The organism is Bacillus sp. ABR (genome assembly GCF_056172715.1).
In genome coordinates this window covers 172,170-229,840 of the sequence record NZ_JAOYSL010000003.1, presented here as the reverse complement: position 1 = coordinate 229,840, position 57,671 = coordinate 172,170, and the positions used below count along the sequence as shown (strand labels likewise).

Sequence of the window (57,671 nt, the reverse complement as noted above, 5' to 3'; positions counted from 1 at the left end):
TAAGTTGCTTGATATATATGGCATGTTTATGAAAGAAGACCTATTGGATGTGGAGTTGTTTGTCCGTCGAACGAAAGCGTATGGCTTTGAAAAGATGGTCTATTTTGCTTTGCATTATGTGAATGAAGTCTTTCCTCATACGATTTCTGATCTTGTCATGGATGCACTTCAGCCTGAATCACTTGCTTATTTATCTGAAGTGCTGGATGCAAATGATGTCGTTCATACCTGGAATCAGCCTATTCGCAAACGATTTTTTCACATTAACCGGTCTTTAGAAATACAAAAGCATTCTGTTCATAAGGAGTAGTGTGATGAAAGATCCGGCAGCGCTATTTGATTTTAAGGGAAGAAACGACGTCATATGGTTTGGGAATATGAATCAAGAACAAAGCTGGGATCAAACAAAGGCTTTACCTGTTATGACAGACCATGTTCAAAATGAACTAGTTCTCCAACAAGAACAACAACTGCTTTTGATTGCTTCTAAGGATCATCATGTCATTATGCATCACCAGCCAGAACCTGCTTTTTTAGCCTATTTGGAAAAGCAAGGTGTCAAGCTTCCGCATATGGTTCAAAAAGAAGATGCCTTGAAATTAAAGGGACTCATTGTACCCTATCTTTTAGATGAATCGGTTGAACAAGCATCATCGCTTGAAAAAAGAAAGATTTATGGTTCAAATCCAACACTTGTAAAACGATTCAATCATAAGGTTTCGACTAGAAAATGGGCAGAAAAACATCAGTTTACTGTCACGTGTGGTGCTGTTTGTCAAAATGCTGACGAGTTAAAACAGACGTATGAAGAATTAAGAGCGAATCATTTCTCAAAAACGGTTCTGAAAATACCTTATGGATCATCTGGTAAGGGACTTCGTATTTTAAAAAACGAGAGAGAATTTAAGCAGCTAGTGACCTTTATTGAAAGAAGAAAAATCCAAACAGACCTTCTCTTAGAGGGGTGGCATCCGATTAAGCGATCTTTAAATGCCCAATTGCTCATTCAAGAGGAAGGATCACACTTACTTTCAATTACAGAACAGAAAATCAATGAGGACGGCATCTACTTAGGGACCGATTTTGCGCCTATTTATGAACAGGACAAAAAACGTGAATATGAAGTAAGCATGCATCGAATCATAGATCTACTATATGAAGAAGGGTATCGAGGTGTGGTTGGCGTTGATTCGATCATTGATATAAATGAACAGCTTATACCGATCATTGAAATAAATGCCCGGTTCACGCAAGTTACTTATTTACTCCCAATCATTTGTCGTTTTTTTTCAACCTACGAATATATTGAAAGCCGCTTTAAAAGATTCTCATGCAGTGCCGACCTGCCGTTTGAAGATGTGTTAACGGAGGTGACCGAAGCACTCGATCCGGGAGAAGATGGTGGGTTTTTTATTTATACTTTCGGTAAAACGAGAGCGGATGATATGTGGCATTATCGCCTGTTTATATTGTTTTACCATATGAAGAAGGATAAGCAGATTCATATGCTGACAAAGTTTGATGATATGGAATTTTCAGCAGAAAGGGGGAGAGAATTTGCCGAAAAATGACTCTACGCTCTTAGAGAAAGCGAATGGTTATGGGACGCCGATGTATGTATACGATGGAGATGCGTTGAAAGATCACTATGATCACATTACAGGATGGCTCCATCAATCAGCAGAGGTGTTCTTTTCATTTAAGTCCAATGGAAATGTCTCGATTGCGTCATTGTTACGGTCTTTTGGAGCTGGTATAGAAGTGGCTTCTGCAGGAGAGCTCCTTATGGCTGTAAATGCAGGTTATTCGCCGGAGCATATCATTTTTTCTGGTCCTGGTAAACAGAAGCAAGAGATCGATATTGCGATTCAGCACGAGATCTATTGTATTATTGCCGAATCGAAAGAAGAGCTCATCTATATCGCTGAGTCTGCAAAGCATCAAAACAAACGAGCATCCGTCGGCATTCGGATTAATCCTGAATCCATTGAGTCACGAGCAAAAATCAAAATGGGCGGAGTTCCAAGTCCATTTGGGATAGATGAATCCAAACTGAAAGACGTATTTGACCTATTTCAGAAGTATGATCATTCGCTTGTTTTTAAAGGGATTCATATGTATTTGGGAACCCAAGTTCTTGATGAAACATCGCTTTTATCATCGTTTGAATACACGCTTAATACAGCTGTTCGAATCAAGAAAGAATATGGACTAACATGCCAGATGGTTGATTTAGGCGGCGGGTTTGGAATTCCGTATTTTCAGCATGAGACACCTCTTCATGCTGAACGGTTATTTCAAAACGTAGCGGAATTGATTCGAGCGTACGAAGCTGAGCTGGAATTTCCGAGGTTTATTATTGAGATGGGGAGATTTCTTTTAGCGGAATGTGGTGTTTATTTAACCACTATACAATATGTAAAAGAATCAAAAGAGCAGACGTTTTTAGTTGCAGATGGAGGAATGCATCATCATCAAGCGATGACGTTTAGAGGCAGGCTGCTCCGCAATAATTATCCGATGCGGCTCATTAAACATTCCAGTAAACCTTCGGCTGTAGTGAAACAATCGATTGTGGGTCCACTTTGTACTCCGGAAGACTTAATTGGTCGGCAGGTGGAGCTTCCGCAAGGCGATGTAGGTGATCTTCTTTGTATTGAGAAATCTGGGGCATATGGACTTTGCTACAGCCCTACCTTATTTTTAGGTCATTCTTCTCCGCTAGAGCTGCTTTTGTTTGAAGGAAACGATTATGTCATTCGAGAGAGAGGGACTCCGGATGACCTTTTATTGAAACAAAATAGATTATTCTTTAGACAAAGGAGGGATGAATATGACACTGACGGAGCTTCGTCAAGAAACGATTGATCGTCTTGTTTTGCAATTTTCGGAAAGGGCGGGTCAGCTTGATGACGAATTTCAGTTCCCGCATCAGAATCTAGACGAGCTGATTGATTGTGGATTACATGTCGCCAATATGCCGAAACAAGACGGGGGTCTTGGGTATGGATTTGAAGAAACGGTGACTCTTTTGTCACACATATCTAAAGGGTGCGCGTCGACAGGACTCATTATGGCGATGCATTACTATTCGCTCGGCGCATTTTCTGAAGTGCTTACAAGTGAGCAGCAGGCGGTAGTTTTTGACGATATTCTGCATTCAGGAGAACTAATCGCTTCTGTTAGCGATCCGAATGTGATTTTTATTTATCAGCGTAAGCAAATGGACGGAATTCCGACCATTACTGCAGAAAAAACAGATGGCGGGTATCTTGTGAGTGGAACTAAATTTACAGTGACTGGTGCACCGCGCATTAAATATTTACCGATTTATTGTCAGTATGCGCCGTCGTCATGCACATCTCAATATGGAATGACGGCGCTCTTAATGACATTACCGAGTGAAGGTGCTGCGATTGAGGAATCGTGGAATTATTCGGGCATGAGGGCATCGATGAGTCATCACATTCATTTTGACCAAGTATTTATACCCGATCATCAGCTCATCGGGAGAGAAGGCTACGCAATAGAAGATACTGAAAATTTAATCTACTGGTTTCGTCTAGCTGTTACAGCTGTTTATTATGGCATTGCAAAAGCAGCATATGAACATGCCCTCGGTGTGATATATAAAAGAAATGATCGAATTTCCAAGAAAAAATCAGCCTTTTTACCAGGACAGCAATTTCGTATTGCAGATATGAAAATGAAGTTAGATGTTGCACATTCTCAGCTTATGGCTTGCGCTCAGCAGGCAGATCAAGAAAAGAAACAAAATCATTACTCGAGTGATTTGTATACGAAGACGCTGATTACAAAACATTTTGTGACGCAAGCAGCAGAAGAAATCGTACAGCTAGCTTCTCAGGTCGAGGGTTTTTCTTCGTTACAGCAAGGCTCTTTGCTCGAGCGTTTAAGCCGAGATGTGAAAGCGGCAAAATTTCATCCGCCTTCTGAAGATTTATTAAAAGAAGTGATTGCGAAAAAAGAGCTGGGCATTATCCCGTTAAAAAATCGCTGGATATGATGGCAAGAAAAAGGAGGAGACATATGTGGCTACTGCAGCACCTATTTACCGGAACAATTATTTAAACTGTTCTCAATTAACGATTGCAGCCATGCTTCTTAGAAAAGGGATTGAAATTGATAGGGTTTGGAGGCAGGCAGGCCTTGTTTATAGACCTCAAGATCAAGGGTTTGTTTTGATCGGTTCCTTTAAACATTTTCGCGAGGATATTCTCCATCATAATGGCATTCATTTAGAAGAAATTTTTTACACGGAAGAGGAATTAGACCTCTATATCAACCGTGTGTTTAAACAGCATCCAAGCGGAGGGACTGTTTCTGTTTCCTTAGATATATTTGAATTACCGTACTGTCCATTTTACGAAAGAGAGCATGGGTATCACACATTGGAAGTACTTGAGGTGAATGATGATCATGCAGTGGTCAGTGACCATGCTTACTCCTATCACGGCACTTTGAGTAAAGACCACTTGCTGAAAGCTGCCCGCTCTGTATATGAACATACACCTCGAACTGAAAATCGTTATAAGTGGATCAAACATGTGGAACTTCAGAAAGAACCAGATGTGCTGGTGATATTAAAGGAGCATGCTGCCATCTTAGAAGGAGCACCGCCGCATTTTGATTTGCCTGGAGCTGTCACAGGGCTAGGCGCTATTTCAGTCATTCAAAGGGATTATATTGATAGTATCAAAGACAATGAAAATGGAAATTTATTAGACAATGTTTACTTTGAAGGATTAAAGGATGTGGCTAACTCCAGAAAACATATGGTGACATTCTTATCTTCGTATGAAAATGAGTTTTTACATCCCCTTATTCAAGCTTTTGAAGATGCTTATCAAAGCTGGACAGTGCTCGCCAATTTTACGGCTAGAGTAGGCCTCAGTAAAAATCCTCGCAGTATGATAGAAAGGACGGCAAATCGGTTTCAAAAAACATTAGAAGTGGAGACCAGCCTGCTCACAGAACTAAAAGAGGTGATTCAAAATGAAGACCTATCAAACTCTCTCTCTTCATGATTATGTCAATAACAGAGGCATCACATATCAAAATGAATATGAAAAAGGCCAATTAACAATTGGCGGAGCTTCTTTGCCGGCTGAGTTAATCATGAACGTGCAAGAACCTTTTGTCGAAGGAATTCCTTTTCGGTTCATATATCAAGATCAAGGAGACAATATTGAATTAGAGGGACAGTCTCTTCATTTTCCGCCACTTGAAGCAGAAGCGCTTCACGTCATTGGCTGTTCTTCAAATGGCAATCTTTACGAAGAGATTTCATTATTAAGAGAGGGGAACGTTGTCTGTGAGTCTCGGCTTTCATTAACGGATGTGATTGAACGTGAACCTGCCTTTCATGATCGAGCGGCATATGCATTTGATTATATTCATACGGTATCCGGCATTAATCATCATATGACATCAAACCTATGGCTTGATTCGCTCACCTTTTCGCAAAAAGTCGTTTTTGATGAAATTCGCTTTCAAGATAATCCATTTATGCATATTTTCGCAATGACGATTCAGCAGTCAGATCATTAATGGAAGGGAGCCATGTCTATGTGCGGCATTGCAGGCTATTGTCATTTTAACCAAGCACCACTTGATCCTCACATCTTACTGGAGATGAAAAACGCACTTGCTGTGCGTGGACCTGATGATAGTGGTATATATCAAGATGACTCAGTTGGTTTGGTTCATACACGGCTTTCCATTATCGATATTCAATCTGGGCCTCAGCCAATAACAAATGAAGATGATTCTATCTGTGTGATTCTAAATGGAGAGATTTATAATTTCAAAGAATTAAGAGAAGACTTATGGAATAAAGGCCACTTGTTTCGTACAGAGACAGATACAGAAGTACTGGTTCATGGCTATGAAGAATACGGAATTTCCTTTGTTGAGCAATTAAACGGAATGTTTGCAGCTGCGATATGGGATAAAAAGAAGAAAGCACTTTATTTGTTTAGAGACCGGTCTGGGATTAAACCGCTGTATGTTTCAGAATGCCGGGGAGGGCTTATTTTCGGGTCGGAAATGAAGGCTCTTTTTCAGCATCCAGACATACAAACTGCGATTGAGCCGGAGGCTGTTATTAGTTATTTATCCTTCCGTTATGCGATCGGCGAGCAAACTTTTTTTAAAGGAATTCAAAAATTACCACCAGGTGTCATCTTGAAAATAGATCAAACAGGCATAACAAAAGAGACCTACTGGCAATATCCGCTCCCAGCTGATGGGATCGATCGGGGAGAACGTTATTATCAAAAGGAATTGTTTGAATTAATTCAAGATAGTGTGCAAAAACAGATGATGTCTGATGTGCCTGTGGGAGCTTTTTTGAGCGGTGGAGTGGATTCGACTTCGATTGTCGCTTTCATGTCCAAATACAAAAACGAGAATATTCATTGTTTTTCGACCAGCTTTGAAGAGGAAGGCTTTTCTGAAGAGAGCTATGCCAAGCTGGCGGCAGATCAATACAATGTCAAGCTTCACTCACATCGAATGAGTGAAGAAGAGTACTTTCAATTACTGCCTGAAGTTGTGAAGCGAAGGGATCATCCTCTTTCTATTCCTCATGAAGTCGCTTTTTACCATATGTCACGGGAAGCAAAAAAGCATGTGACGGTGGTTTTATGTGGTGAAGGAGCGGATGAATTGTTTGCAGGTTATGGACGTGTCTTTAGGAGTCCAGCAGATTGGCGGAAAATTTTATGGCTTCAAAAAAACCGAAAACTGTCTCCCATCCTTTCAAAGGTATTATTTGAACCATCTTTTCAGCACGAGGTACATCAAATGATCCATCTTGATGGTGAGATGGATCATTACAAAAGAAGGTATGCGTGGTTTACTGCTGGCGAAAAAGAGCAGCTTTTAAGTCGTCACGCTGATTCAATTGATCCCCCTGACTCACACATGAACCAGTTTATCGCTCATTGTTTTCAAAAGATGGAGGGAGCGTCGTATGAAAATAAACTGCTTTATTTATTTCAGCAGATTCATTTACCCAATCTGTTAGACCGGCTGGATATGATGACGATGTCACATGGACTAGAAGCACGTGTTCCATTTCTTGATCATCGCATCATCCAATTTGTCAATGACATGCCCTTCAAGTATAAGCTTCCTTATAAGGGACTGCCTAGCAGGCTGCAAGCATTTTTTCAGTCGAGTCTCAAAACAAGTGAAGTACAAGACATTCCGAAATATATGTTAAAAAAGACAATGGAGCAAACAGTGGATAAGCGTATATTATATAGAAGAAAAATGGGTTTTCCGGTTCCAGTGTATCATTGGATGAGCAAACGAATGAAAGAAATCGAAGAGAAGCTTCTTGATCAGCAAAGCTTTGCAACAGAACTGTTTCAAAGAAAACCACTAGAGCAATTTTTACGAAATGATCCGAATCAGAAAAACAAAAATGGCGCGGATCAAAAAGTTTGGATGCTTTACAACTTGGAATTGTGGCATGATCACTATATGAAAGGGACGCAGCTTTCTCTCCAAACGAGTCATTAAAGAGATCCGGTCTATTCCTCTTGCCTGCTGCATATATGATACGGAAGGGAAGTGATGCGATTTTGAGGCTGAGTGAACTGTCAGGAAAAGAGATCGTCGATATTAAAAGAGCGGAGCGGCTTGGCGTGCTTGGACAAACTGATCTTGAAATCAATGAACAGGACGGTCAAATTACAGCACTCATTATACCTTCCGTGAAGTGGTTTGGCTTTCGAAAACAAGGAAATGACATCCGCGTCCCGTGGAATCACATTCAAAAAATAGGATCAGATATGATCATTCTCGATGTGCCTGAAGAACTTCAGCCGCACGGAGAAAAAGAGCACCCACAATAACGGGTGCTCTCAGCGTGTAGACAAACCCTCGCATTCTTTGTCAGGTCTGCGCTCCGGTGCTCACGAATGCTAAATTCGCTCCGCTCCGGTGCTCGTCCTTCCTAGACTTCAAAGGTTTTCTATCACGCTGAATAGAAGACAAAGGGCCAAAAGAAAACCCTTTTAGCCCTTTGTCAACAATCTAAGAGCACCCACATGGGTGCTCTTTTTCTTTTCTCTCTCTGATTCGTTCACAGGCTGAATCCTCTCCTCATATGCTGAAAGGGAGATTCAGAAAATATTACAGACTTTTTTAAATAAAGAAGGTGAACGGTCAGTATGTTGAGCGGTTTAACGGTTGCGGTGATCGGGGGAGATGCAAGGCAGCTTGAAATTATTCGCAAGTTGTCACAGCAGCATGCCAAAGTGTTTTTGGTCGGATTTGATCAGCTGGATCATGGATTTATCGGTGCTGAAAAGCTGAAAATGTCTGAACTTCCATTCGAACAAGTAGACAGTATGATCCTGCCAGTATCAGGAGCAACGGATGAAGGCGCTGTTGCTACAGTTTTTTCAAACGAGCAGGTCTTGCTGGAAGCCAAATATTTAGAAAGAACCCCTGCCCATTGTACCTTGTACTCAGGTATTTCAAATACGTACTTAGACAATCTGGCAAAGCAGGTGAACCGGAAGCTTGTGAAGCTGTTTGAGCGAGATGATATTGCCATATATAACTCTATTCCAACAGTTGAAGGGATTATCATGATGGCCATTCAGCAAACGGACTATACGATTCACGGGTCACATGTCGCTGTTCTCGGACTTGGAAGAACAGGACTCACGATTGCCCGCACATTTCGGGCACTAGGGGCAGACGTAAAAGTAGGGGCGGCAGACACGGCACATTTAGCGAGGGCCTTTGAGATGGGGCTTGATCCATTTTCAATGGACCGGTTAAAAGAAGAAGTAACGGACGTTGATATTATCATCAATACCATTCCAAGTCTTGTATTAGATTCATCTGTCATCGTCAGTATGACACCAAAGACACTCATTTTGGATATCGCCTCCCGCCCGGGCGGAACAGACTTTGACTTTGCACAAAAGCACGGAGTAAAGGCACTTCTTGCACCAGGACTCCCGGGGATTGTTGCACCTAAGACAGCAGGACAAATCATTGCAAAAGTGCTTTCCGGGCTTTTATGTGAACTTGCGGAGGAAAAAAGGGGGATGGAATCATGACAACATTAAAAGGGAAAAGAATCGGCTTTGGTTTAACAGGTTCCCACTGTACGTATGAAGCCGTTTTTCCGCAAATCGAAGCGCTTGTAAAAGAAGGGGCAGAGGTGCGTCCAGTAGTGTCGTACACGGTGCAGAGCACGAATACGAGATTTGGAGAGGGAGCCGAGTGGATCGAGCGGATTGAGAAGCTGACTGGATTTCAAGCGATTGACTCAATCGTGAAAGCAGAGCCGCTTGGACCTAAGCTGCCGCTTGATTGTATGGTCATTGCGCCTTTAACTGGAAACTCGATGGCGAAATTTGCAAATGCTATGACAGACAGTCCTGTTTTAATGGCTGCTAAAGCGACCATTCGAAATCATCGACCTGTCGTTTTAGGTATCTCAACAAATGATGCGTTAGGCTTAAATGGTACAAATCTGATGAGGCTGATGTCGACAAAGAATATTTTCTTTATTCCGTTTGGCCAGGATGATCCATTCAAAAAACCGACCTCTATGGTCGCAAACATGGATCTGCTATCTCAAACAGTAGAAGAGGCACTCCAGCATAGACAAATTCAGCCGATTTTAATTGGATCAAACGAATAATAGATTCACTAGAAAATCATGAAAGATTCAAAAAAGATGCTTCAAGCCTTGCTTTTCTATGGTAAAATAAAATGTAAAAAGTCATAGGATGGCCATCCGAAAGAAAAGAATCATGGATGGGTCGGAAGGAGTTTTACTGATGGGAAGAGGATTGCATGTAGCTGTAGTTGGAGCGACTGGAGCTGTCGGTCAACAAATGTTAAAAACACTAGCTGACAGAGATTTTGAAATGGATACACTTACTCTACTATCCTCAAAACGTTCTGCTGGAACAAAAGTGACATTCAGAGGTCAAGAGTACACTGTTCAGGAAGCAACACCTGAAAGCTTTGAAGGAGTAAACATTGCATTATTCAGTGCTGGAGGAAATGTTTCTAAAGCGCTGGCTCCTGAAGCAGTCAAACGAGGTGCGATTGTTGTTGACAACACTAGTGCTTTTCGTATGGACGAAAACATCCCTCTTGTCGTACCAGAGGTAAACGAAAAAGATTTGCATGATCATCAAGGGATCATTGCGAACCCTAACTGTTCAACGATTCAAATGGTAGCGGCATTAGAACCGCTTCGTCAGGCGTATGGAATGAAAAAAGTCATTGTCTCTACGTATCAAGCAGTATCAGGTGCGGGACATGAGGCCATTGACGAACTATACAGCCAATCACAAGCCATTTTAAATAAAGAAGATGTAACACCTGAAGTTATGCCTTATCAAATTGCATTTAATGCGATTCCGCAAATTGATAAATTCCAAGACAATGGCTATACATTCGAAGAAATGAAAATGATTAACGAAACGAAAAAAATCATGCATATGCCAGAGCTGGAAGTAGCGGCAACATGCGTGAGACTTCCAATTGAAACGGGACATTCAGAATCTGTCTACGTCGAACTAGAATCAAATGATGCAACAGTGGAAGACCTCAAATCAATTCTAAAAGATGCACCAGGAATTACGCTGCAAGATGATCCGTCTCAGCAAATTTATCCAATGCCTGCAGATGCTGTTGGGAAAAACGACGTATTTGTCGGCCGCATTCGGAAAGATTTGGACCGTCCAAACGGGTTCCATATGTGGATTGTATCTGATAACCTGCTTAAAGGTGCTGCATGGAACTCAGTTCAAATTGCAGAAAGCTTAAAAGCATTAAAATTAGTTTAACATTTAATGGATGTTGAGGACGAACAGAAGAGAGTTAGGCATCTTTCGCCTGCTCTCTTCTGTTACGTCAGAATGAACTTGGAGTGAAAACAGTGAAAATAATTGTCCAAAAATTTGGCGGTACATCTGTCAAAGATGATCAAGGTAGAAAAAGGGCACTTGCACATATCTTATCTGCAAAAGAGAAAGGCTATAAGTCGGTTGTCGTCGTTTCTGCAATGGGACGAAAAGGCGATCCCTATGCGACAGATACGCTGCTTGGTCTGCTTTACGGCAGCGCGCAGCATATGACAAATCGAGAAAAGGATTTGCTTGTTTCCTGCGGAGAGAATATCTCAGCTGTTGTGTTTTCAAGTATGCTGAATGAAAACGGTCTAAAGGCTGTAGCGATGACTGGAGCTCAGGCGGGCTTTGTAACAGATAAGGAGCATACAAGTGCGAAAATTATTGACATGAAGTGCGAACGTCTGGAGGCAGCACTTTCTGAACATGATGTTGTTGTTGTTGCTGGATTCCAGGGAGCCGCGAAAAATGGAGACGTGACAACAATCGGACGAGGTGGCAGTGATACGTCCGCCGCTGCTTTAGGCGCTGCATTGCAGGCAGACTTTATTGATATTTTTACAGATGTAGAAGGCGTTATGACAGCAGATCCCCGTATTGTTGAAAATGCAAAACCGCTGAGAGTCGTGACATATACGGAAATTTGCAACCTCGCATATCAAGGGGCAAAAGTCATTCACCCGAGAGCTGTCGAAATTGCGATGCAAGCAAAAGTACCAATGAGGGTCCGTTCAACATACTCTGATGATGAGGGCACACTCGTTACATCACACTACTCAGATAAAATGAGCCATGATGTGTACGACCGCCTCATTACGGGTATTGCACATGTCAATGATGTGACGCAAATCAAAGTTCCAGCAAAAGAAGGTCAGTACAGCGTACAAACAGAGGTCTTCAAAGCAATGGCAAACGCACAAATCAGTGTCGACTTCTTCAACATCACACCGAGTGAAATTGTGTATACAGTAACAGGTGCAATGACTGAAAAGGCAACGTCGATCCTAAAAGATCTTGGCTATACGCCAATTGTGACAACAAATTGTGCGAAAGTATCAGCTGTTGGCGCAGGTATTATGGGTGTACCAGGTGTCACATCTAAAATTGTATCGGCTCTATCCGAGCAAAACATTCCGATTTTACAATCAGCTGACAGTCATACGACCATTTGGGTGTTAGTGAACGAAGAAAACATGAGAGCGGCCGTCAATGCCCTGCATGAAGTGTTTGAACTTTCAAGATAAATGTGATTGAATCATGATGAGGTGAAAAAAATGAATTTCGGAAATATCGCAACAGCTATGATTACACCTTTTGATAAAAAGGGCAACATTGATTTCCAAAAGCTATCAATTCTCATTGATTATTTATTAAAAAACGGCAGTGACTCCTTAGTCGTTGCAGGGACAACAGGCGAATCGCCAACTTTATCGAATGAAGAAAAAGTCGCTCTTTTTCAGCAATCGGTCAAATTAGCAAATGGTCGTTGTAAAATCATTGCAGGAACAGGCAGTAATAATACAAATGCGTCTATCAAACTAACGAAAAAAGCAGAAGAAGCGGGCGTTGATGCAGTGATGCTTGTCGTACCTTATTACAACAAGCCATCACAGGAAGGCATGTATGCACACTTTAAAGCCATTGCCGAGTCTACATCTCTTCCTGTCATGCTTTACAATGTACCAGGAAGAACGGTCGCTTCATTAGCACCAGAAACAACGATTAAGCTTGCGCAAATACCTAACATTGTTGCCATCAAAGAAGCAAGCGGCGATCTTGATGCCATGACAAAAATCATTGCTGAGACGCCAGAAGATTTCGATGTATATTCAGGGGACGACAGCTTAACACTTCCGGCTGTATCTGTTGGTGCAAAAGGAGTTGTCTCTGTTGCGTCTCATATCGTAGGGCTTGATATGCAGCAAATGCTGAAAAGCTATGCTTCAGGCCAAACAGCGAATGCAGCATTGATCCATCAAAAGCTGCTTCCAATCATGAAACAGCTTTTCTCAGCGCCAAATCCAACGCCTGTCAAAACAGCTCTTCAGCTGAAAGGACTAGACGTCGGATCTGTTCGTCTTCCGCTTTTGCCTTTGTCAGAAGAAGAGAGACTGGATTTAAGCAGCGTTTTAAACAGCTGATCAAAACAAAAGATTTCGTAAGCGGTCATTCTCAGATGTCCCTGAGTATGACCGTTTTTTATACATAAACACTTTCTTAAAATGTGACTTCATCTTGTTTTCTAAAATTAGATTCAGTTATAATAGCATTAAGCGATGATGGACGGGCTTGAGACTAGGAGGATAAGAATTTTGAAAAAGAAAAATACAGAGAACGTAAGAATTATTGCACTCGGAGGCGTTGGAGAAATCGGAAAAAACCTATATGTCATTGAGATTGACTCTGACATATATGTAGTAGATGCAGGTTTAATGCATCCAGAAAATGAAATGCTGGGCATTGACGTTGTCATTCCTGATATCTCTTACTTAACAGAACGTGCTGATCGGGTGAAAGCAATTTTTCTTACCCACGGACATGATGAAGCAATCGGAGGCGTATTCCATTGCTTGAGCAAATTGTCTGTACCAGTCTACGGAACGAAGCTGACCCTTGCGTTACTTCGAGAAAAATTAAAGCAGTATGGCTTCAATCAAAAAGCTGATTTGCGTGAGGTACATGCAAAATCAGTCATTACTTTTGAAACAACAAAAGTATCATTCTTTAGAACGAATCACAGCATCCCTGATTCAGTTGGGATCAGCTTCAAAACCTCTCTTGGTTCAATCGTATGCACAGGTGATTTTAAATTTGATCAAACCCCAGCGCTTAACCAAGCCTGTGACATCGGAGAGATTGCGAAAATTGGAAACAATGGCGTTTTAGCACTACTTTCAGACAGTGCAAATGCTGAAAAACCAGGTTATACACCTTCTGAGGCGCTCGTCCAAGACGAAATCTCAAATGCGATGTACAATGCTGAAAATCGTGTGATTGTTGCTGTGTCTTCATCTAATATTAACCGCGTGCAGCAGATCATTAATGCAACCAATCAAAATGGCCGTAAGCTTGCCGTTGCAGGGAAGAATATGATGACAACCCTTCAGCTGGCGATCAAGCTTGGTTATGTGACAGCAGATGAAGAATTATTTGTACCCGTTCAAGAAGTGAAGAAAATGGCGAAAAACGATGTGGTCATCCTGACTGCTGGAAGCCACGGAGAGCCGCTTGCTGCTTTAACAAAAATGGCAAAGCAAAATCACAAACAGCTTCATATTGAAAAAGATGACACTGTTGTGATTGCATCTACACCACTTCCTGGACAAGAACTCACATACTCTAAAACAGTGGATTTCCTCACAAGAAGCGGAGCACAAGTCATTTTTGCGCAAAAACGTGTGCATGTATCTGGACATGGCTGCCAAGAAGAGTTAAAGCTGATGTTGAACTTACTAAAACCGAAGTATTTAATTCCGGTGAATGGCGAATATCGTATGCAAAAAGCACATTCTCGTATTGCCGAAGAAGTAGGTATGAAACGCAGCGACATTTTCTTGATTGATAAAGGAGATGTGGTTGAGTTTAGAGGACAGAACGTCAAAATCGGTGAAAAAGTTCACCAAGGGAACATTTTAATCGATGGTCTTGGCGTTGGTGATATCGGAAACATCGTGCTACGCGATAGACGCCTGTTGTCTCAAGACGGCATCTTGATCGTTGTCATTACGCTAGATAAACAAAAGAAACAATTAATTTCTGGACCTGAAATCATCACAAGAGGATTTGTCTATGTAAGAGAATCCGAAGAGCTGATTGTGAAAGCAACAGAAATGGTCAAAGGGATTGTCAAAGAGCAAACGGAAAACTCAATTGTTGAATGGTCCACATTGAAACAATCCATGCGCGATGTACTCAATCAATTCCTATATGAAAAAACAAAACGTAAGCCGATGATCATTCCAATTATTATGGAAGTGTGATGAGAAAAGCCCAAAGAGTATAAGCTCTTTGGGCTTTAGATTATTGACAAAGTGCTAAAATGAACTTTATTTTAGCACTTTGTCTTCTTTTTAGCGTGATAGAAAACCTTTGCAGTCTAGAAAGGACGAGCACCGGAGCGGAGCGAATTTGACATTCGTGAGCACCGAAGCGCAGGACTGCGGGCGAATGCGAGGGTTTGTCTACACGCTAAGCCCAAGGAGCATAAGCTCTTTGGGCTTTTTTGATGTAGCGTGAGGAATGCGGATGGAATATGGGCTATTTGTTCATAATAGGAGAAGAGTTTGAGGAAAGGATGGAGACAAATGGACGAAAAGAATGAACAGCAGCCTGAGCGAAAGCCAGAAGAAAAAGACAGCATTATGAGCAAAATACAGCAGCTTGGTGAAACAGCCGTTCCGCAGCTGCCGCAAGATACAAATATCCATTGCCTCACCATTATTGGACAAATTGAAGGCCATATGCAGCTTCCACCGCAAAATAAAACAACCAAATACGAACATGTCATTCCACAAATCGTAGCCGTTGAACAAAACCCGAAAATAGAGGGCCTTTTGATCATTTTAAATACAGTAGGGGGAGATGTTGAAGCGGGACTCGCAATTGCAGAAATGCTTGCTTCTTTATCAAAACCAACTGTCTCGATTGTGCTTGGCGGCGGCCACTCTATAGGTGTCCCGATCGCTGTATCGTGTGACTATTCGTATATTGCCGAAACAGCTACGATGACCATTCATCCTGTGCGTTTAACAGGTCTTGTCATTGGTGTTCCGCAAACCTTTGAATACTTAGATAAAATGCAGGAAAGAGTTATTAACTTTGTCACAAGCCACTCCAACATTACAGAAGAGAAGTTTAAAGAGCTCATGTTCTCCAAAGGCAATTTGACAAGAGACATCGGAACAAATGTCGTTGGTCATGAGGCAGCGGAATACGGACTCATGAATGAAGTCGGCGGTGTAGGACAAGCGATTAAAAAGTTGAATGAACTTATCGGAGACAGGGCATCTCAAAACGAGGGGCTGATCCAATGATTTTATATACGCCTATGCCATATGAAGCCATTTACGCTGAGGAACAGGGAGAACGTAAACTCCAGCAGGTAAACATTCAAGGTGTGCCAGTGATGGTTGAAATGAAAGAAGATGAAGCAGAAATCGTTCAAGTCATGAGCACCAATCCTATGGATTTTCTCAATCAAGAGCTTGCACCAGGCAAGCGATTGAAGTTACATTTAGGCACCAATCAAACCGACTCATATGAATGATTCTATGCTATAATAAAGGGAAAACTTACAACAAGATGCAGCCAAAACCAGGCTGCTTTCTTTCTGATCTTTCGGTAGGTTATATTTTCTTTCGTAGTAAGGTGATGAGTATGGCTAAAAAGAGAAAACGGAAAACGAGAAAAAAACAAAATAAACAGCTAAAACTGAAATATGAATTAAATGGGTTAGTCTGTATTGCCATAGCGATCATTGCCATTTTACAGCTGGGCGTTGTTGGACAAACCTTTGTACATCTATTCCGATTCTTTGCAGGTGAATGGTTTATTCTCTGCCTTATCGGATTATTTCTTTTTGGTGTGACGATTTTCTGGAAAAAACAAATCCCAGATATTTTGACAAGAAGAAAAGCAGGTCTCTACTGCATCATTGCGAGTATCTTGCTTTTGTCACATGTGAAGCTTTTCCAGCATCTTTCATCTGCTGGCGTCATTGGCTCTCAAAGTGTAATTAGAAATACATTTGAGCTTTTCTTGATGGATATGAAAGGTGAAACAGGGTCACCTGATTTAGGGGGCGGCATGATCGGAGCTGTATTGTTTGCTGCTTCTTATTTCTTATTTGCGCAAGCAGGCTCGCAAATCATGGCGATTGTTCTAATGCTGATTGGAATTGTTCTGATTACAAACCGATCCCTGCAGGAAATGGTGAAAAAAGTGACGATTCCTGTATCACAATTTATGGTGAAGCAGTGGAAGGCGTTTGTTGAAGATATGAAAGGAATCAGGCAGGCGAAAAAGAGCGCGTCCTCTCAGAAAACAGGTGAAAAGAAAAAACGTTCACGCATTCAAGAACAGGACGAGGATGATCTGATCTTGATCGAAGAGGAAACGCCGTCTTCTGAGAATAGCCAGCCGATTATTTCAAGCTTTGCAGACAGGGATGACATTCTCACCCCGCCCGTTCAAAAGAAGCAGGCGGCAAAAGAGACAGAGCCTCTTCAAGAGTCTGTGCAAAGTGCACCAGTTCAATCAGATACAGCTGATGAACCTAAAGAGGCGCCGCCGATGACATTTACAGAACTTGAAAACAAAGATTACGAATTGCCGTCACTTGATATTTTGGCAGAGCCGCAGCATTCAGGTCAGCAAACAGATAAAAAAAATATATATGAAAATGCAAGAAAGCTTGAAAAAACATTTCAAAGCTTTGGTGTGAAAGCAAAAGTCACACAGGTTCATTTAGGTCCAGCTGTGACCAAATATGAAGTATATCCAGATGTCGGCGTGAAGGTCAGCAAAATCGTCAATCTAAGTGATGATTTAGCCCTCGCCCTTGCAGCAAAGGACATTCGAATTGAGGCGCCGATTCCTGGTAAATCAGCCATCGGGATTGAAGTTCCGAATGCAGAAATCGCTATGGTTTCATTAAAAGAGGTATTAGAATCGAAGCAAAATGACCGTCCAAATGCAAAGCTCCTTATTGGACTAGGACGCAATATCTCGGGTGAAGCCGTGCTTGCTGAAATGAACAAAATGCCGCATTTACTTGTAGCAGGTTCGACTGGAAGCGGAAAAAGTGTGTGTATCAATGGCATTATCACAAGCATTCTCATGAGAGCAAAGCCTCATGAAGTGAAAATGATGATGATTGATCCGAAAATGGTTGAATTAAATGTGTATAACGGCATTCCGCACCTTTTGGCACCTGTCGTAACAGACCCTAAGAAAGCTTCTCAAGCACTTAAAAAAGTAGTCAGCGAAATGGAACGCCGCTATGAATTGTTTTCTCATACGGGGACAAGAAATATTGAAGGATACAATGATTACATTAAACGAATGAATCAAACAGAAGATGCCAAACAGCCAGAGCTTCCTTATATTGTTGTCATTGTAGACGAGCTTGCTGATTTAATGATGGTGGCTTCCTCTGATGTGGAAGACTCCATTACAAGACTTTCTCAAATGGCTCGTGCTGCGGGAATTCATTTGATTATCGCTACACAAAGACCTTCTGTTGATGTCATTACTGGTGTCATTAAAGCCAACATCCCGTCCCGCATTGCCTTTAGCGTATCCTCCCAAACAGATTCGCGGACGATCCTTGATATGGGGGGCGCAGAAAAGCTGCTGGGCAGAGGGGACATGCTGTTTTTACCTGTTGGTGCAAACAAGCCGGTTCGTGTGCAAGGCGCCTTTTTATCAGATGAAGAAGTGGAACATGTTGTTGATCATGTGATCACACAGCAAAAAGCACAATACCAAGAGGAAATGATTCCAAGCGAAGAAACGCAGGATCAGCTTGCAGCTGTGGAAGATGATCTATATGATGAAGCAGTTGAACTGATTATCGGCATGCAGACGGCTTCTGTCTCTATGCTGCAAAGAAGGTTCCGCATCGGTTATACCCGGGCAGCACGTCTCATTGACGCAATGGAAGAGCGAGGCGTTGTAGGCCCATATGAAGGAAGTAAACCAAGAGAGGTTCTTCTCTCAAAAGAACAATATGACGAGCTCTCTTCATAAGTTGAAGAGAGCTTTCCTGAAAATTAGTAAACGATAGTATGATTATGTTAACTGGATGTCAGACTATTTATTTATTTGCAAAAACATGATATAGTTATGTTCAACTTATCTCGGAATAGAGATTTCTCATCTTATCATTTGCATTGATTAGACGGAGGGAAAACATGTCGACCAAAACAGACAATCGCCATTTATATTTGAAAGTGATTGACCGTATTAAAGAAGATATTCAAACAGGTGTATATGCCGAAAAAGAAAAGCTGCCTTCTGAGTTTGAGCTCTCAAAGCTTTTAGGTGTGAGCAGAGCGACACTGCGTGAAGCCCTTCGTATATTAGAAGAAGAAAAGTATTTAATAAGAAGGCATGGTGTGGGGACTTTCGTCAACTCAAGACCACTTTTTTCGACAGGCATAGAACAGCTGACAAGTGTCACGAAAATGATTGAGCAGGTCAATATGACGCCTGGTACCATCTTTTTATCCTCGCAAGAAGGGGAGCCAACAGAGAATGATGTCATTCGTTTTCAGTGTGATGAATCTGATGGGATTTTTTCAATGGAACGCGTTCGAACGGCAGATGGACAGCCAGTTGTTTATTGTTTAGATAAAATTCCAGTCAAACACCTTCCCGCTTCTTTTACACATGAAGAAGAGTCTCTTTTTGAGCTGTTTGGAAGAGAGCCGCACAGCGGGATTAAATATGCGGTTGCGGACATTGAACCAATTGGTTACCACGATCAGGTCTCACCGATTCTAGATTGTGACCCTGAAACGGCGTTATTATTACTGAAACAAATGCACTATGATCAGGATGATCAGCCGGTCTTATACTCCCTCAATTATTTTCGAGCGGATAAATTCAGCTTTCATGTCATACGCAAACGATTTTAACAAGCAGTCGCTTCCATAGGCGGCTGCTTTTTGTTTGCCCATACATAATACTCGTCAAACTTGCCACACTAATACGTAACAGTATATAGAATTGGGTGAATGATGTTGGGCGAGAAAACAGTCAGTAAAAAGAATATCATTGCGTTATCATCAGTCCCTCTAATCATGACACTAGGGAACTCGATGTTAATACCTGTATTGCCAGAGATAGAAAAGAAACTCTCGATCACTTCCTTTCAAGTCTCTCTCATTATTACGGTATATTCGGTTGTAGCAATCCTATGTATTCCAATCGCCGGTTATTTATCAGACCGGATTGGGCGAAAAAAGGTACTGCTGCCGTGTCTTTTAATCGCCGGACTTGGAGGGGCTGTGGCAGCAGTCGCCTCAACAATCATGAAAGAACCGTATATGTGGATCCTTCTTGGCAGGGTCCTTCAAGGTGTCGGTTCAGCTGGAGCGGCACCTGTTGTTATGCCATTTATAGGAGATTTGTTTCATGATGATGAAGAGGTCAGTGCGGGACTTGGCGCCATTGAAACCTCTAACACAGCGGGAAAGGTCCTAAGCCCGATTATTGGGGCATTTCTTGCTTCATGGTTTTGGTATGTGCCGTTTTGGTTCATTCCGTTCTTTTCGGCCATCAGCTTTCTCATGGTACTGTTCATGGTAGAGTCGGCGAAAAAAGAGGAGGACCCGCCTACATTTAAAGAGTTTTTAAAAGCAACAAAGACCATTTTTAAGCATGAGGGACGCTGGCTTTATGCCATTTTTGCTATTGGCGGTTTTATTATGTTTCTTCTTTTTGGTGTGCTTTTTTACTTATCCGATAATCTAGAGGCAGCTTATCAAATAAAAGGTGTCAAAAAAGGGTTTCTGCTGAGTATTCCGCTCCTTTTTCTATCAATCAGTTCCTTCGTTGCTGGAAAAACGATTGGAAAAGAAAAAGGCAAAATGAGAATCTTTTTAATCGCAGGTATGGCTTTGTTATCACTTTCTTATATTTTTTTATGGTGGAATCACAGCTTTTACGTATTGTTTATCTGTTTAAGCATTGGCGGTGTTGGTATCGGTATTGTGCTGCCTGCACTTGATGCGCTGATTACAGAAGGAATTGAAAAAGAACAATGCGGTACCATTACGTCATTTTATAGCAGTATGCGTTTTATCGGTGTTGCTTTAGGGCCTCCGATTTTTGCCTATCTTATGGATAAAGGGGACTCCATTGTTTTTATTCTCTCGACCATTTGCAGTCTCATTTCACTATTTTTGGTCCTCTTTTTCATCCAGCCAGATGAAGAGGATGAGAGCGAACAATTGAAAACAGTTTAAATATAGAAAAAAGACGGCATTTTGCCATCTTTTTTCTTTTTTATAAATTGACATGTAAAATTTTGATAGTTAAACTAATGTATAGTAATATCTTTTAAATTATCCCAAATTGGAGGTGTTCAAAAACATTCATTTTCTGTCTTTCTTTAGGCAGAAATTGAGCACGCGTGCTGATGATGGAGATGTGTTTCTTCAACACGTAAGGACAATTGAATAGGTCATCCTGCCATTTGAAGGAGACGCAGTCAGCACTTCAGACACGCTCAAATACAGCAAATTGATTGATGAACTAGAAGGAGCTTGAAGCAGCTATGTTGCAAATAATTAAAGCAAGATGGATTGTATTAGTGGTGTGGATGATAACAGCTGTGATTCTGTTTATTACTGCGCCCGATTTAGAGGAATTAACAAGAGAAAAAGGGCAATTAAAGGTTCCGGAGGGGACACCAACAGCTGAGGCACTTCACCTATTGGATAAGCTGTCAGATAAGAACGGGAAAAAAGATACAGGTGTGCTTGTATTCTCCGAACAACATCTGTTCCCTGCGAAAGAGCAGGAATTAAAAAAGGCTTTAGCTGCACTCATGACACATGCCCCAGAACTCCACATTGACGGAATTACTTCATATTTTCATGTAGATCCGGACATTCAAAAACAACTTTTATCAAAGGATAAAAGTACACTTCTTGTTCCATTCAAATTCGACCACTACGAAACAAAAGCTGTGAAGATTAAAGAACAAATTGAGGAAGTTTTAAAGCCCTATCATGTCTCATATGAAATAACGGGTCAAAAATTTGTGGATTCAGATGTCATTAAAAGTTCTCAACAAGGTCTGAAGAAAACTGAACTTATCACGATGATTTTTATTTTCTTTATTTTAATTATTGTTTTCAGATCGATATTGGCACCTGTTGTTCCGCTCATTACGATAGGCATTTCTTACGCTGTCAGCCGGTGTATTGTGGCTTTTCTTGTAGAATATACACAATTTCCTCTATCTAATTTTACTCAGATTTTTATGGTAGCCATTATGTTCGGTATCGGAACGGATTATTGCATCCTGCTGTTAAGCCGTTTTAAAGAGGAGATCGGCCAAGGCCGTGATGTCAAAGAGTCGATTATCGTCACGTATCAATGTGCAGGGAAGACGGTATTTTTCAGCGGCTTAGCCGTGTTAGTCGGCTTCTCAAGTATTGGATTTGCTAAATTCCAATTGTATCAATCAGCCGTTAGTGTTGCCGTTGGAGTGGGCGTTCTGCTGATTGCCCTTGTTACCATCGTTCCCTTTTTTATGTCTGTTTTCGGAAAATCTCTATTCTGGCCATCTAAAAGAGAAAACATCCGGCACCCGCAAAGTAAAATGTGGGAATGGGCTGGGCGCTTTTCATTTAGAAGGCCGCTGATCAGCTTAGGTTTAGTCGCTCTTATTACGGTGCCTCCTATTCTGATGTACGACGGCACCCTATCTTATAACAGTTTAAATGAAATTGGGAATAAGTATGAGTCGGTGTCTGCATTTAATACGATATCAGAGCAATTTGGCTTTGGTGAAGCGCTGCCTCTGAATGTGCTTGTTGAAAGTGACAATAAGCTAGATAATCAAAAAAAGATTGTGATCATTGAAAAACTGACCCGTAAATTAAATGACATTGACGAAGTCAAAACAGTCCGCAGTGTCACGCGCCCTGTTGGAGACGGGCTGAGCCAGCTTTATGTCACCTCTCAAGCGAAAGAGCTGGGAGGAGAACTTGGCAAAGGACATGAAGGAATCGGGAAAATTTCTGATGGCTTGACAGAAACAAACCTGGCCCTTCTCAAACAAAAACCAAAAATTGAAGAATCCGCTCAAGGTATTGACAAGCTGATTGATGGAACGAAAGCAATCAAAAGCGGTATTGGAGAAGTCAGGGAATCCCTTATCTCTTTAGAAGATGGGGTGAGGCGCAGTAAAGATGGCGTCGGTACGATTCGAAGTGAAATCAAAGAAGCGAAAAAAGAATTAGAGCAAGAATATCGCAGCAGCGAAACGATGATTCAAGAGCTAGAGCAAGTGGTGAATACACTGGAACGCCATGCGAAATCGAATCAGCAGCTGATGACAACCATTAAGAAAGTAAAGAAATCTTATGAAAATCTATCATTTGAAGCACTAGAAAATCGTCTTCCAGAAGTAAAAGACATGGAAGAATATAAAGAAATCAAGAAAGTATTCAAAGAAACAAAAGGAATGCTTGATCAAGCAGGGGATCAAATGAGTGTATATGAAGAGGAAGCCGCTCACTTTAAGCAAAAGATCAAGCAGGCAGATCAAGTGATTCAAACCTTATCAAGCAAGCAAAAAGAAGCAAAACGCCAAGTGCAAGCGCTCATGGATGGGCTTGATCAAATTTATGACGGTCTTGACCAAACAAATGAGGGCCAAAAACAATTGATTAAAGAAATGCCTAAAATTGAAGATGGTGCAGATCAGCTGACAGACGGCCAAAAAGCCATCAAAAAAGGATTTAGCCAGCTTTCATCAAAACTTACATTATTAACAGATGGATTAGATGAAAGTATTGAAGGGCTTGAGCAGGTCAAAAGCGGCTTCACCGAGGCTGACGGCTACTTAAAGCAGCTTCAGCAAGCGCCAGATGAAGAAATAACAGGCTGGTTTATTCCAGAAGAAGTGCTGAAACGCCAAGAATTTAAGCAAATCTTTCACACGTATATGTCTCCTGATCGTAAATTAACGACTTTTGAAGTCATCCTAAATGTGAATCCATACAGCAATGAAGCGATGAAAGGTGTCGCAAAAATTGAGGAAACCCTTGATCAATATTTACCTGTAAGTGGACTCAAAAATGCCAAATACGGTGTATCTGGTATTTCAAGCTTAAATGTGGACTTAAAAGAAACGTCTGACGGTGACTTTATTCGAACTGTCATTTTCATGTTAATTGGTATTTTTATTATTTTAATTATTTTATTACGGTCAATCGTCATGCCGATATACTTAACACTTTCACTGATTTTAACGTATTTTACATCGATCGGGTTAACAGAATGGATCTTTAAAACATTCTTTGGCTACGATGGTGTCAGCTGGGCTGTCCCATTTTTCAGCTTTGTTATTCTTGTGACGCTCGGGATCGATTATTCCATCTTCCTCATGGATCGTTTTAATGAATGGAAGGGAGAGCATGTACAAGCATCGATGATATCAGCGATGAGAAATATGGGTTCTGTCATTATTTCTGCAGTGGCCATTTTGGCAGGTACGTTCGCCGCTATGCTGCCATCGGGAGTATTATCACTTGTTGAAATTGCAACGGTCGTACTCATTGGACTTTTATTATATGCTTTTGTTGTATTACCGCTCTTTATTCCGGTCATGGTTCGTATTTTCGGTAAATGGAATTGGTGGCCGTTTAGAATGAAATAACAACTGGCGTCTCTGCTATAAGCAGAGGCGTTTTTATTTCCTATCCTTTCCTCTGATTGATATAATGTCTATTAAATGGCTGTTTCACGTATATATCAGCTATGTTCTAATACATAATAAATAGGATGAACAAAGGAGGTTTCTCATGACGTACTTACAAGAGAAGACACTGGACACACCTGGTCTTCATACTCATATTGTCAAAACAGAAAAATTTAAAACCGTGACAATCCTTTTTAAAATGCTTGCACCGTTATCCAAAGATGACGTCACCATGCGTTCTCTTTTCCCGCATGTGTTGTTAAGAGGAACAGAAAAGATGCCAAAAACAGGTGCATTGCGTGCTTATTTTGATGAGCTCTATGGAGCAACCGTTTCGGCAGACATGGCGAAAAAAGGTGAGAATCACATCATTACCTTCCGTCTAGAAATGGCGAATGAAAAATATCTAAAGGATCAAAACCCTTTACTAGAAAAAGGGATTGCCTTACTATCTGACCTATTATTCCACCCGTATGTTGAAGATGGGGTGTTTAGTCAATTATATGTAGATCAAGAAAAACGCACGATAAAACAGCGAATTCAGGCAGTCTATGATGATAAAATGCGTTATTCGAATTTAAGACTCGTGCAGGAAATGTGTAAAGGTGAACCATATGCACTGCACGTCAATGGTGAAATGGAAGACATCGACGCAATCACCGCTCACTCGCTCTTTGAAGCTTATGAGCATGCGCTTCAATCAAACCAGCTTGATCTTTATGTAGTAGGAGATGTTGACGAACAAGACATCAGCCGAATGGTCTCCCAATACTTTAAAACAAGTGAAAGAGAACCGATCAAACAACAGACTGAATCAGCAAGACCTCAAAATGAACCAAAAGAAGTCATTGATGAAGAGGACGTAAAACAAGGCAAACTGAACATCGGCTTTCGCACACATACAACGATTGCAGATAAAGATTATCCAGCGCTGCATTTGTTTAATGGCATATTCGGCGGTTTCTCGCATTCTAAGCTATTCATCAATGTTCGTGAAAAAGCAAGTCTTGCGTACTACGCTGTGTCTAGACTTGAGAGCTTTAAAGGCTTGATGATGGTCATGTCAGGGATTGAAGTTGGCAACTACCAGCAGGCAGTAGACATCATCAAAGAACAATTTGAAGCGATGCAAAAAGGTGATTTTTCTGATGAAGCAATTGATCAAACAAAAGCAGTCGTCAAAAACCAGCTGCTTGAAACGATCGATACATCTTATGGGACAGCAGAATATTTATATCAGCATGCCGTTGTGCCAACTGGGGAAACCCTTGATTCCTTTTTGGAAGCATTAGACCGAGTGACAAAAGAGGACATCATCAAAGTGGGTCAGAAAATCGAGTGGGATACGACCTATTTTCTTAAAGGAACGGAGGGTGCTTCATGACAGTGAAAACAATTCAATTCGACCAGCTGCAAGAAACGGTCTATCACGAAAAAATGGAAAGCGGACTTGACGTCTATGTGCTTCCAAAGCAAGGGTTTAACAAAACCTATGCGACCTTTACAACAAAATATGGCTCAGTTGATAATGAATTTGTGCCGCTTGGCAAAGAAGACATGATTCGAGTGCCTGACGGAATTGCCCATTTCTTAGAGCATAAGCTGTTTGAAAAAGAGGATGGAGACGTGTTTCATACTTTTAGTAAACAAGGAGCATCCGCAAACGCTTTTACAACGTTTACGAGAACGGCTTATTTATTCTCTAGCACCTCAAATGTCGAACAAAACCTTGAGACACTCATTGATTTTGTTCAAGAGCCTTATTTTACTGAAAAAACAGTCGAAAAAGAAAAAGGTATCATTGGCCAAGAGATTAACATGTATGACGATAATCCGGACTGGCGTTTATTCTTTGGTCTGATTGAAAATTTATATCAAGAACATCCTGTGAGAATAGATATTGCTGGAACAGTAGAGAGTATTGCCCCTATTACAAAAGATCATTTGTATGAATGCTATGAAACGTTCTATCACCCGAGCAATATGCTTCTATTCGTCGTTGGTCCGGTTGATCCGAAACAAATTTTAGATCAAGTCAGAGCAAATCAGGCGAAAAAGCCATTTACAGACCAGCCGGAGATCAAACGAAAAGACATCAATGAGCCTGAAGGTGTATACCGGAAAGAATACGAACTTCCAATGAACGTACAAGGCTCTAAATGTATGTTCGGGTTGAAAACAAAGAATCCGCATAAAAAAGGAAATCAACTGCTAAAGCATGAGCTTGGGATGAACCTCATTTTAGAGACGCTGTTTGGCAAAAGCTCATTACAATATGAACAGATGTATGAAAAAGGCTTAATTGATGAAACATTCAGCTACGATTATACAGAAGAAGGCGGCTTTGGCTTCACTTCAGTTGGCGGGGATACAAACGATCCTGATCAACTTGCAAAAGTATTAAAAGAAACCCTTCTTCAAGCAAAAAGCCTTATGACGGAAGAGAAAATTGAGCTTGCCCGCAAGAAAAAAATCGGCAGCTTTTTAAAAGCCATGAATTCTCCAGAATACATTGCAAACCAATTTACTCGATATGCATTCTTAGACATGAGCTTATTTGATGTCGTCACAGTGCTGGAACAAATTCAATTAGCTGATATTCAGCAAATTTTAGATGAAGAAATTGATGAAGAACGGATGTCCGTTTTCAAAGTCGTCCCAAAAACAAAATAAATGTAAAAAGACAAACTCATATCGGCAGAGTTTGTCTTTTTTTATGTTTATTGAAAAAGCCGCTTTATTTGCGAGGATATTCATTGACAATTGTTTTGTTCGTTAGTTAAACTCTTTAATAGTTAAACACTTAAACTAAAAAGGAGCAGCGTATGGAACAAAATAAAATTGCCCAGCTCATCCAGAGGTATACAGATGTCTATCTCATGATGGAGAAAAAAGTATCGAGTATGATCACAGAAAAGCTTGATAAAGAGCTGACGCTTGATCAATATTACTCCCTTCGATACATCAATTTACATCCGGGGTGTACCTCAACGGACCTGGCTTATGTATGTAATGTAAACAAAAGTGCTGTAACATCTATGACCAATCGTCTTTTTACGAGAAACTATATTATTCGTGAACATGATCAAGCTGACAGAAGAAATGTTCACCTGTACGTCACACCAGAGGGCAAAGATGTAGTCAGCCGAATGGAAAAGCAGCTTCAAGACCTAGTTCGATCTTATTTTGAAAAGCTTGAAGAAAAAGAAATGGAATCATTTATTCAAACATATGAAAAGATCTATCAAGTGATCATCGAAGAGGAGGCACAAAGTACTAATGAGAGCAATCATAAAGGGTAGATGGCTGATCACGATCCTGTGGGTCGTATTAGCGGCAGTGTTACTCATCACCGCTCCTAATATGGCGCAATTAACAAAAGAAAAGGGGCAAATTTCTGTACCAGACGGCTATCCGTCCTCATATGCCAATCAGTTATTAAAGAAAATGTCTGAAAACGGGGATACAGAAAAATCAATCGTCATTGTCTTTCAAGAAAAGAACATTGTGAAAGAAAGAGAAACCTCTTTAAAAAAGGCAATGGACATTTTAGAAAAGGATCAAGATCTCCACATAGAGGACATCACTTCTTACTTTGAAGCAAATAAAGATATTAAAAAACAAATGCTCTCCAAAGATCAAACGACACTTCTTGTTCCAGTTACATATGACTCAAACAAAATCAAAGCATCCGATTTTAAAGAAAGAGTCAATGAAAAGCTGAAAAGCTTAAACCTGAAATTTGAAATGACAGGGCAGCCGTTAATTGATGATGATGTTATCACAAGTTCGCAGGAAGGCTTGAAGAAAACAGAATTCATTACGATTGGGTTTATTCTCGTCGTTCTTGTTCTTGTTTTTAGATCAGCTGTGGCGCCTTTCGTTCCGTTAGTCGCAGTGGCACTGTCTTACTTGGTGAGTCAATCGATCGTGGCTTATTTAGTAAAATATGTAGACTTTCCGCTCTCGACCTTTACTCAAATCTTTATGGTCGCGATCATGTTTGGAATTGGAACGGACTACTGCATACTGCTTCTCAGCCGCTTTAAGGAAGAGATCGCACATGGTAAAGATAAAATTGAGGCGATTCTCATTACGTATAAAACAGCAGGAAAGACCGTCTTTTTCAGCGGAATTGCGGTTCTAATCGGTTTTACATGTATTGGTCTGGCGCAATTCCAGCTTTATAAATCAGCTGTTGCAGTAGCAGTCGGGGTTGCTGTGCTCATTGTGGCCCTTCTCACGATTGTACCGTTCTTTATGGCGGTTTTAGGAAAGGTGTTGTTTTGGCCGATTAAAGGCGATATTGCTCACCCGCAGTCAAAAATGTGGGAAACAGCAGGCCGCTTTTCATTTAAGAAACCGCTTTTCAGCTTATTAATCGTAGGAATCATTACACTTCCGCCAATTCTGATGTATAAAGGAACCCTTTCTTATAACAGCTTAGATGAAATTGGTAACAAATACGAATCGGTCAACGCATTCAATACCATTTCTGACAAGTTTGGACCGGGTGAAGCACTTCCGGCAACAGTGGTCGTGAAATCAGCTGATGTTTTAGACAACAATGAAGGGCTGATTGCCATCGAAAAACTCAGCCGTGCAATTGAACAAACAGATGGTGTCAGCAAAGTCAGAAGTGCTACCCGTCCTGTCGGTAAAGGGCTGAGTGATCTGTACGTGAAATCACAAGCCAAGGAACTGAACACAGGGCTTGATAAAAGCAATGAAGGATTGAAAAAAATTCAGGATGCACTCACAACAATGAGTCAATCCATTGAGGATCAAACGCCGCAAATCAAATCATCAGGAAAAGGCATTAATCAATTGATTTCCGGTACTGAATCTGTGCAAACAGGGATTCAAAATGTTGAAAAATCCTTAAGAAAATTGCAAAACGGCATCGACCAAAATAAAAAAGGTGTAGCAGCCATTAAAAATGAAATCAAAGGTGCGAAAAAGGAATTAACGGCTCAAGTCGCACAAGTGAATCAGCAAGTTTCGCTGTATAAAAGCATTTCCAAAGAATTAAAGGCGGCATTAGCGCAAGTGGATACATCATCATCTGCCGCAGCAGATGTAAAAGCGTTAATCAAACAAGCAAATACACAATTTAGTACACTTGAAAAGCAAATCCCGCAGGTAAAAGAAAATCAATCGTATCAAGCGATCAAAGCTTCGTACAATGAACTTTCCGCGACTTTGCAAGAAGGGGCGAAACAGGCAGATAGCTATGCCAAACAAGCGAAAGAAGCTAGAAAGCAGCTTGAAGCAGCTGATGCCTTTATCGCAAAAGCTTCAGAGCAGCAAAAAGTCTTGACGAGTCAGATCGATGAACTCATTGCTGGCTTAGATGCAGTTGAAACTGGACTGGATCAAACGTCAAAAGGCCAAGGACAATTAGCTGATAATATGCCAAAGCTTGCAGATGGAGCGGGCGACATCATTAATGGCCAAAAGCAAATGAAAGAAAAGATTGGCGGCTTTGGGGATGATCTGACAAAGCTGACAGATGGCCTGAACAAAAGTGTAACTGGACTTGAGAAAATTTCGAGCGGCTTAATGGGTGCAGGTGACTACTTAGATGAACTGAAAAATGCACCAGATCAAGACATGGCCGGCTGGTTTATTCCAAAAGACGTCTTAAAAAATAAAGCATTCAAACAAGTATTTGATTCATACATGTCAGATGATCGCAAGATGACAAAAATTGATGTCATTTTAGAAAAAAATCCATATGGAAATGAAGCTCTGTCGACAATCAAACAAGTGGAAGTTTCTGTTGAGCGGGCACTTCCTGAAACAAAACTAAAAGATGCGTCATTTGGCGTTTCAGGTGTATCAAGTATGAACGCTGATCTAAAACAGCTGTCAGATCAAGATTTCAATAAGACAGTGCTTTACATGATGATCGGCATTTTCCTTATTTTGGTGATCTTGTTCCGTTCGCTTGTTATGCCGCTGTACTTGGTAGGTTCACTCATATTGACTTACTTTACAGCAATCGGTATAACAGAATTTATCTTCACCCATTTCTTCGGATATCCAGGCATTAACTGGGCTGTACCATTCTTTGGATTTGTTATATTAATGGCGCTCGGAGTCGATTATTCGATTTTCTTAATGGAGCGATTCAATGAATACAAAACAAAAGACATCCAGTTTGCCATGACCGAATCAATGAAAAATATGGGATCTGTCATTATGTCTGCTGCTGTTATTCTGGCAGGAACATTTGCCGCAATGCTTCCATCAGGTGTACTGTCTCTCTTGCAGATTGCGACACTTGTCCTCACAGGACTTTTATTGTACGCACTCGTTGTGCTACCATTGTTCGTACCTGTAATGGTGAAATTGTTCGGATCAGCCAACTGGTTCCCATTTAAACGAAAAGAATAGGTATCCCATATAGAAAGAAGGAATCAATGTGATGAGTCGTTGGGCGCTGATAACAGGTGCCAGTGGCGGGATTGGGCAGGCAGCAGCCAAAAAGCTTGCCCAAGAAGGCTGCAACCTAATGCTTCATTATCATAAAAATGAACAGGCAGCTATGCGCCTCGCCGCTCATTTGGATGAGGCATATCACATTCAGACGCATGTCGTTCAAGCAGATTTAGCTATAACGGGCGGAACAGATGAGCTTGTCAGCCGCCTGCCGCTCTGTCCAGATATACTTGTTTTAAATAGCGGCAGGAGCCATGTCGGATTGGTGACAGACACAGAAAAAGATGTATTAGCCAGTATGGTGCAGCTTCATGTCACAAGTCCATATGAGCTTACCCAATCCCTTTTACCTGCCATGATCCAAAAGAAAGCAGGCCATATCATTGCGGTCAGCTCGATATGGGGAGAAACGGGAGCATCGTGTGAAGTGCTGTACAGCATGGTCAAAGGTGCGCAAAATGCTTTTATAAAAGGATTAGCAAAAGAGCTTGCCCCAAGTGGAATTAGAGCAAATGCTGTCTCGCCAGGCGCTGTCAAAACAGACATGATGAGTAGTTTTACGCAGGAAGACATCGCAATGCTGGAAGAAGAAATCCCGCTTGGCCGGCTTGCATCGCCTGAGGAAGTTGCAGATGTCATTTGGTTTCTCGCCTCAAAACAGTCAAGTTATATCACAGGTCAAATTTTATCTGTTAATGGCGGCTGGTACTGTTAAAAAACGTGTATAATTCGTCTCTCCATGACAAAAGCTATGGCTGTAATTCATCTTTTCGAATGGAGGAATCGACATGTCTGTACTTGAGAACTGGGACCATTGGAAAAACTTTTTAGGTGATCGCTTAAATCATGCGCAGGATAAAGGTTTGGAAGATGAGACCATCAATAACCTTGCATATGAAATTGGCGGATATCTAGCTAACGAAGTTGAGGCAAAGAACGAGCAGGAAAGAGTACTTGCTGACCTTTGGAGCGTTGCATCAGAAGATGAGCAGCGTGCCATTGCAAATATGATGGTCAAGTTAGTTGAAAATAATAGCTCGCACTAAACAAAAAGAGGGGTCGTTTGTGCCTCTCTTTTTATTTTAACCGTTTCACAACATTGTGCTTTCTAAAAATGTGAAAATGCTTTATGATAAAGGAAGGTAAAAATTTGCCACAATGAAGGGGGTAATATCATTTGGCAAAGCTCGAATGGTATTTTGAATATGAGATACAGGTAAACCGTCCCGGACTTTTAGGAGACATTTCTTCTCTAATGGGGATGCTTTCAATTAATATTGTGACAATCAATGGTGTTGATGTATCAAGACGCGGAATGCTTTTACGCTGTGACCACACAGATCAAATTAAGCGGCTTGAATCAATTTTAAATACAATGGAAACGATAAAAGTAACGAAATTAAGACAGCCAAAGCTTCGTGACCGCTTAGCTGTTCGTCATGGAAGATACATACAGCGTGATGCGGATGACAAAAAGACGTTCCGTTTTGAAAGAGACGAGCTCGGTCTTCTTGTTGATTTTATGGCTGAACTCTTTAAAAAAGAAGGACATAAATTGATTGGGATTCGCGGTATGCCGCGTGTCGGAAAAACAGAATCAATTGTGGCTTCAAGTGTTTGTGCAAGCAAGAGATGGCTGTTTGTATCGTCTACTCTTTTGAAACAGACGATCCGAAGTCAGCTGATCGCAGATGAATACAGCCCAGATAACGTCTTTATTATTGATGGAATTGTGTCGACAAGAAGAGGTTCTGAGAAGCATTTGCAGCTTTTAAGGGAAATTATGAGACTGCCGGCAACAAAGGTGGTCGAGCATCCAGACATCTTTATTCAAAATTCAGAATATACAATGGATGATTTCGACTATATCATTGAATTGCGTAATAGCGCAGACGAAGAGATTACATATGAACACGCTGAAGAACCACAAGTGTTTGATCATTCTGGTTTTTCTGGCTTCGATTTTTAATATGGTAATGGTAGGTGTTTGTTTTGACTGAATTGGGAAAACGGCTCGTTGAGGCCAGAGAGGAAAAAGGGATGTCGCTGGAGGATCTTCAGACGGTTACCAAGATCCAAAAGCGCTATTTGCTAGCAATCGAACAAGGAAACTATGATATTATTCCAGGTAAATTTTACGTCAGAGCGTTTATTAAACAATATGCCGAAGCCGTTGGACTGAATCCTGAACAATTGTTCGAAGAGTTTCGTAAAGATGTTCCAAGCACGTACAATGATGAAGTATCTGATAAATTATCGAATATTAAGCCGCAAAGAGAGCTGCCAAAGCCTGCCTCGAAAGTGCTTGAACTATTGCCGACAATTTTAATTATTGGAGGCATCATTGTGGTCATCGCCATCATTTATGTGATCGTGCAGGCGGTCAATCATGATAGCGGACAGAAGAATAATCAGGCGGCTCCTCAGCAATCAGAATCTAAATATGAAGTATCTGAGGATTCATCTCTTGCAAAAGATCAAAAGAAAAAAGAAAAAGCTTCATCAGATGATAAAGAAAAATCATCTAAAAAAGATGATTCATCAAAAGACGATGAAACGGTCTCTTTAAAGGCGACGAATACAGAAGGCTCAACGACTACGTATGAAGTATCAGGTGCTGACGAAATGGAGTTAACCATTTCTGCCTCCCAAGCTTCATGGCTGCGCGTAAGAGACGAATCTGGAAAAGTGATGAAGATGGGTGAACTAAAAGATGGCGAATCGTTTAAAACAGATCTGTCTGATCTTTCTCAGGTCGATATCCGTCTAGGCAATGCGTCTGGAATTGATATCAAGGTAAATGACGAGACACTTAAGTACGAATTAGACCCTAAGAATACCATGACACAAAACATTGTGATTGTGAATAAAGGAAAGGAAAAGTCATCTTAAGCAAGTAGATGACTTTTCTTTTGTTCCTACTATTATATATACATAAAAAATTGCATTATTGGAGGATTGGATTTCATGTTTAACTTACCGAATAAAATAACCCTTTCTAGGATCGCCTTGATCCCTGTTTTTATGATCATTATGCTTGCACCGTTTGATTGGGGTGTCGCACGCTTTGGCGACGTCAGCATCGATGTGACGCACCTTGTTGGAGCGATTCTGTTTATTGTCGCATCAACAACTGACTGGATTGATGGCTACTACGCACGTAAACTTAATTTAGTGACGAACTTTGGTAAATTTTTAGATCCGCTTGCAGATAAATTGCTTGTTTCAGCTGCTTTAATTATACTTGTTCAATACCACCTCACACCGGCATGGATGGCGATTGTGATCATCAGCCGTGAATTTGCTGTAACAGGTCTAAGACTTGTATTAGCTGGAGGCGGTGAAGTAGTGGCGGCGAATATGCTTGGAAAAGTGAAGACATGGGCGCAAATCATTGCGATTTCAGCACTTTTACTGCATAACCTGCCGTTTGAACTTGTATCATTCCCGTTTGGTGATCTAGCGATGTGGGTAGCGGTGTTCTTCACTGTTGTCTCAGGCTGGGATTACTTTGCAAAAAACTGGGAAGCTTTAAAGAATTCTAACTAAAAAGGACGTGTACGCTTTGAAGTCAGAGAGAAAAGCAGAAATTATTGCAGTCGGTTCCGAACTCTTGCTAGGGCAAATTACGAATACGAATGCACAATTCATCAGCAAACAACTAGCTGAAATTGGTGTGAATGTTTATTACCACACAGCAGTTGGTGACAATCCAGAGCGTTTAAAACAGGCCATTCAGGTGGCGCAGGAAAGATCTAATTTTATTATCTTCTCAGGTGGTCTTGGACCAACCAAAGATGACTTAACAAAAGAAACAATTGCGAGTACGCTCGGTAAAGAGCTTGTACTAAATGAAGAAGCATTTGAATCGATTCAAGACTACTTTCGAAAGACCGGCCGCGATATGTCACCGAACAATCGTAAGCAGGCACTCGTTCTAGAAGGATCAGATGTGCTCGTGAACCGTTTCGGGATGGCCCCAGGTATGTTTGTTCAAGAAGACGATACGTTTTATATACTTCTTCCTGGACCGCCAAGTGAATTGCACCCGATGTTTGAAAACGAGGCAAAGCCGCTGATTTCTGAGAAGCTTGGCTTAAAGGAAAAAATTGTGTCTGTTGTTCTGCGCTTCTTCGGAATCGGTGAATCGCAGCTTGAAACAGACCTAGAAGATTTAATTGATGCTCAAACCAACCCGACGATTGCACCACTCGCATCTGACGGTGAAGTGACGCTAAGGTTGACTGCTAAGCATGAGGATGAAAAAGAAACAGAGCGTCTGTTAAAAGAAACAGAAGCGCAAATTTTAGCGCGGGTAGGAGAGTACTTCTACGGATATGGGGATACATCGCTTGTCCGCGAAGCGTCCAAAGCCTTGCACGAGCACGGGAAAACAGTAGCAGCAGCAGAAAGTCTGACTGGTGGAATGTTCTCCGAATGGCTGACAGATCTCGAAGGGGCATCATCCATTTTGAACGGAAGTGTGGTTTGTTATACAAACCAAGTAAAGCAGCAGGTACTTGGCTGCCGGGAGGAAACACTGTCTTCTTATGGTGCTGTCAGCAAAGAGTGCGCTTTAGAGCTTGCTGAAGGGGTTAGAAAGCTAACCGGAAGTGATATTGGCATTAGCTTTACGGGTGTAGCAGGACCTGATTCCCAAGAGGGTCAGCCTGTTGGAAAAGTATTCATTGGATTATCCACGAAAGACCAGACGGACGTGTTTGAATGGATGTTTACGGGCAGCCGGTCGGGCATTCGAAAGCGCGCTGTGAAATATGGTCTGCATCACTTACTCAACTTATTAAAAGAGAGTTAATTTTGTTTTTTGTTAGGTTTACTCCTTTATAAAAGAGCGTTTTTTTCTAATAGAAAACACTCTTTTCTTAAAAAATCGGCCAAGAAAAAAATCGAATATGTGTTCGTTTTTTTCTTGGCAAATGACGTAAAACAAGGTATAGTATAGATAGTGGAATTGATAAAGGAGGAAACAATAGAATGAGTGATCGTCAAGCAGCCTTAGATATGGCTCTTAAACAAATAGAAAAACAGTTTGGTAAAGGCTCTATTATGAAACTAGGAGAGCAAACAGATACACGTATTTCAACAGTACCTAGTGGTTCGTTAGCACTTGATACTGCGCTTGGAATAGGCGGATATCCCCGAGGCCGTATTATCGAAGTATATGGTCCAGAGAGTTCTGGTAAAACGACAGTAGCCCTTCATGCCATTGCTGAAGTTCAGCAGCAGGGAGGACAAGCTGCATTTATTGATGCAGAGCATGCACTCGATCCAGTTTACGCTCAAAAACTAGGTGTCAACATTGATGAACTGTTACTTTCTCAGCCGGATACAGGAGAGCAAGCACTTGAAATTGCAGAAGCTCTTGTCCGCAGCGGGGCAGTTGATATTGTTGTGATTGACTCTGTAGCTGCTCTTGTACCAAAAGCAGAGATTGAAGGAGACATGGGTGATTCACACGTTGGTCTTCAAGCGCGTTTGATGTCTCAAGCCCTTCGTAAGCTATCAGGTGCTATCAACAAATCAAAAACAATTGCCATCTTTATTAACCAAATTCGTGAAAAAGTTGGGGTCATGTTTGGTAACCCTGAAACAACGCCTGGTGGACGTGCGCTGAAGTTCTATTCATCTGTTCGTTTAGAAGTGCGCCGTGCTGAACAGCTGAAACAAGGCAATGACATTATGGGGAATAAAACGAGAATTAAAGTGGTCAAAAACAAAGTAGCACCGCCATTCCGCATTGCGGAAGTAGACATTATGTACGGTGAAGGGATTTCAAAAGAGGGAGAAATCATCGACCTTGGAAGCGAACTAGATATCGTACAAAAGAGCGGTGCTTGGTATTCTTACCAAGAGGAACGTCTTGGACAAGGCCGTGAAAATGCGAAACAGTTCCTAAAAGAAAATAAAGATATCATGCTGATGATCCAGGAGCAAATTCGTGAACATTACGGCTTGGATACTAACGGAGTAACGCAGCAGGAATCTGAAGAAGCGCTAGAACAATTAGAATTAGAATAAAAAATTAGAATTAGAATAAAAATCAAATTAGTATGAAATGATAAAAAAGGCTGAGTGAAAAACTCAGCCTTTTTTATTTTGCAAAAAACTTTCGACAACTTTTTCAGTACTTCATCCGTCTAAAGTGTACAAAATGGCATTTATTTTGGGAGGAAAAAATAATGACAAGCCCGACCCGCAGAGGAACTGCAAAACGCAGAGGGAGAAAACCAAGTCAGAGGGGAAAACTTGTGCTTGTTTTTTTAGCAGCGATGATTTGCTTTACAATGTGGAATGTGCTTCATCGAACTAGTGAAGAAAAAAACCCGTTTCAAAAAACTGCAGTAGCTTTAGAAAACAGCCAGAAAAAAGAAGTCAAAAGGAAAACCACCAAAATATCAAAGGAACAAATCAAAACAGTGGACCGCAATCACAAAATCAGCAGTTATTTAAATAAGATCGGTTTCAGCGGAACAGCCATGATTGTTAGAAATGGAGAAATCATAACAAATAAAGGTTTTGGTTATGCAGACCGTAAACGAAAAATTCAAAATAATCCATTAACATCTTTTTATGTTGGTTCGTCTCAAAAAGCGCTGATTGCAACCGCCATTTTACAGCTTGAGGAAAAGGGGAAACTCCGGACAAGTGATCCGGTAAGCACGTATTTACCTCATTTCCCTAACGGACATACAATTACTTTGAAAAATCTGCTTACACATACATCGGGAATAAACGGACATATTGAAGGAAACGGCGCAATTACTCCGGACGAATTAATAAAAGACATAGAACGTCAGGGAATTAATCGTCAGCCGGGCGTATGGGGCTACAAGGATTCCAACTATTCTGTTCTTGCTTATATTGTTGCTGAAGTAAGCGGTGAGTCCTATGAACAATATATAAAGAATCATATTTTTAAACCGGCGGGAATGACGCATGCAGGCTTTTACAAAACATATAAAAAAGAACCTTATCCTGCTGTCGGGTATAAGCTGAAAGGCAGTAAAGCGGTTACACCGTATATGCCCGATCTATCTCAGCTGTACGGTGCTGGAGATATTTATATGAGTGCTATAGATATGTACAAATTTGACCAAGCCCTGATTGACGGCAAACTGTATTCGCAGAAGAGCTATAAAAAGATGTTTACGCCAGGAAGCAGCTCCACATACGGAATGGGATTTTATGTTGCTCCCGGTAGCTATTCAAGCCATGGTGTCATGCCGGGCTTCAACATTTTGAACAGCTTTAGCAAATCTGGTCAAACCATCGTTGTTTTGTTCTCCAATATACAAAATAACACTAAACTGGGCCAAGTGAACAATAAAGTATATCAGCTGCTGAATCAAGAATAATTCTGATCTGCTTTTGCAAACGCTAAGATAGCTAGCTTGACAAGTATTTCCGACACAATTACAATGGGAATGTATCACTTGTTTTTCTTAACATGATTGATAACTAATTTAAACTTGACAAGGGCAGTGAGGATCTCATTCCCTGTGAAGGCCCTGTATGTTGAGACACAAAACAATGTACATGCCGACACTTTATTTGTAAAACCAAGTTCATAGCAAGAGGAGGTGAAAATATGTCGCCTACGATGTTTACGATCATCTCCATTTTGCTGAGCCTAATCTGTTTAGTTGTTGGCTACTTTGTTCGTAAAACCATTGCAGAAGCAAAAATATCCGGCGCAAGAAACATGGCCGAACAAATTGTTGAGGATGCAAAGCGTGATGCGGAAGCATTGAAGAAAGAAGCGCTCTTGGAAGCGAAAGATGAAATTCATTCGTTTCGTGTAGAGGCGGAGCAAGAAGTTCGTGAAAGACGAAATGAGCTTCAAAGACAAGAAAACCGTTTACTTCAAAAAGAGGAAAATCTTGATCGCAAAGACGAATCTTTAGATAAACGGGAGTCCCTGTTGGAGAAGAGAGATCATTCTCTGAATGAACGACAACAACATATTGAAGAGATGGAAAGCAAAGTGGATGATATGATTCGTTTGCAGAAAGCCGAGTTGGAACGCATTTCAAGTCTAACTCGAGATGAAGCGAAACAAATCATTCTGGATCAAGTTGAAAATGAGCTTTCCCACGACATTGCAGTCATGACGAAAGAATCTGAAAACCGAGCGAAAGAAGAGGCTGACAAAAAGGCGAAAAACATTCTTTCACTTGCGTTACAGCGTTGCGCAGCTGATCATGTAGCTGAAACAACGGTATCTGTAGTCAATCTTCCAAATGATGAGATGAAAGGTCGTATTATCGGACGTGAAGGACGAAATATCCGTACGTTAGAAACGTTAACTGGTATTGACTTGATCATAGATGATACACCTGAAGCTGTTATCCTATCGGGCTTTGATCCGATTAGACGTGAAACAGCGAGGATAGCTCTGGACAAGCTAGTCCAGGATGGCCGCATTCATCCTGCACGAATTGAAGAAATGGTGGAAAAATCACGCCGTGAAGTCGATGATTATATCCGCGAGATGGGTGAGCAAACGACATTCGAAGTCGGAGTTCACGGTCTGCATCCGGATCTTATCAAAATTCTCGGCCGCTTGAAATTCCGTACAAGTTATGGACAAAATGTCCTGAAGCATTCAATTGAGGTTGCACATCTTGCAGGTCTCATGGCTTCAGAGCTTGGAGAAGATGCAAAGCTTGCAAAACGAGCAGGTCTTCTGCATGACATTGGAAAAGCCATTGATCATGAAGTAGAAGGAAGCCACGTAGAAATTGGCGTTGAGCTTGCGACGAAATATAAAGAGCATCCTGTTGTTATCAACAGTATTGCCTCTCACCACGGTGACCAAGAACCGACATCTATTATCGCTGTTCTTGTTGCGGCAGCTGATGCATTATCTGCAGCACGCCCTGGTGCAAGAAGTGAGACGCTTGAAAATTACATTCGGAGACTTGAGAAATTAGAAGATATCTCTGAATCTTATGAAGGTGTTGAAAAATCGTTTGCGATACAGGCTGGACGTGAAGTACGTATAATGGTGAAGCCAGATTCAATTAATGATCTTGAAGCTCACCGTCTAGCAAGGGATATTCGTAAGCGAATTGAGGACGAGCTCGATTACCCTGGTCACATTAAAGTGACAGTCATTCGAGAAACTCGCGCAGTAGAGTATGCAAAATAGAGCGGTGCGCTTAGCGCCGCTTTATTTTTTTGTGTAAATATGCAACACTGATAAGAAGATCAATTTATAAGAGAAAGGGTTCAAAAGCGCATGAAAATATTATTTGTTGGAGATATCGTCGGTTCACCTGGCAGAGACACACTGAAAGAATACTTGCCAAAGCTGAAGAAAAAATATCAGCCGCACTTTACCATTGTCAACGGAGAAAATGCTGCTCACGGGAAAGGTCTGACTGAAAAAATCTATCATGAGCTCCTGCAAGCAGGAGCTGATGTGCTCACAATGGGCAACCATACATGGGATAAAAGAGATATTTTCGATTTCATCGATGATGCAGCCCATATGGTCCGTCCTGCTAACTTCCCAGAAGGCACACCTGGAAAAGGTCTCACGTTTATTAAAAAACAAGGAAAAGAATTGGCTGTCATTAACCTGCAAGGACGTACGTTTTTACCGCCAATTGACTGCCCATTTCAAAAAGTAGATGAATTAATTGCGGAAGCATCCAAACGGACACCGTTTATTTTTATTGATTTTCATGGTGAAGCCACAAGTGAAAAGCAAGCAATGGGCTGGTATACAGACGGCCGTGCATCATGTGTCGTTGGAACGCATACACATGTTCAAACAGCAGATAACCGCGTATTGCCAAAAGGAACTGCGTATATTTCAGATGTTGGGATGACAGGACCTTATGATGGCATTTTGGGTGTTGACCGAGAAACGATTATTAAACGATTCAAAACAAGTCTCCCAGTCCGCTTTGAAATTGCAGAAGGACGCACAACGTTAAGTGCAGTCATCGTAGAAATTGACGAACAGTCGAAAAAAGCTGTCAAAATTGATCGAATTTTGATAAATGATGACCATATTTTCTTTGAATAAATGTTCACATATTTATTTCAGAAAAATATTAATCAGAAAGAAGGAATATGCGCCCTCTATCGTGAATATAGTAAAAATGGTAGGTAGCCTGCTATTTTTGAAAAACATTTTGGGGATGGATTTTCAAAAAATAGCATCATCTAACAAAGATTGTTCTAATGAACACTCACTTATCCATTGTAAATTTAAGGGGGAGCAGAAATGGAAATTTTAAAAGTTTCAGCAAAGTCAAATCCGAATTCAGTAGCAGGAGCATTAGCGGGCGTTTTACGTGAACGCGGTGCAGCAGAAATACAAGCAATCGGCGCTGGAGCACTGAATCAGGCGGTTAAGGCTGTCGCCATTGCAAGGGGATTTGTTGCGCCAAGCGGAGTGGATTTGATATGCATTCCAGCCTTTACTGACATTCTGATCGATGGAGAAGAAAGAACAGCCATCAAATTGATTGTTGAGCCACGATAATTCTAATTTTATTATTTTCAACCTGCTTACATCATGTAAGCAGGTTGTTTTTGTTTACCGCTATACATTTCTTATATAACATATTCAGTTCGTGAAATAGATAAAAATGACATATTAGAGCTTGCATTTTTTCACCATGATGATAAATTAAGATTAAGTTGAATTTACTTCATCAAAAATAAATATTTAAGTAGGTGAAATAATGTTTGAAGCTTTTTTGAAAAGAGGAAAGCTTGTTTTTATTTTATTTTTTATCGTTCTCATTGCTGGCGGCTATTTATTCACGCAGCTTCCTAAACGAGAACTGCCAGAATTCGAGGCGAATCTCGTCACGATTTCTACCGTTTTCCCTGGTGCAGATGCAAAACAGGTGGAAAGAGACGTCACCAATAAGCTGGAATCAGCTTTATCTGATATCAATGGTGTAGAGAAAACGAGCTCGGTTTCTGCCATTGGTTTCTCAAATATTGTGCTTGAAATTGAGGATCAAGCCGACTTTCAAAAGGTGGCAAGTCAAATTAAGAATGAAACGACAAGTGCTGCGCCATCTTTTCCTGACGGAGTGATGGAGCCGGATGTAAAGGATGAGTTCGGCAGCGTACCCGTTGGTTCTTATATGATTGTGTCGAGTCAATCATCGGACTTAGCAAAGAGTCAGAAATCGCTGCGTGCATTGAAGGAAAAAGTAGAGGACATCAAAGGGGTAGACAATGTCGTTATCAAAGGCTTCAATGACAAACAAGCGATATTAAACTTAGATTCAAACAAGCTGGAGGGGGAAGGGTTCAATGTAACTGATGTCACAAATGCCATCAATCAGGAATTTGACACATCTCCACTAGGCGATATTCGGGCAGGCAAAGAGAAGGTGAAGCTGTCCATCGATACATATGACCGCTTAGATCAAGTCAAAAAAATTGAGCTTTTCTCAAAAACAAAACGAGAGCCGGTCAAAATTAGTCAGCTTGGCAGCTTAAAAGAAGTAGAAAAAGAGAAAAGTGATATTGTGTCCTATAACGGAAAGCCCGCCTATTCATTTACAGTGAATATTAAACCAGGGCTTGATATTCCTAAAATGTATGACAAAGTCAATGATGTCATTGCGAAAGAAAAGCAGCTACCAAATGGGGTGGAGTGGGTAGACTACTATTCACAAAAAAGTGAAGTGGATGCCATTTTCAATGATTTAATAAAAGAAGCCATTGTTGCAGTCATCGCGGTCATTATCGTTACTACACTTGGACTCACGATTGGCGGGGCGTTTATCGTTTCACTCGCCATTCCGCTATCCATTACAATTGGAACCATTCCGCTGCCATTTTTACAAGTGGATCTCAACCAAATTTCGATCATCGGCTTTATCATTGCCTTAGGGATACTTGTCGATGATGCGATTGTCGTCAATGATAATATTTTAAGACAAATGAAAAAATACGAAAGTCCGCTTAAAGGAACAATTGCTGGCGTAAAAGAAGTCGCAGGGTCCATTTTGACATCAACACTTGCTGTTGTGTTTGCCTTCCTGCCGCTTCTTTTCTTATCAGGTGCAAACGGTTCATTTATTCGGGCACTACCATCTGTTCTAGTAACGACTGTGCTTGCGTCCATGGTGATTTCACTGACACTTGTGCCGGTCTATCAATATACTGTGAACAGGAAAAGAAAGAACAAGAAGAGTGAAAAAGAGCCGGGCTTTCTAGGAAAACCATTAAAAAGGCTGGCGGATTTCTATGCAGACCGTGTGTTGAAAAACATTGTGAAGCGGCCGCTCGTTATTGGACTAAGTGGCTTGCTTGTTGCAACGCTTGCTTTTTTACTTATTTTCGTCACACCATTTGAATTTTTCCCTGCGGCGAATAAGAAAGAAGTGGTCGTCACGGTCACGCTTCCAAGTGAAACAACATTAGACAAAACAAATGAAACACTAAAGAAAATAGAACAAGAAATTAAGCAGCAAAAAGGCATTGAAGAAACGGCGATTTTTGCAGGCTGCGGGGTGCCGAATCTGTTTAATGAAAGTATTTCAAATGCAAGTGACCACACTGGTCAGATTGTTGTAAGAGTAGACAATGATCAGATGACAAGTAAGGCATTGATAGATCGTATGACCGAGCCTTTGCGAGAGAAATTCAAAGAGGCTGATCTCTTTATGAAAACTATTGTTCAAGGACCGCCCACTGGAGCGCCAGTAACAGTAACAGTTGCAGGTGACTCTTTCACAAAGCTCATTGATGTCAAAGAAACGCTGACAAATGAAATGAAAGACAAAGGAGCAAGCTTGATTACAGATGATGTCAATAAGCCGGTAAAAACGATCTCCTTTGAATTAAACCGTGAGCGAATGGCAGAGGATGGGCTCAGTGCTCAATTTGTCAGCAGACAGCTTGGGCTTGTGACAGAAGGGATTCCATTAGGTACCTTTAAACAAGGAACAAATGATATCGATTTAGTGGTAAAACAGGATACAGGTACACATCAAAATGGTTTAAAGCTAAAAGAATTGAAAGTGCCTGTGAAGACAAACGAGGGTGGTATGCCTCAACTTGAGCCGCTTAGCCGATATGTAACAGACAAAGAAACAGAGCAGTATGAAAGCATTCCACATGAAAATGGAGTTCCAACCATTACGCTAAAGGCGTATCCCGGCGCATCAGATTCGTTTAAAGACGATATGAAAGAAGTCGTTAATCAAGTGGGGAAAAGCGCGGCAGCGAAGGATTTGACCATTTCACAAGGTGGAGAAAATGAAAATCAGACCCAGTTCTTTATTGAAATTAGTCTCTTATTTGCGGTTGTCCTGCTGCTCATTTACGTGACCATCGCATTCCAGTTCAATTCATTGATGCTTCCACTGTTAGTTCTAGGAACGGTTTACTTAGCCGTATCAGGAGCCATTATCGGACTGTTTGTCACACAAACGCCATTCAGCTTTATGGCAACAATGGGAATTGTCTCATTGGCTGGTATTGTCGTTCGAAATGCGGTCGTCTTATTCGAATTTATTGAACAGCGGCGCAAGCAAGGATTTGATCAACAGACAGCCGTCATTGAAGCGGGAAGAGCAAGGATTAGACCGATACTTTTAACAGCATTTACGGCATTAGTTGCATTAATGCCTGTTGCATTAAGTCATGATCCACTCTTTAAGCCGCTGGCCATCTGCATTGTATCAGGTGTCTTTTTCTCAACGATTCTGACATTATTTATTGTGCCAGCCCTATATGTTGCCGTTTCAAAGAAACGCTGACGATGAAAGTAAATCTCCTTTCAACCGGAGATTTGCTTTTTTTTTTAGAAAATATCTAAAAAAATATGTGGGGTGTTCATTTGTCTTTATCTAGTAGACAGTGGTGTTTACGACTAAAATAAGTCGTGTTAAAATCTGATTGGGAGAAGTTTTTTAACAAAGGGGTTGTACGTCATGTGTGGAACGATGAAAGCAATTGTTAAAAAAGAAAGCGCTTACGGAGCGGTGCTGACGGAGATGCCGATTCCAGAAATCAAAGATCATGAAGTATTGATAAAGGTGAAAGCCACTTCGATATGCGGAACAGACGTGCATATTTATAATTGGGATGACTGGGCTAAGGGGCGAGTCAAAGCGCCCTACATTTTTGGTCATGAATTTACAGGGGAAGTTGTCAAAGTGGGGAAGCAGGTCTCACGAGCAAAAGTAGGGGATTTTGTATCGGCTGAGACGCATCTTGTATGTAATCAATGTTATATGTGCTTAACAGGGCAGCAGCATTTGTGCAGTGAAACGAAAATTTTAGGGGTAGACATTGATGGCTGTTTTGCTGAATATGTCAAAATACCTGAACAAAATGGGTGGCATAATCCGGCTCAAATGCCAGTTGAACTTGCCTCTATACAAGAGCCGCTAGGAAATGCTGTCCATACAGTACTGCACACACCTGTTTCAGGTAAATCTGTGGCGATTTTTGGCTGCGGACCAATCGGCTTAATGGCAATCGCTGTCGCAAAAGCTTCTGGAGCTGTTCAAGTGTTCGCCGTTGATAAAAATGAATACAGGCTCGATCTAGCCCGAAAAATGGGTGCAGATCATATCGTGGATATTGGAAAAGATGATCCAGTCGCGATGATTAAGCAGCTCACGCGGATGGAAGGGGCAGACGTAATGTGTGAGATGTCAGGTCATCCAGCTGCCATTAATCAAGCACTCGAAGCTTGTGCAAATGGAGGAAAAGTCAATATACTAAGCTTGCCAGAACGGCCAGTGACAATTGATATTACGAACCAAATTGTTTTTAGGGGATTAACTGTGCAAGGGATCACGGGGAGAAAAATGTTTGAGACGTGGCGTCAAGTATCTGAGCTGTTAAGAACGAATACCATTGATGTAAAGCCAGTTGTCACTCACACACTGCCATTTGAAGAGTTCGAAAAGGGCTTTGAACTCATGCGGAATGGTACGTGCGGAAAAGTCGTACTGATGATGCCATCATATCAAAGGGGGAAGAAATGATGAAGGAATTCACGTATTTACAAGATGAATTGGAAACAATGAAGCAGCAAGGCACCCACCAAACCTTAAAAGAGATCGACTCAAAACAATCATCCACTGTTACATTAAATGAACAATCTGTTATACAACTCTCCTCAAATAACTACTTAGGTCTCACCTCGCACCCAAGGCTGATGAAAGCAGCAAAAGAGGCGATTGATGAATTCGGAGCGGGTACAGGATCCGTTCGAACCATCGCCGGCACAATGACAATGCATGAACGTCTTGAAAAAAAGCTTGCTGCATTTAAAAAGACAGAGGCAGCCCTTGTGTTCCAATCAGGCTTTACGACCAACCAAGGGGTTTTATCGAGTATCCTGACAAAAGATGATATTGTCATTTCGGATGAACTGAATCATGCCTCAATTATTGATGGAATCCGATTAACCAAAGCAGATAAAAAGGTATACAGTCATTCCAATATGGAAGAGCTGGAGAAGATTTTGAAAAAATCAATGAATTATCGCGTCCGCCTCATCGTTACAGACGGTGTTTTCTCAATGGATGGTGATATCGCGCCACTTCCTGAAATCGTCAGGCTAGCAGAAGCATATGATGCATTTGTCATGGTAGACGATGCGCATGCCTCTGGCGTGCTTGGCGAGAATGGCCGCGGGACAGTCAACCATTTTAAACTCGACGGCAGAGTGCACATACAGGTCGGGACCCTTAGTAAAGCTGTCGGAGTGCTCGGCGGTTACGTAGCTGGTTCAGCGGTTTTAATTGATTATTTAAAACATAAAGCAAGACCGTTTTTATTCAGCACCTCACATCCGCCGGCTGTGACTAGAGCATGTGAAGAAGCGATTGAAGTGCTGTTAGATGAACCGGAGCGAATCGATACACTTTGGGAGAACGCCGCTTATTTTAAAGAAAAGGTCATCAGCCTTGGATTTCAAGTCGCCCCAACAGAGACACCGATTATCCCAATCATGATTGGAGACGAAGCACTTACTTTTCGTTTCTCAAAAGCTTTAATAGAACGAGGTGTGTTTGCTCAAGGCATCGCCTTCCCAACAGTAGCAAAAGGCAAGGCAAGAATTAGAGCCATCATCACAGCCGAGCACACAAAAGAAGAACTAAACCGGGCACTGACAATCATTGAAGAAGAAGCAAAAAAACTAAACATACTTGATTGAGAGAGCGCAGGCTCTCTTTTTCTTTTTATGAAAAATGGTTATGACTAATAGACAATTTTCATAGAAGAACCGTATATGATTTATTTTCAATTCATCACAAAATAGTCTATACTGTAGGGTGGAACTTGGTTTGAAAGGAGTACAAATTCATGAATGAAGAGCAGAGAAAAGCGAGCGGACAAGTAAGTTCATCGGACAAAAAATCCGAGAAGGACTACAGCAAATATTTTGAAGCTGTGTACATTCCGCCTTCCTTAAAAGATGCAAAAAAACGGGGTAAAGAAGAAGTCGAATACAATCAATTTCAAATTGACGAGCAGTTTCAAGGGTTAGGGAACGGCCGCAAGTTTTATATTCGCACATATGGCTGTCAAATGAATGAGCATGACACAGAAGTGATGGCTGGTATTTTTATGGCGCTTGGCTATGAACCAACAAATTCAACGGAAGATGCAAATGTCATCTTATTAAACACTTGTGCTATTCGTGAAAATGCAGAAAATAAAGTGTTTGGAGAACTTGGTCATTTAAAAGCATTAAAACGCGAAAAGCCAGATTTAATTTTAGGTGTATGCGGATGTATGTCACAAGAAGAATCTGTCGTGAGCCGTATTTTGAAGAAACACCCATTTGTTGACTTAATCTTCGGCACGCACAACATTCACCGCCTGCCAGAGCTGTTATCTGAATGCTACCTTTCAAAAGAAATGGTGATTGAGGTTTGGTCAAAAGAAGGCGATGTGATTGAGAACCTTCCGAGAGCCCGTCAAGGTAAAATCAAGGGCTGGGTGAATATTATGTACGGCTGTGATAAATTCTGTACATACTGTATCGTGCCTTATACGCGCGGCAAGGAAAGAAGCCGCCGCCCAGATGAAATTATTCAAGAGGTCAGACGTTTAGCAGCAGAAGGATATAAGGAAATTACCCTTCTTGGTCAAAACGTGAATGCATATGGAAAAGATTTTGAAGATATGGAATATGGTCTTGGCCACCTGATGGATGAGCTGCGAAAAATTGATATTCCACGTATCCGTTTTACAACAAGTCACCCGCGTGATTTTGATGATCACTTAATTGAAGTGCTAGCCAAGGGCGGAAATCTTCTTGATCATATTCATCTGCCAGTACAATCCGGAAGTTCTTCTGTGCTGAAGCTTATGGCGAGAAAATATGACCGTGAGCGCTACCTTGATCTTGTGCGCAAAATCAAAGGAGCTATGCCGAATGCTTCATTAACAACGGACATTATTGTTGGGTTCCCAAATGAAACAGATGAGCAGTTTGAAGAAACACTTTCCCTCTATCGCGAGGTTGAGTTTGATGCCGCTTATACGTTCATTTATTCTCCAAGAGAAGGAACGCCGGCAGCGAAAATGAAAGACAACGTGCCAATGCGTGTGAAAAAAGAACGTCTGCAGCGCCTAAATGCACTTGTGAATGAAATTTCTGCGAAAAAAATGAAGGAATATGAAGGGCAGATTGTCGAAGTATTAGTAGAGGGTGAAAGTAAAAACAACCCTGAGATCCTAGCCGGATATACAAGTAAAAGCAAGCTTGTGAATTTTAAAGCACCAAAAGAAGCGATTGGCAACATCGTCAAAGTGAAAATCACACAAGCCAAAACTTGGTCTCTTGACGGAGAAATGGTTGGAGAAGCTATCGAGGTGAATTAAAATGACACTTTATTCAAAGAAAGAGATTGTCGAGCGCGCAAGAGAGCTCGCTAAAATGATTTCTGAAACGGAAGAAGTTGATTTCTTCAAAAAAGCAGAAGCGCAAATCAATGAAAATACAAAAATTTCAACGATCATTAATCAAATTAAGGCGCTTCAAAAACAAGCTGTGAACTTAAAGCATTACGGCAAACATGAAGCCTTAAAGCAAGTCGAAGAAAAAATCGATGCCCTGCAAGAAGAACTGGATGACATCCCAGTCATTCAAGAATTCAAAGAATCACAAATGGAAGTCAATTCCCTGCTTCAGCTTGTAGCGCACACAATTTCGAATCAAGTAACAGATGAAATCATTCTTTCAACCGGCGGTGACCTTTTATTAGGAGAAACCGGTTCAAAAGTAAAAAACTCATCACCACGTTGCTCCATTAAATGAGAAAACCCCGCAGATGCGGGGTTTTTTATTATATAGATTATATGTTATTTGTATTTTGCTACTGCATCAACAACAAAATGTTGATGCAGTAGCCCTTGTATTTCGTAAAAAATAAATATTATATTGAAGTGTTATCAACTAAAAATGAATTGATTTTACAGATTAAAAGATTTGAACTGAAACTTAATACTTAATCCAAAAATATTTATTACAATATGAAACTCTCTCATAAAATCCCCTCCATATATAAAGAAGGGCTACTATCTTTATTACATCAAATGACACCATTTCAGTCAACCCCAATCTCTCACTCTCCAACTTTTCCAATTTTCAAGGCAAGTTTATGGGCGACCATGCATACACTGAAACAGAAATGAATTTAATTGAACATGAAGTTCAAAATCGTGACACACTAGACGAATGCCCAGCATAAGATAAAACGATCAAGAACAAGGAGGCATGCCGGAATGTCTGAATACAGAGAAATTATTACAAAAGCGGTGGTTGCAAAAGGGAGGAAATTCACCCAAAGCACACACACCATTTCTCCATCGCAAAAACCAACCAGCATCTTAGGTGGTTGGATCATTAATCATAAGTATGATGCTGAAAAGGTCGGTAAAACGGTTGAAATCGAAGGAACATTTGATATTAACGTATGGTACTCTTACGCTGACAACACGAAAACAGAAGTTGTCACAGAGCGTGTGAAGTATGTAGACATCATTAAACTGAGATATAAAGATAAAAATTTCCTTGATGATGAGCACGAAGTGATTGCGAAAGTTTTGCAGCAGCCCAATTGCTTAGAAGTGACCATTTCTCCAAATGGCAATAAAATTATCGTTCAGGCAGAGCGAGAGTTCATTGCTGAGGTAGTCGGTGAAACAAAAATTGTTGTAGAGGTCAATTCAGACTGGAAAGAAAAAGATGATCACGAGTGGGAAGAGGAAGTGGATGAGGAGTTAGAGGATATTCATCCAGAGTTCCTAGCAGGTGATCCAGAAGAGTAAGGAATGACTAGGGCGCATATCCCCCTAGTTTTTTTGTGCCTGATCTAGGAGAAAAAAGGTGATTTTTTATGCTATAATTGAAGATGGTATGAATTCGAAAGTAATATAGTGAGGGATTAGAAATATGGCAAGTTATACGCCCATGATACAGCAATATTTAAAGATCAAGGCAGATTATCAAGATGCCTTTTTATTTTTTCGCTTAGGCGATTTTTATGAGATGTTTTTTGATGATGCGAAAGAAGCGGCGCAAGAACTAGAAATTACGCTAACAAGCAGAGACGGCGGCACAATTCCAATGTGCGGTGTTCCTTATCATTCTGCTTCTGCATACATAGAACAGTTGATTTCAAAAGGCTACAAGGTCGCCATTTGTGAGCAGGTGGAAGACCCTAAAACGGCAAAAGGTGTAGTCAAAAGGGAAGTCGTTCAACTGATTACACCAGGTACGGTCATGGATGGTAAAGGTTTAAGTGAAAACGAGAACAACTTCATTGCGTCTGTTACTAGCTTTCAAAATGGATACGGTCTTGCGCTGTCTGATTTATCAACAGGTGAAAACATGGCGGCTTTCATCGATCGATTAGATGAAGTCGTATCAGAAATTTATTCTGTTGGTGCAAAAGAAATTGTGGTGTCAAAGCAGCTGGATGAGGAAACAATCAAAACCCTTAAAGAACGCTGCCAAGCAACTATTTCATACGAAGATAGTGATGAACTATTAGAGGAAGCTGAACAGCTCGTTTCCCATCTTGACGACAAGTTAAAAACGGCATTTTTAACACTATATGCCTACTTAAGAAGAACGCAAAAAAGAAGCTTGGATCACCTTCAGAAAGTTCAAGTGTTTGAGCTTGAACAAACGATGAAAATTGACCTTTACTCAAAACGAAACCTTGAATTAACAGAAACGATTCGTTCAAAAAGCAAAAAAGGCTCTTTATTATGGCTGTTAGATGAAACAAAAACAGCGATGGGCGGCAGACTGCTCAAGCAATGGATCGACCGGCCGCTCATTCGTCTTTCGCAAATCAACGAGCGCCAGGAAATGGTGCAAATTCTGATGGATCATTTCTTTGAGCGCGAGGATCTGCGCGAACGATTAAAGCAAGTATATGATCTTGAGCGTCTAGCGGGCCGCGTGGCATTTGGCAACGTGAATGCCCGTGACCTCATTCAGCTCAAGGAATCTTTAAAACAAGTACCGGATATTAAACAACTCGTTCAATCATTACCAGAGGAAATGGCAAAATCAAGAGCGAATGAGATTGATCCTTGTGGTGACCTGCTTGAGTTATTAGAAGATGCACTTTATGAAAATCCGCCGATGACGATAAAAGAAGGCAATTTGATTAAAGATGGCTACAATGCAAAATTAGATGAATACCGTGATGCCAGCCGAAACGGAAAGGACTGGATTGCACGTCTCGAACAGCAGGAAAGAGAATATACCGGCATTCGCTCATTAAAAGTCGGGTTTAATAAAGTGTTTGGTTATTATATCGAAGTGACACGTGCGAATACACATCTGCTGGAGGAAGGGCGTTATGAAAGAAAACAAACGCTTGCCAATGCAGAGCGGTATATCACACCTGAATTAAAAGAAAAAGAAGCACTGATTCTTGAAGCAGAATCAAATATTAACGAATTGGAATATGAACTATTTACAGCTCTTAGGGAGCAAGTAAAAGGCTATATTCCTAGATTACAGCTGCTCGCAAAACAAATGAGTGAGCTTGATGCGCTTCAATGCTTTGCGACTGTTAGTGAAAAGCGCCGTTATATCCGTCCGGAATTCTCAGAGGATGACGTGGATGTCAAGGATGGCCGTCACCCTGTCGTTGAAAAAGTGCTGGACCACCAGGAATATGTACCGAATGACTGCCATATGGGAAAAGGAAGACAAACCTTACTCATCACTGGACCAAATATGTCAGGGAAAAGTACGTATATGAGACAAATGGCTCTCATCTCGATTCTTGCACAGATTGGCTGCTTTGTGCCTGCGTCAAAGGCGACGCTACCAATCTTCGATCAAATCTTTACCCGTATTGGTGCAGCAGATGATTTGATTTCTGGTCAAAGTACTTTTATGGTAGAGATGCTCGAAGCAAAAAATGCGATGGTGCACGCAACGAAAAACAGCTTGATTTTATTCGATGAAATTGGACGTGGGACAAGCACCTATGATGGAATGGCGCTTGCGCAGGCGATCATTGAATTTGTTCATGATCATATTGGAGCCAAAACCCTATTTTCTACACATTACCATGAGCTGACGGTTCTTGAATCTCAATTAAGCGAGCTGAAAAATGTCCATGTGCGAGCTGAAGAGCATGAAGGCACAGTCGTTTTCTTACATCAAATCAAAGAAGGTGCAGCTGATAAAAGCTATGGTATTCATGTAGCGCAGCTAGCTGAATTGCCTGATGCCATCATCAATAGAGCCCAGACCATTTTAACGGAGCTTGAGAGCGGATCACATGACGTGACCCCGAACGTATCTGTAGCACCAAAAGTAGAAAAGACTGAAGAAAAACAGCAGCTATCTTTCTTTGAAGTAGAAGAAAAACCGCAGCCAAAAGCTGCTCTAAAACAGAAAGATCAAGCGGTCATCGATGAATTAAAATCATACAACCTAATGGATATGACGCCGCTTGAAGCTATGACAAAGCTGTATGAATTACAAAAGAAATTATAATGTAAGGTGAGGTGAGCAGAAATGGCAAAGATTATTCAGTTATCCGATGACCTATCCAATAAAATTGCTGCAGGTGAAGTGGTCGAGCGCCCAGCTTCTGTTGTAAAGGAGCTTGTGGAAAATGCGATCGATGCAAAAAGTACAGTGATTGAAATCGATGTAGAAGAAGCAGGTCTTTCTTCTATAAGGATTATTGATAATGGTGTTGGAATCGATGCTGAAGATTGTAAGCTCGCCTTCCAGCGTCATGCAACGAGTAAAATCAAAGACGAAAATGATCTGTTCCGTGTCAGAACCCTTGGATTCAGGGGAGAGGCACTGCCAAGTATTGCATCTGTCTCTCATTTAGAAATGAAAACAAGTACTGGCGAAGGAGCTGGGACACACTTAGCTTTGCAAGGCGGGAAGATTATTTCAGAGAAAAAAACCTCTGGCCGCCGCGGCACTGAGATTGTGGTCACCAATTTATTTTACAATACGCCAGCTCGCCTGAAATATATGAAAACCGTTCATACGGAGCTTGGTAATATATCGGATGTGGTCAACCGAATTGCGCTAGCACATCCCGAAGTATCGATCCGTTTGCGTCATCAAGGGAAAGTTCTCCTCCAAACGAATGGAAATGGAGATGTGCGTCATGTACTTGCGGCCATTTACGGAACAGCCGTGGCGAAAAAAATGCTGCCGCTCCACGTACAATCACTTGATTTTGAAGTGAAAGGATATATTTCGTTACCTGAAGTGACGAGGGCATCACGGAATTATATGTCTTCTGTTGTAAACGGCCGATATGTCAAACATTTTCCGCTCGTGAAAGCGATCCATGAAGGATATCACACGCTGCTTCCAATTGGCCGTCATCCAATTACATTTATTGAGATGAAGATGGATCCGATTTTAGTGGATGTGAACGTTCATCCTTCGAAGCTTGAAGTGAGACTAAGTAAAGAACAGGAACTTCATGAGCTGATTAAACAAGGAATTAAGGAAGTATTTCAAAAGCAGCAGCTCATTCCAAGTGCCTCAGTACCAAAAAAAGCACCAATACCAGCTGTGAAAAATGAGCAGCAATCCTTAACCTTTGATGCGAAACAAGGAAACCAAAGCCAACCGGAAACACCGCTAACCTATCAGCCGGAGCCGCACGAGTCGGTCATATACGAGACAAGTTATACCGATGCATATGGGATGCCTAAACAAGAGAAGACAGAAGCATCATCACCAGTATCTTATGAAGAAGTATCATCTGAGCGTATTCATTTAGAGGAATCCGCCGCTTCATTTGAAGATGAAGAGACGGTACTATATGAAGATGTGACAGAGACGATGCCTGAAAACGAACGCGTCCCTGTGATGTATCCAATTGGGCAAATGCACGGCACATATATTTTGGCTCAAAATGAACGAGGACTTTATATCATTGACCAGCATGCAGCTCAAGAGAGAATCAAGTATGAGTATTATCGTGAGAAGGTGGGAGAGATCGAACAGGAAGTGCAAGAAATGCTCGTCCCCTTAACATTTCACTACTCTAAAAACGATATGCTGATCATTGAAGAGCATAAGGATATTCTAGCGAAAGTGGGTGTCTTCTTAGAGCCCTTTGGTTCAGAAAGCTACATCGTTCGTTCGCATCCGCAGTGGTTTCCGAAAGGTGAAGAGGCTGAACTGATCGAAGAGATTATAGAGCAAGTGCTTAATGAAAAACGTGTTGACATCAAGAAACTGAGAGAAGAAGCGGCGATTATGATGAGCTGCAAAGGCTCAATCAAAGCAAATCGTCATTTGCGTCATGATGAAATCAAAGCCTTATTAGATGAACTCCGGACAACGAAGGATCCATTCACCTGTCCGCACGGCCGGCCGATCATTATTCATCACTCCACTTATGAAATGGAGAAAATGTTTAAACGGGTGATGTGATATAAAAAAAGCGCTCTTAACAGAGCGCTCAGCGTGTAGACAAACCCTCGCATTCGTTGTCAGGTCTGCGCTTCGGTGCTCACGAATGTCAAATTCGCTCCGCTCCGATGCTCGTCCTTCCTAGACTGCAAAGGTTTTCTATCACGCTGAAAAAAAGACAAAGGGCTAAAATTAAGATCATTTTAGCCCTTTGTCAACAATCTGAAGCGCTCTTAACAGAGCGCTTTTTTCTTTAGCATCCGCAAGGATCTGGCGGTGTGACCACAACTGGCCGTGTATTAATATCAAGCGTATCTTCTGCATAAAATGTAGAACCGATGCTGAGTGCTCGATTTTCTGCGCGGAACGTATATGTACCTGCAGCAGGAAGTACTTTATGTGAAAGCTTTAATGTATACTTGGAAATTCCAAGTAAATCCAATCTGAGCGGAATACGAACGGTTTGCCCGTTGTTCAAAATGTAGCTGTCTTTTAATGCTTTACCGTTCATAATGTCTTTCGTTGTTGCTTGGAAACCCTTTGGCAATGTGAACTCTACTGTACCAAGACTTAAAACTGAATTTGGGCTGTACGTCAGCTCAATGTCAGAATAAGACCATTCCTGCTTACTAGCTCCTGTAATTTTAGCGTAAAGCGCAGCTGGCTTTACATTGGTTGATGCTTTGCTTTCGGCTCCTTCAGCAGATGCAGAAAGTGGTACTGACAGCGCCATAACCAATGTGAGCATCCCCAGCATAAGAATCGTCCATGTTTTTTTCATTTTTTCCTTCCCCCTTGTTGAATATAGGTAAATAATAGATGATTACACCCATTATTTACCTATAATGTTACCATATTACCATATGGTATTAAATGGGATATTATACCCTTATTTTGTCATTCTTTAGTAATAGCGGGGGAATAGCGCATTTGGTTGATTCATTCCGTAAAAATGGCCAGGCATTTGCTGGTTTGTTGGCATCATCATATGCATATCTTGATAACCGTATGGATGGTGCGGCATCATCCCGTACCCACCATAATGGCCTAGATGATGGTGGTCCTTCATTGGAACATGCTTTGAAAAGGTATCATGCTGATTTGGAAACGTTGAATAGGGTGAATGATGATGTGGATGGTGCGCATTATACATATCTTTTTTGCCGCTATGATAATGGTTTGGCATATTCATATGATCATGCATGTTTGGTGCGATCATATGCTCATGATTGGCTGTATACACATTTTCAAATGTGTGATAGGGATTTTCTTGGTGATAATGATTCATTTGGCTGTTCATATCGTTCATGTATATCTCATCCTTTATGTCAGGTTGCCATATCCTATGAGACAGATTTACTTGATGAGCCTATCCATATGAAAGAAAAAAACCGGCTTTTCAGCCGGGAAAAGGAAAAGCAGGTAAAGCGTCAAGCCTTAAATTTCGTAGCGATGTCTTCTTCTACGACGCTTTTTACATCTGCTGCAGACACTTTTAGGAAAATAACAGGGATCGTAGCTTCGAGAGGTATCCCAAAAATCGCTCTCAAACCATTTATCTTTTTTATGACAATACTTTTTTTCTTTACATGGATCCTCATGGTGATGATCGTCATGCTTTTTATGACAGTTTGAGTGGGAATGTTTGCACTTGCATTTGCACATTGTCATCCCTCCTAAATGTGACTCAATGCTAGTATATGCAAGAAAGAGTCATGAGGACTGGATGCTCTCACTTCTTTTATAAAAAAGGCTTTTTCTGAAAAAACTCAAATAAAAAGAATTGACTAGTGCTAAATTAACATGATAAAATATAAATTTTTATCCTCTGATGAAATGTGTTATAATGATATTGTGAATACTTTCGGAGGTGGCGGATTTGTTTCAAATAGGTGATAAAATTGTTTATCCAATGCATGGAGCCGGTGTGATTGAAGGAATGGAAGAAAAAGAGATTTTAGGTAAGACGCAGGAATATTTTCTGATTCAAATGCCGAATATGCAGATGATGGTCCCAAAAGGCAGAATCAATCAACTAGGTATACGTCCGGTAGCAGATCAAGCAACGCTGAAAGTTGTGATGAACAATTTTGCAGAAGAAACAAACGACGACACGCTTACTTGGAAGCAAAGATATGATGAAAATCTGAAAAAGCTAAAAACAGGTGCGATCGAAGATGGTGCAGACGTTGTTAAAGATCTGATGAGACGAAATCAGAAGAAAGCATTAAATTCAAGTGAAAAGAAGATGCTTGAAGATGCAAGAGGCATGTTAGTGAGTGAGATTTCACTTGCACAGGGACTGTCGCAAGATGAAGTGATGACAGCTTTAGAGAATGAATTAAGAATGTAATGATGATATACAGAGACTAGCTGTAAACAGAAGAGGAGACTCCTTTGTTTACAGCTTTTTTGTTTTGAAAAAAAGAGTAATATTGGCATTTTTGTAGGTGGTTTTAACTAATATTGAAATGAGGTCATACGATTTAGTTTTTACGCGGACAACAAAAATTCAAAGACCTCTGATATACCTAGATGACATTAAAAACAGGTAAGTTTTCCTGATTCATTCAAATGAGCCGGACAACCTTTGAATTTTTTAAGCCATTGATAGTAAAATATTGCGGTAAGATGACACCTAAGAGAAAAAAGGAGCGGTGAAATGAAAAGGTTACTAATATGTGGATTCATCTTTCTTATTCTGTGTACTCTTTTAATGGTGAAATGCACCCATTCTGTTCAAGAAAAAAAAGAGCAAAAGAAGCATTATCAAGAGGTAGAAAAGTATCAAAAAGAGCGAAAACAAGGTGATCAATACGAAAGCTTTAAACAGCTCATACGACATGAAAAAGAAGGGTACGAGATAGAATTTCACGAAAAGGGCGGAAGTGATTTACTCGTATTTTCTCCTCATGGAGGTGAGATTGAACCAGGAACAAGTGAAATTGTAGAAGCC

General features: G+C 41.0%; 48 protein-coding genes (2 of these 48 cut by a window edge). 46 read left to right on the top strand and 2 right to left on the bottom strand.

Annotated elements, in window-relative coordinates; all coding sequences use genetic code 11:
- From OIT90_RS11245 to mutL, 43 genes are all read left to right on the top strand, one after another.
- A protein-coding gene (locus OIT90_RS11245) for a nucleotidyltransferase family protein (protein WP_126681835.1) crosses the window boundary here: on the top strand, nt 1-310 show its end. Its footprint begins 821 nt before the window's first position; only the last 310 of its 1,131 coding nucleotides appear in the window; the start codon falls outside the window, past its left edge; it ends in the stop codon at nt 308-310.
- Between the two features lie 4 nt (nt 311-314).
- Nucleotides 315-1,571: an ATP-grasp domain-containing protein gene (locus tag OIT90_RS11240; RefSeq protein WP_474892569.1), complete on the top strand. Its 1,257-nt coding sequence runs from the start codon at nt 315-317 to the stop codon at nt 1,569-1,571.
- Nucleotides 1,558-2,868, top strand: coding sequence for a type III PLP-dependent enzyme domain-containing protein (locus OIT90_RS11235; protein WP_186315127.1), 1,311 nt, complete (start codon nt 1,558-1,560; stop codon nt 2,866-2,868). The genes OIT90_RS11240 and OIT90_RS11235 overlap by 14 nt, the downstream gene beginning before the upstream one ends.
- Entirely contained in the window at nt 2,834-4,027 is a 1,194-nt protein-coding gene (locus OIT90_RS11230; RefSeq protein ID WP_474892568.1) for an acyl-CoA dehydrogenase family protein, read from the top strand. Before OIT90_RS11235 ends, OIT90_RS11230 begins: the two co-directional genes overlap by 35 nt.
- A gap of 25 nt (nt 4,028-4,052) precedes the next feature.
- Nucleotides 4,053-5,048 carry a hypothetical protein gene (locus tag OIT90_RS11225; RefSeq protein WP_474892567.1) on the top strand — a complete coding sequence of 332 codons (996 nt, stop codon included), beginning with the start codon at nt 4,053-4,055 and terminating at the stop codon, nt 5,046-5,048.
- Entirely contained in the window at nt 5,017-5,571 is a 555-nt protein-coding gene (locus OIT90_RS11220) for a hypothetical protein (protein ID WP_058837666.1), read from the top strand. The genes OIT90_RS11225 and OIT90_RS11220 overlap by 32 nt, the downstream gene beginning before the upstream one ends.
- A 12-nt stretch (nt 5,572-5,583) precedes the next feature.
- On the top strand, nt 5,584-7,551 hold the full coding sequence (gene asnB, locus OIT90_RS11215) for an asparagine synthase (glutamine-hydrolyzing) (RefSeq protein WP_474892566.1): 1,968 nt from the start codon (nt 5,584-5,586) through the stop codon (nt 7,549-7,551).
- Nucleotides 7,552-7,613: 62 nt separating this feature from the next.
- Nucleotides 7,614-7,886: a YlmC/YmxH family sporulation protein gene (locus OIT90_RS11210; RefSeq protein WP_024424130.1), complete on the top strand. Its 273-nt coding sequence runs from the start codon at nt 7,614-7,616 to the stop codon at nt 7,884-7,886.
- Nucleotides 7,887-8,204: 318 nt separating this feature from the next.
- Nucleotides 8,205-9,107: a dipicolinic acid synthetase subunit A gene (dpaA, locus tag OIT90_RS11205; RefSeq protein ID WP_039178673.1), complete on the top strand. Its 903-nt coding sequence runs from the start codon at nt 8,205-8,207 to the stop codon at nt 9,105-9,107.
- Entirely contained in the window at nt 9,104-9,697 is a 594-nt protein-coding gene (gene dpaB, locus OIT90_RS11200) for a dipicolinate synthase subunit B (protein ID WP_268502283.1), read from the top strand. Before dpaA ends, dpaB begins: the two co-directional genes overlap by 4 nt.
- Before the next feature lie 139 nt (nt 9,698-9,836).
- Nucleotides 9,837-10,856: an aspartate-semialdehyde dehydrogenase gene (gene asd / locus OIT90_RS11195; RefSeq protein WP_024427010.1), complete on the top strand. Its 1,020-nt coding sequence runs from the start codon at nt 9,837-9,839 to the stop codon at nt 10,854-10,856.
- Between the two features lie 92 nt (nt 10,857-10,948).
- Nucleotides 10,949-12,163: an aspartate kinase gene (dapG, locus tag OIT90_RS11190; RefSeq protein ID WP_034662253.1), complete on the top strand. Its 1,215-nt coding sequence runs from the start codon at nt 10,949-10,951 to the stop codon at nt 12,161-12,163.
- A 30-nt stretch (nt 12,164-12,193) separates the two neighbouring features.
- Nucleotides 12,194-13,060, top strand: coding sequence for a 4-hydroxy-tetrahydrodipicolinate synthase (dapA, locus tag OIT90_RS11185; protein ID WP_039178685.1), 867 nt, complete (start codon nt 12,194-12,196; stop codon nt 13,058-13,060).
- 171 nt (nt 13,061-13,231) lie between these two features.
- Nucleotides 13,232-14,899, top strand: coding sequence for a ribonuclease J2 (rnjB, locus tag OIT90_RS11180; RefSeq protein WP_012010007.1), 1,668 nt, complete (start codon nt 13,232-13,234; stop codon nt 14,897-14,899).
- Nucleotides 14,900-15,223: 324 nt separating this feature from the next.
- Nucleotides 15,224-15,952 carry a ClpP family protease gene (locus OIT90_RS11175; protein WP_024424124.1) on the top strand — a complete coding sequence of 243 codons (729 nt, stop codon included), beginning with the start codon at nt 15,224-15,226 and terminating at the stop codon, nt 15,950-15,952.
- On the top strand, nt 15,949-16,185 hold the full coding sequence (locus tag OIT90_RS11170) for a YlzJ-like family protein (protein WP_008344712.1): 237 nt from the start codon (nt 15,949-15,951) through the stop codon (nt 16,183-16,185). Before OIT90_RS11175 ends, OIT90_RS11170 begins: the two co-directional genes overlap by 4 nt.
- A gap of 110 nt (nt 16,186-16,295) precedes the next feature.
- Nucleotides 16,296-18,668, top strand: coding sequence for an FtsK/SpoIIIE family DNA translocase (locus OIT90_RS11165; protein ID WP_039178690.1), 2,373 nt, complete (start codon nt 16,296-16,298; stop codon nt 18,666-18,668).
- Nucleotides 18,669-18,832: 164 nt separating this feature from the next.
- A complete protein-coding gene (locus tag OIT90_RS11160) occupies nt 18,833-19,558 on the top strand; it encodes a GntR family transcriptional regulator (protein WP_039178693.1) in 726 nt (241 codons plus the stop codon).
- Nucleotides 19,559-19,660: 102 nt separating this feature from the next.
- Nucleotides 19,661-20,890: an MFS transporter gene (locus OIT90_RS11155; protein WP_039183112.1), complete on the top strand. Its 1,230-nt coding sequence runs from the start codon at nt 19,661-19,663 to the stop codon at nt 20,888-20,890.
- Nucleotides 20,891-21,201: 311 nt separating this feature from the next.
- The gene (locus tag OIT90_RS11150; protein ID WP_474892565.1) at nt 21,202-24,318 is read left to right on the top strand and encodes an MMPL family transporter; all 3,117 of its coding nucleotides are present in this window, start codon (nt 21,202-21,204) and stop codon (nt 24,316-24,318) included.
- Between the two features lie 145 nt (nt 24,319-24,463).
- A complete protein-coding gene (gene yfmF, locus OIT90_RS11145; protein WP_474892564.1) occupies nt 24,464-25,744 on the top strand; it encodes an EF-P 5-aminopentanol modification-associated protein YfmF in 1,281 nt (426 codons plus the stop codon).
- Nucleotides 25,741-27,033, top strand: a complete 1,293-nt coding sequence (gene yfmH, locus OIT90_RS11140; protein ID WP_039178701.1) for an EF-P 5-aminopentanol modification-associated protein YfmH — start codon at nt 25,741-25,743, stop codon at nt 27,031-27,033. The genes yfmF and yfmH overlap by 4 nt, the downstream gene beginning before the upstream one ends.
- 152 nt (nt 27,034-27,185) lie before the next feature.
- Nucleotides 27,186-27,662: a MarR family winged helix-turn-helix transcriptional regulator gene (locus tag OIT90_RS11135; protein WP_126681843.1), complete on the top strand. Its 477-nt coding sequence runs from the start codon at nt 27,186-27,188 to the stop codon at nt 27,660-27,662.
- On the top strand, nt 27,640-30,759 hold the full coding sequence (locus tag OIT90_RS11130; protein ID WP_474892563.1) for an MMPL family transporter: 3,120 nt from the start codon (nt 27,640-27,642) through the stop codon (nt 30,757-30,759). The genes OIT90_RS11135 and OIT90_RS11130 overlap by 23 nt, the downstream gene beginning before the upstream one ends.
- Before the next feature lie 31 nt (nt 30,760-30,790).
- Nucleotides 30,791-31,519 (top strand): elongation factor P 5-aminopentanone reductase, encoded by a 729-nt coding sequence (gene ymfI, locus OIT90_RS11125; RefSeq protein WP_144490517.1) that lies wholly within the window; start codon nt 30,791-30,793, stop codon nt 31,517-31,519.
- 73 nt (nt 31,520-31,592) lie between these two features.
- A complete protein-coding gene (locus tag OIT90_RS11120; protein ID WP_024424114.1) occupies nt 31,593-31,850 on the top strand; it encodes a DUF3243 domain-containing protein in 258 nt (85 codons plus the stop codon).
- 131 nt (nt 31,851-31,981) lie between these two features.
- Nucleotides 31,982-32,773, top strand: coding sequence for a DUF3388 domain-containing protein (locus OIT90_RS11115; RefSeq protein WP_003211480.1), 792 nt, complete (start codon nt 31,982-31,984; stop codon nt 32,771-32,773).
- A gap of 23 nt (nt 32,774-32,796) precedes the next feature.
- Nucleotides 32,797-33,696 (top strand): helix-turn-helix domain-containing protein, encoded by a 900-nt coding sequence (locus OIT90_RS11110; protein WP_474892562.1) that lies wholly within the window; start codon nt 32,797-32,799, stop codon nt 33,694-33,696.
- 75 nt (nt 33,697-33,771) lie between these two features.
- A complete protein-coding gene (gene pgsA, locus OIT90_RS11105) occupies nt 33,772-34,353 on the top strand; it encodes a CDP-diacylglycerol--glycerol-3-phosphate 3-phosphatidyltransferase (RefSeq protein ID WP_039178715.1) in 582 nt (193 codons plus the stop codon).
- 16 nt (nt 34,354-34,369) lie between these two features.
- Nucleotides 34,370-35,620: a competence/damage-inducible protein A gene (locus OIT90_RS11100; protein WP_039178717.1), complete on the top strand. Its 1,251-nt coding sequence runs from the start codon at nt 34,370-34,372 to the stop codon at nt 35,618-35,620.
- 179 nt (nt 35,621-35,799) lie between these two features.
- The gene (recA, locus tag OIT90_RS11095) at nt 35,800-36,843 is read left to right on the top strand and encodes a recombinase RecA (protein ID WP_039178719.1); all 1,044 of its coding nucleotides are present in this window, start codon (nt 35,800-35,802) and stop codon (nt 36,841-36,843) included.
- A 161-nt stretch (nt 36,844-37,004) separates the two neighbouring features.
- On the top strand, nt 37,005-38,180 hold the full coding sequence (locus OIT90_RS11090) for a serine hydrolase domain-containing protein (RefSeq protein WP_474892561.1): 1,176 nt from the start codon (nt 37,005-37,007) through the stop codon (nt 38,178-38,180).
- Nucleotides 38,181-38,413: 233 nt separating this feature from the next.
- A complete protein-coding gene (rny, locus tag OIT90_RS11085) occupies nt 38,414-39,976 on the top strand; it encodes a ribonuclease Y (protein WP_003211958.1) in 1,563 nt (520 codons plus the stop codon).
- 90 nt (nt 39,977-40,066) lie between these two features.
- Nucleotides 40,067-40,861, top strand: a complete 795-nt coding sequence (locus OIT90_RS11080) for a TIGR00282 family metallophosphoesterase (protein ID WP_047202212.1) — start codon at nt 40,067-40,069, stop codon at nt 40,859-40,861.
- Nucleotides 40,862-41,062: 201 nt separating this feature from the next.
- Nucleotides 41,063-41,323, top strand: a complete 261-nt coding sequence (gene spoVS / locus OIT90_RS11075) for a stage V sporulation protein SpoVS (RefSeq protein WP_003211281.1) — start codon at nt 41,063-41,065, stop codon at nt 41,321-41,323.
- Between the two features lie 202 nt (nt 41,324-41,525).
- Nucleotides 41,526-44,570, top strand: a complete 3,045-nt coding sequence (locus tag OIT90_RS11070) for an efflux RND transporter permease subunit (RefSeq protein WP_474892560.1) — start codon at nt 41,526-41,528, stop codon at nt 44,568-44,570.
- Nucleotides 44,571-44,744: 174 nt separating this feature from the next.
- Complete coding sequence (gene tdh, locus OIT90_RS11065) at nt 44,745-45,809, top strand: L-threonine 3-dehydrogenase (RefSeq protein ID WP_474892559.1); 1,065 nt, start codon at nt 44,745-44,747, stop codon at nt 45,807-45,809.
- The gene (locus OIT90_RS11060) at nt 45,809-46,987 is read left to right on the top strand and encodes a glycine C-acetyltransferase (protein WP_474892558.1); all 1,179 of its coding nucleotides are present in this window, start codon (nt 45,809-45,811) and stop codon (nt 46,985-46,987) included. Before tdh ends, OIT90_RS11060 begins: the two co-directional genes overlap by 1 nt.
- A 149-nt stretch (nt 46,988-47,136) precedes the next feature.
- Nucleotides 47,137-48,663, top strand: a complete 1,527-nt coding sequence (miaB, locus tag OIT90_RS11055; protein WP_474892557.1) for a tRNA (N6-isopentenyl adenosine(37)-C2)-methylthiotransferase MiaB — start codon at nt 47,137-47,139, stop codon at nt 48,661-48,663.
- Nucleotide 48,664: 1 nt separating this feature from the next.
- Nucleotides 48,665-49,099 carry a regulatory iron-sulfur-containing complex subunit RicA gene (gene ricA / locus OIT90_RS11050; protein ID WP_474892556.1) on the top strand — a complete coding sequence of 145 codons (435 nt, stop codon included), beginning with the start codon at nt 48,665-48,667 and terminating at the stop codon, nt 49,097-49,099.
- Nucleotides 49,100-49,566: 467 nt separating this feature from the next.
- Complete coding sequence (cotE, locus tag OIT90_RS11045; protein WP_039178732.1) at nt 49,567-50,112, top strand: outer spore coat protein CotE; 546 nt, start codon at nt 49,567-49,569, stop codon at nt 50,110-50,112.
- 124 nt (nt 50,113-50,236) lie between these two features.
- Entirely contained in the window at nt 50,237-52,813 is a 2,577-nt protein-coding gene (gene mutS, locus OIT90_RS11040) for a DNA mismatch repair protein MutS (protein ID WP_474892555.1), read from the top strand.
- A 21-nt stretch (nt 52,814-52,834) separates the two neighbouring features.
- Complete coding sequence (mutL, locus tag OIT90_RS11035) at nt 52,835-54,736, top strand: DNA mismatch repair endonuclease MutL (protein ID WP_474892554.1); 1,902 nt, start codon at nt 52,835-52,837, stop codon at nt 54,734-54,736.
- Between the two features lie 232 nt (nt 54,737-54,968).
- On the opposite strand, the gene bslA is transcribed toward mutL, so the two are convergent.
- Complete coding sequence (gene bslA / locus OIT90_RS11030) at nt 54,969-55,496, bottom strand: biofilm surface layer hydrophobin BslA (RefSeq protein ID WP_058837651.1); 528 nt, start codon at nt 55,494-55,496, stop codon at nt 54,969-54,971.
- Nucleotides 55,497-55,619: 123 nt separating this feature from the next.
- On the bottom strand, nt 55,620-56,024 hold the full coding sequence (locus OIT90_RS11025) for a hypothetical protein (protein WP_338594957.1): 405 nt from the start codon (nt 56,022-56,024) through the stop codon (nt 55,620-55,622).
- 68 nt (nt 56,025-56,092) lie between these two features.
- Here OIT90_RS11025 and OIT90_RS11020 point away from each other — a divergent pair, with 68 nt between their 5' ends.
- The 3 genes from OIT90_RS11020 to OIT90_RS11010 form a co-directional block, all read left to right on the top strand.
- A complete protein-coding gene (locus OIT90_RS11020; RefSeq protein WP_058837650.1) occupies nt 56,093-56,350 on the top strand; it encodes a hypothetical protein in 258 nt (85 codons plus the stop codon).
- A gap of 244 nt (nt 56,351-56,594) precedes the next feature.
- The gene (locus OIT90_RS11015; protein WP_039178750.1) at nt 56,595-57,068 is read left to right on the top strand and encodes a CarD family transcriptional regulator; all 474 of its coding nucleotides are present in this window, start codon (nt 56,595-56,597) and stop codon (nt 57,066-57,068) included.
- A 309-nt stretch (nt 57,069-57,377) separates the two neighbouring features.
- Nucleotides 57,378-57,671 carry the 5' portion of a poly-gamma-glutamate hydrolase family protein gene (locus tag OIT90_RS11010; RefSeq protein ID WP_039178752.1) on the top strand. Its footprint extends 456 nt past the window's final position, so the window shows 294 of its 750 coding nt (coding positions 1-294); its start codon is at nt 57,378-57,380; its stop codon lies beyond the right edge, outside the window.

What these genes read in the sequence shown, in the direction of transcription:
- miaB (WP_474892557.1), top strand. Translation starts at nt 47,137, where the DNA reads ATGAATGAAGAGCAGAGAAAAGCGAGCGGACAAGTAAGTTCATCGGAC.
- OIT90_RS11165 (WP_039178690.1), top strand. Translation starts at nt 16,296, where the DNA reads ATGGCTAAAAAGAGAAAACGGAAAACGAGAAAAAAACAAAATAAACAG.
- OIT90_RS11230 (WP_474892568.1), top strand. Translation starts at nt 2,834, where the DNA reads ATGACACTGACGGAGCTTCGTCAAGAAACGATTGATCGTCTTGTTTTG.
- OIT90_RS11080 (WP_047202212.1), top strand. Translation starts at nt 40,067, where the DNA reads ATGAAAATATTATTTGTTGGAGATATCGTCGGTTCACCTGGCAGAGAC.
- bslA (WP_058837651.1), bottom strand. Translation starts at nt 55,496, where the DNA reads ATGAAAAAAACATGGACGATTCTTATGCTGGGGATGCTCACATTGGTT.
- spoVS (WP_003211281.1), top strand. Translation starts at nt 41,063, where the DNA reads ATGGAAATTTTAAAAGTTTCAGCAAAGTCAAATCCGAATTCAGTAGCA.
- OIT90_RS11060 (WP_474892558.1), top strand. Translation starts at nt 45,809, where the DNA reads ATGAAGGAATTCACGTATTTACAAGATGAATTGGAAACAATGAAGCAG.
- yfmF (WP_474892564.1), top strand. Translation starts at nt 24,464, where the DNA reads ATGACGTACTTACAAGAGAAGACACTGGACACACCTGGTCTTCATACT.
- OIT90_RS11240 (WP_474892569.1), top strand. Translation starts at nt 315, where the DNA reads ATGAAAGATCCGGCAGCGCTATTTGATTTTAAGGGAAGAAACGACGTC.
- OIT90_RS11160 (WP_039178693.1), top strand. Translation starts at nt 18,833, where the DNA reads ATGTCGACCAAAACAGACAATCGCCATTTATATTTGAAAGTGATTGAC.
- cotE (WP_039178732.1), top strand. Translation starts at nt 49,567, where the DNA reads ATGTCTGAATACAGAGAAATTATTACAAAAGCGGTGGTTGCAAAAGGG.
- OIT90_RS11025 (WP_338594957.1), bottom strand. Translation starts at nt 56,024, where the DNA reads ATGAACGATATGAACAGCCAAATGAATCATTATCACCAAGAAAATCCC.
- ricA (WP_474892556.1), top strand. Translation starts at nt 48,665, where the DNA reads ATGACACTTTATTCAAAGAAAGAGATTGTCGAGCGCGCAAGAGAGCTC.
- OIT90_RS11155 (WP_039183112.1), top strand. Translation starts at nt 19,661, where the DNA reads ATGTTGGGCGAGAAAACAGTCAGTAAAAAGAATATCATTGCGTTATCA.
- OIT90_RS11170 (WP_008344712.1), top strand. Translation starts at nt 15,949, where the DNA reads ATGATTTTATATACGCCTATGCCATATGAAGCCATTTACGCTGAGGAA.
- OIT90_RS11020 (WP_058837650.1), top strand. Translation starts at nt 56,093, where the DNA reads ATGAAAGAAAAAAACCGGCTTTTCAGCCGGGAAAAGGAAAAGCAGGTA.
- OIT90_RS11090 (WP_474892561.1), top strand. Translation starts at nt 37,005, where the DNA reads ATGACAAGCCCGACCCGCAGAGGAACTGCAAAACGCAGAGGGAGAAAA.
- OIT90_RS11175 (WP_024424124.1), top strand. Translation starts at nt 15,224, where the DNA reads ATGGACGAAAAGAATGAACAGCAGCCTGAGCGAAAGCCAGAAGAAAAA.
- asd (WP_024427010.1), top strand. Translation starts at nt 9,837, where the DNA reads ATGGGAAGAGGATTGCATGTAGCTGTAGTTGGAGCGACTGGAGCTGTC.
- ymfI (WP_144490517.1), top strand. Translation starts at nt 30,791, where the DNA reads ATGAGTCGTTGGGCGCTGATAACAGGTGCCAGTGGCGGGATTGGGCAG.
- asnB (WP_474892566.1), top strand. Translation starts at nt 5,584, where the DNA reads ATGTCTATGTGCGGCATTGCAGGCTATTGTCATTTTAACCAAGCACCA.
- OIT90_RS11220 (WP_058837666.1), top strand. Translation starts at nt 5,017, where the DNA reads ATGAAGACCTATCAAACTCTCTCTCTTCATGATTATGTCAATAACAGA.
- pgsA (WP_039178715.1), top strand. Translation starts at nt 33,772, where the DNA reads ATGTTTAACTTACCGAATAAAATAACCCTTTCTAGGATCGCCTTGATC.
- recA (WP_039178719.1), top strand. Translation starts at nt 35,800, where the DNA reads ATGAGTGATCGTCAAGCAGCCTTAGATATGGCTCTTAAACAAATAGAA.
- mutL (WP_474892554.1), top strand. Translation starts at nt 52,835, where the DNA reads ATGGCAAAGATTATTCAGTTATCCGATGACCTATCCAATAAAATTGCT.
- OIT90_RS11120 (WP_024424114.1), top strand. Translation starts at nt 31,593, where the DNA reads ATGTCTGTACTTGAGAACTGGGACCATTGGAAAAACTTTTTAGGTGAT.
- dpaA (WP_039178673.1), top strand. Translation starts at nt 8,205, where the DNA reads ATGTTGAGCGGTTTAACGGTTGCGGTGATCGGGGGAGATGCAAGGCAG.
- yfmH (WP_039178701.1), top strand. Translation starts at nt 25,741, where the DNA reads ATGACAGTGAAAACAATTCAATTCGACCAGCTGCAAGAAACGGTCTAT.
- OIT90_RS11135 (WP_126681843.1), top strand. Translation starts at nt 27,186, where the DNA reads ATGGAACAAAATAAAATTGCCCAGCTCATCCAGAGGTATACAGATGTC.
- dapA (WP_039178685.1), top strand. Translation starts at nt 12,194, where the DNA reads ATGAATTTCGGAAATATCGCAACAGCTATGATTACACCTTTTGATAAA.
- tdh (WP_474892559.1), top strand. Translation starts at nt 44,745, where the DNA reads ATGTGTGGAACGATGAAAGCAATTGTTAAAAAAGAAAGCGCTTACGGA.
- rny (WP_003211958.1), top strand. Translation starts at nt 38,414, where the DNA reads ATGTCGCCTACGATGTTTACGATCATCTCCATTTTGCTGAGCCTAATC.
- dpaB (WP_268502283.1), top strand. Translation starts at nt 9,104, where the DNA reads ATGACAACATTAAAAGGGAAAAGAATCGGCTTTGGTTTAACAGGTTCC.
- OIT90_RS11130 (WP_474892563.1), top strand. Translation starts at nt 27,640, where the DNA reads ATGAGAGCAATCATAAAGGGTAGATGGCTGATCACGATCCTGTGGGTC.
- mutS (WP_474892555.1), top strand. Translation starts at nt 50,237, where the DNA reads ATGGCAAGTTATACGCCCATGATACAGCAATATTTAAAGATCAAGGCA.
- OIT90_RS11150 (WP_474892565.1), top strand. Translation starts at nt 21,202, where the DNA reads ATGTTGCAAATAATTAAAGCAAGATGGATTGTATTAGTGGTGTGGATG.
- OIT90_RS11070 (WP_474892560.1), top strand. Translation starts at nt 41,526, where the DNA reads ATGTTTGAAGCTTTTTTGAAAAGAGGAAAGCTTGTTTTTATTTTATTT.